Annotated in this window: 61 protein-coding genes and 1 pseudogene (2 of these 62 running past the window's edge); 22 read left to right on the top strand and 40 right to left on the bottom strand. The window is 60.4% G+C overall.

The window, feature by feature from the left end; genetic code table 11:
* Positions 1–1,143 carry the 3' portion of a cytosine deaminase gene (locus K7H22_RS16230; RefSeq protein ID WP_230801927.1) on the top strand. 123 nt of this gene lie to the left of the window's left edge, so 1,143 of the gene's 1,266 nt are visible here — the last part of the coding sequence; its start codon lies off the left edge, out of view; its stop codon occupies positions 1,141–1,143.
* A gap of 63 nt (positions 1,144–1,206) precedes the next feature.
* Here K7H22_RS16230 and K7H22_RS16225 read toward each other — a convergent pair whose 3' ends face one another.
* The 11 genes from K7H22_RS16225 to K7H22_RS16175 form a co-directional block, all read right to left on the bottom strand.
* A complete protein-coding gene (locus tag K7H22_RS16225; RefSeq protein WP_230801926.1) occupies positions 1,207–2,367 on the bottom strand; it encodes an ABC transporter substrate-binding protein in 1,161 nt (386 codons plus the stop codon).
* Between the two features lie 37 nt (positions 2,368–2,404).
* The gene (locus tag K7H22_RS16220; RefSeq protein ID WP_230801925.1) at positions 2,405–4,294 is read right to left on the bottom strand and encodes an AMP-dependent synthetase/ligase; all 1,890 of its coding nucleotides are present in this window, start codon (positions 4,292–4,294) and stop codon (positions 2,405–2,407) included.
* A 4-nt stretch (positions 4,295–4,298) separates the two neighbouring features.
* A complete protein-coding gene (locus K7H22_RS16215) occupies positions 4,299–5,072 on the bottom strand; it encodes an ABC transporter ATP-binding protein (protein ID WP_230801924.1) in 774 nt (257 codons plus the stop codon).
* Positions 5,069–5,857 (bottom strand): ABC transporter ATP-binding protein, encoded by a 789-nt coding sequence (locus tag K7H22_RS16210; RefSeq protein WP_230801923.1) that lies wholly within the window; start codon positions 5,855–5,857, stop codon positions 5,069–5,071. Before K7H22_RS16210 ends, K7H22_RS16215 begins: the two co-directional genes overlap by 4 nt.
* The gene (locus tag K7H22_RS16205) at positions 5,854–6,936 is read right to left on the bottom strand and encodes a branched-chain amino acid ABC transporter permease (protein WP_230801922.1); all 1,083 of its coding nucleotides are present in this window, start codon (positions 6,934–6,936) and stop codon (positions 5,854–5,856) included. The genes K7H22_RS16210 and K7H22_RS16205 overlap by 4 nt, the downstream gene beginning before the upstream one ends.
* Before the next feature lie 4 nt (positions 6,937–6,940).
* Positions 6,941–7,816 carry a branched-chain amino acid ABC transporter permease gene (locus tag K7H22_RS16200; RefSeq protein WP_230801921.1) on the bottom strand — a complete coding sequence of 292 codons (876 nt, stop codon included), beginning with the start codon at positions 7,814–7,816 and terminating at the stop codon, positions 6,941–6,943.
* Between the two features lie 335 nt (positions 7,817–8,151).
* Positions 8,152–8,952, bottom strand: coding sequence for a 2-oxo-hept-4-ene-1,7-dioate hydratase (gene hpaH / locus K7H22_RS16195; RefSeq protein WP_230801920.1), 801 nt, complete (start codon positions 8,950–8,952; stop codon positions 8,152–8,154).
* Complete coding sequence (locus K7H22_RS16190; RefSeq protein WP_230801919.1) at positions 8,949–9,806, bottom strand: fumarylacetoacetate hydrolase family protein; 858 nt, start codon at positions 9,804–9,806, stop codon at positions 8,949–8,951. The genes hpaH and K7H22_RS16190 overlap by 4 nt, the downstream gene beginning before the upstream one ends.
* Before the next feature lie 59 nt (positions 9,807–9,865).
* Positions 9,866–10,846, bottom strand: coding sequence for a 3,4-dihydroxyphenylacetate 2,3-dioxygenase (gene hpaD, locus K7H22_RS16185; RefSeq protein ID WP_230801918.1), 981 nt, complete (start codon positions 10,844–10,846; stop codon positions 9,866–9,868).
* A gap of 15 nt (positions 10,847–10,861) precedes the next feature.
* On the bottom strand, positions 10,862–12,382 hold the full coding sequence (gene hpaE / locus K7H22_RS16180) for a 5-carboxymethyl-2-hydroxymuconate semialdehyde dehydrogenase (protein WP_230801917.1): 1,521 nt from the start codon (positions 12,380–12,382) through the stop codon (positions 10,862–10,864).
* Entirely contained in the window at positions 12,382–12,795 is a 414-nt protein-coding gene (locus K7H22_RS16175; protein ID WP_230801916.1) for a 5-carboxymethyl-2-hydroxymuconate Delta-isomerase, read from the bottom strand. The genes hpaE and K7H22_RS16175 overlap by 1 nt, the downstream gene beginning before the upstream one ends.
* A gap of 98 nt (positions 12,796–12,893) precedes the next feature.
* On the opposite strand from K7H22_RS16175, the gene hpaR reads away from it, so the two are divergent.
* Complete coding sequence (hpaR, locus tag K7H22_RS16170; RefSeq protein ID WP_230801915.1) at positions 12,894–13,349, top strand: homoprotocatechuate degradation operon regulator HpaR; 456 nt, start codon at positions 12,894–12,896, stop codon at positions 13,347–13,349.
* A gap of 209 nt (positions 13,350–13,558) precedes the next feature.
* Here the strand turns inward: hpaR and K7H22_RS16165 are convergent.
* Positions 13,559–13,743: pseudogene (locus K7H22_RS16165) on the bottom strand (Tm-1-like ATP-binding domain-containing protein); the annotation flags it as partial.
* Between the two features lie 666 nt (positions 13,744–14,409).
* Here K7H22_RS16165 and K7H22_RS16160 point away from each other — a divergent pair.
* Positions 14,410–14,712 (top strand): hypothetical protein, encoded by a 303-nt coding sequence (locus tag K7H22_RS16160; protein ID WP_230801914.1) that lies wholly within the window; start codon positions 14,410–14,412, stop codon positions 14,710–14,712.
* A gap of 127 nt (positions 14,713–14,839) precedes the next feature.
* Entirely contained in the window at positions 14,840–15,421 is a 582-nt protein-coding gene (locus K7H22_RS16155; protein WP_269063160.1) for an aminotransferase class III-fold pyridoxal phosphate-dependent enzyme, read from the top strand.
* 30 nt (positions 15,422–15,451) lie between these two features.
* On the opposite strand, the gene K7H22_RS16150 is transcribed toward K7H22_RS16155, so the two are convergent.
* The 8 genes from K7H22_RS16150 to hmgA form a co-directional block, all read right to left on the bottom strand.
* Positions 15,452–16,225 (bottom strand): aldolase/citrate lyase family protein, encoded by a 774-nt coding sequence (locus tag K7H22_RS16150; protein WP_230801913.1) that lies wholly within the window; start codon positions 16,223–16,225, stop codon positions 15,452–15,454.
* Between the two features lie 3 nt (positions 16,226–16,228).
* On the bottom strand, positions 16,229–17,644 hold the full coding sequence (locus K7H22_RS16145; RefSeq protein WP_230801912.1) for a pyridoxal phosphate-dependent decarboxylase family protein: 1,416 nt from the start codon (positions 17,642–17,644) through the stop codon (positions 16,229–16,231).
* A 131-nt stretch (positions 17,645–17,775) separates the two neighbouring features.
* A complete protein-coding gene (locus K7H22_RS16140) occupies positions 17,776–17,979 on the bottom strand; it encodes a DUF2783 domain-containing protein (RefSeq protein WP_230801911.1) in 204 nt (67 codons plus the stop codon).
* Entirely contained in the window at positions 17,976–19,598 is a 1,623-nt protein-coding gene (locus K7H22_RS16135) for an FAD-dependent oxidoreductase (RefSeq protein ID WP_230801910.1), read from the bottom strand. The genes K7H22_RS16140 and K7H22_RS16135 overlap by 4 nt, the downstream gene beginning before the upstream one ends.
* Positions 19,595–19,795: a hypothetical protein gene (locus K7H22_RS16130; RefSeq protein WP_230801909.1), complete on the bottom strand. Its 201-nt coding sequence runs from the start codon at positions 19,793–19,795 to the stop codon at positions 19,595–19,597. Before K7H22_RS16130 ends, K7H22_RS16135 begins: the two co-directional genes overlap by 4 nt.
* A 19-nt stretch (positions 19,796–19,814) precedes the next feature.
* Positions 19,815–20,765, bottom strand: coding sequence for an MBL fold metallo-hydrolase (locus K7H22_RS16125; RefSeq protein ID WP_230801908.1), 951 nt, complete (start codon positions 20,763–20,765; stop codon positions 19,815–19,817).
* 83 nt (positions 20,766–20,848) lie between these two features.
* Entirely contained in the window at positions 20,849–22,105 is a 1,257-nt protein-coding gene (fahA, locus tag K7H22_RS16120) for a fumarylacetoacetase (RefSeq protein ID WP_230801907.1), read from the bottom strand.
* Between the two features lie 103 nt (positions 22,106–22,208).
* Positions 22,209–23,570: a homogentisate 1,2-dioxygenase gene (gene hmgA / locus K7H22_RS16115; RefSeq protein ID WP_230801906.1), complete on the bottom strand. Its 1,362-nt coding sequence runs from the start codon at positions 23,568–23,570 to the stop codon at positions 22,209–22,211.
* A 70-nt stretch (positions 23,571–23,640) separates the two neighbouring features.
* Here hmgA and K7H22_RS16110 point away from each other — a divergent pair, with 70 nt between their 5' ends.
* Positions 23,641–24,078, top strand: a complete 438-nt coding sequence (locus K7H22_RS16110) for a MarR family winged helix-turn-helix transcriptional regulator (protein WP_230801905.1) — start codon at positions 23,641–23,643, stop codon at positions 24,076–24,078.
* Positions 24,079–24,099: 21 nt separating this feature from the next.
* Here the strand turns inward: K7H22_RS16110 and K7H22_RS16105 are convergent, their stop codons facing one another.
* Entirely contained in the window at positions 24,100–24,909 is an 810-nt protein-coding gene (locus K7H22_RS16105) for a division plane positioning ATPase MipZ (protein WP_230801904.1), read from the bottom strand.
* 201 nt (positions 24,910–25,110) lie between these two features.
* On the opposite strand from K7H22_RS16105, the gene rfbC reads away from it, so the two are divergent.
* From rfbC to K7H22_RS16070, 7 genes are all read left to right on the top strand, one after another.
* Positions 25,111–25,677 carry a dTDP-4-dehydrorhamnose 3,5-epimerase gene (gene rfbC / locus K7H22_RS16100; protein ID WP_230801903.1) on the top strand — a complete coding sequence of 189 codons (567 nt, stop codon included), beginning with the start codon at positions 25,111–25,113 and terminating at the stop codon, positions 25,675–25,677.
* 3 nt (positions 25,678–25,680) lie between these two features.
* The gene (gene rfbB, locus K7H22_RS16095) at positions 25,681–26,730 is read left to right on the top strand and encodes a dTDP-glucose 4,6-dehydratase (protein ID WP_230801902.1); all 1,050 of its coding nucleotides are present in this window, start codon (positions 25,681–25,683) and stop codon (positions 26,728–26,730) included.
* On the top strand, positions 26,730–27,590 hold the full coding sequence (rfbD, locus tag K7H22_RS16090; protein WP_230801972.1) for a dTDP-4-dehydrorhamnose reductase: 861 nt from the start codon (positions 26,730–26,732) through the stop codon (positions 27,588–27,590). Before rfbB ends, rfbD begins: the two co-directional genes overlap by 1 nt.
* Position 27,591: 1 nt before the next feature.
* Complete coding sequence (gene rfbA / locus K7H22_RS16085) at positions 27,592–28,464, top strand: glucose-1-phosphate thymidylyltransferase RfbA (protein ID WP_230801901.1); 873 nt, start codon at positions 27,592–27,594, stop codon at positions 28,462–28,464.
* 162 nt (positions 28,465–28,626) lie between these two features.
* Positions 28,627–29,733 carry an NAD-dependent epimerase/dehydratase family protein gene (locus K7H22_RS16080; protein ID WP_230801900.1) on the top strand — a complete coding sequence of 369 codons (1,107 nt, stop codon included), beginning with the start codon at positions 28,627–28,629 and terminating at the stop codon, positions 29,731–29,733.
* A gap of 54 nt (positions 29,734–29,787) precedes the next feature.
* Positions 29,788–30,615, top strand: coding sequence for a sulfotransferase domain-containing protein (locus K7H22_RS16075; protein WP_230801899.1), 828 nt, complete (start codon positions 29,788–29,790; stop codon positions 30,613–30,615).
* Positions 30,615–32,489 carry a rhamnan synthesis F family protein gene (locus K7H22_RS16070; protein WP_230801898.1) on the top strand — a complete coding sequence of 625 codons (1,875 nt, stop codon included), beginning with the start codon at positions 30,615–30,617 and terminating at the stop codon, positions 32,487–32,489. Before K7H22_RS16075 ends, K7H22_RS16070 begins: the two co-directional genes overlap by 1 nt.
* A 75-nt stretch (positions 32,490–32,564) precedes the next feature.
* On the opposite strand, the gene rpmE is transcribed toward K7H22_RS16070, so the two are convergent.
* The 10 genes from rpmE to ffh all read right to left on the bottom strand — a co-directional run bounded on the left by rpmE (position 32,565) and on the right by ffh (position 38,945).
* Positions 32,565–32,786: a 50S ribosomal protein L31 gene (gene rpmE, locus K7H22_RS16065; RefSeq protein ID WP_230801897.1), complete on the bottom strand. Its 222-nt coding sequence runs from the start codon at positions 32,784–32,786 to the stop codon at positions 32,565–32,567.
* 11 nt (positions 32,787–32,797) lie between these two features.
* Positions 32,798–33,181: a 50S ribosomal protein L19 gene (rplS, locus tag K7H22_RS16060; RefSeq protein WP_230801896.1), complete on the bottom strand. Its 384-nt coding sequence runs from the start codon at positions 33,179–33,181 to the stop codon at positions 32,798–32,800.
* Positions 33,182–33,436: 255 nt separating this feature from the next.
* Positions 33,437–34,267: a tRNA (guanosine(37)-N1)-methyltransferase TrmD gene (gene trmD / locus K7H22_RS16055; RefSeq protein ID WP_230801895.1), complete on the bottom strand. Its 831-nt coding sequence runs from the start codon at positions 34,265–34,267 to the stop codon at positions 33,437–33,439.
* Between the two features lie 75 nt (positions 34,268–34,342).
* Positions 34,343–34,846 carry a ribosome maturation factor RimM gene (gene rimM, locus K7H22_RS16050; RefSeq protein ID WP_230801894.1) on the bottom strand — a complete coding sequence of 168 codons (504 nt, stop codon included), beginning with the start codon at positions 34,844–34,846 and terminating at the stop codon, positions 34,343–34,345.
* An 84-nt stretch (positions 34,847–34,930) separates the two neighbouring features.
* Entirely contained in the window at positions 34,931–35,560 is a 630-nt protein-coding gene (gene bluB, locus K7H22_RS16045; RefSeq protein WP_230801893.1) for a 5,6-dimethylbenzimidazole synthase, read from the bottom strand.
* 16 nt (positions 35,561–35,576) lie between these two features.
* Complete coding sequence (gene rpsP, locus K7H22_RS16040) at positions 35,577–35,990, bottom strand: 30S ribosomal protein S16 (protein WP_230801892.1); 414 nt, start codon at positions 35,988–35,990, stop codon at positions 35,577–35,579.
* A 57-nt stretch (positions 35,991–36,047) separates the two neighbouring features.
* Positions 36,048–36,347 (bottom strand): chorismate mutase, encoded by a 300-nt coding sequence (locus tag K7H22_RS16035; protein WP_230801891.1) that lies wholly within the window; start codon positions 36,345–36,347, stop codon positions 36,048–36,050.
* Positions 36,344–36,865, bottom strand: coding sequence for a GNAT family N-acetyltransferase (locus K7H22_RS16030; protein WP_230801890.1), 522 nt, complete (start codon positions 36,863–36,865; stop codon positions 36,344–36,346). Before K7H22_RS16030 ends, K7H22_RS16035 begins: the two co-directional genes overlap by 4 nt.
* Positions 36,862–37,437 (bottom strand): GNAT family N-acetyltransferase, encoded by a 576-nt coding sequence (locus K7H22_RS16025; RefSeq protein ID WP_230801889.1) that lies wholly within the window; start codon positions 37,435–37,437, stop codon positions 36,862–36,864. Before K7H22_RS16025 ends, K7H22_RS16030 begins: the two co-directional genes overlap by 4 nt.
* Entirely contained in the window at positions 37,437–38,945 is a 1,509-nt protein-coding gene (gene ffh / locus K7H22_RS16020; RefSeq protein WP_230801888.1) for a signal recognition particle protein, read from the bottom strand. Before ffh ends, K7H22_RS16025 begins: the two co-directional genes overlap by 1 nt.
* Before the next feature lie 328 nt (positions 38,946–39,273).
* Between ffh and K7H22_RS16015 the strand changes: the two genes are divergently transcribed.
* Positions 39,274–40,194 carry a LysR family transcriptional regulator gene (locus K7H22_RS16015; protein ID WP_230801971.1) on the top strand — a complete coding sequence of 307 codons (921 nt, stop codon included), beginning with the start codon at positions 39,274–39,276 and terminating at the stop codon, positions 40,192–40,194.
* The gene (locus K7H22_RS16010; protein WP_230801887.1) at positions 40,191–41,102 is read left to right on the top strand and encodes a DMT family transporter; all 912 of its coding nucleotides are present in this window, start codon (positions 40,191–40,193) and stop codon (positions 41,100–41,102) included. Before K7H22_RS16015 ends, K7H22_RS16010 begins: the two co-directional genes overlap by 4 nt.
* On the opposite strand, the gene K7H22_RS16005 is transcribed toward K7H22_RS16010, so the two are convergent.
* The gene (locus tag K7H22_RS16005) at positions 41,090–41,452 is read right to left on the bottom strand and encodes an ArsR/SmtB family transcription factor (RefSeq protein ID WP_230801886.1); all 363 of its coding nucleotides are present in this window, start codon (positions 41,450–41,452) and stop codon (positions 41,090–41,092) included. The genes K7H22_RS16010 and K7H22_RS16005 overlap by 13 nt on opposite strands.
* Before the next feature lie 230 nt (positions 41,453–41,682).
* On the opposite strand from K7H22_RS16005, the gene K7H22_RS16000 reads away from it, so the two are divergent.
* From K7H22_RS16000 to K7H22_RS15980, 5 genes are all read left to right on the top strand, one after another.
* Complete coding sequence (locus K7H22_RS16000; RefSeq protein ID WP_230801885.1) at positions 41,683–42,018, top strand: AtpZ/AtpI family protein; 336 nt, start codon at positions 41,683–41,685, stop codon at positions 42,016–42,018.
* 17 nt (positions 42,019–42,035) lie between these two features.
* Positions 42,036–42,788: a F0F1 ATP synthase subunit A gene (locus tag K7H22_RS15995; protein WP_230801884.1), complete on the top strand. Its 753-nt coding sequence runs from the start codon at positions 42,036–42,038 to the stop codon at positions 42,786–42,788.
* 43 nt (positions 42,789–42,831) lie between these two features.
* Positions 42,832–43,068: a F0F1 ATP synthase subunit C gene (locus K7H22_RS15990; protein WP_230801883.1), complete on the top strand. Its 237-nt coding sequence runs from the start codon at positions 42,832–42,834 to the stop codon at positions 43,066–43,068.
* An 83-nt stretch (positions 43,069–43,151) separates the two neighbouring features.
* Positions 43,152–43,673, top strand: a complete 522-nt coding sequence (locus K7H22_RS15985) for a F0F1 ATP synthase subunit B' (protein ID WP_230801882.1) — start codon at positions 43,152–43,154, stop codon at positions 43,671–43,673.
* A 5-nt stretch (positions 43,674–43,678) separates the two neighbouring features.
* Positions 43,679–44,242: a F0F1 ATP synthase subunit B gene (locus K7H22_RS15980; RefSeq protein ID WP_230801881.1), complete on the top strand. Its 564-nt coding sequence runs from the start codon at positions 43,679–43,681 to the stop codon at positions 44,240–44,242.
* A gap of 105 nt (positions 44,243–44,347) precedes the next feature.
* Here the strand turns inward: K7H22_RS15980 and K7H22_RS15975 are convergent, their stop codons facing one another.
* The 3 genes from K7H22_RS15975 to K7H22_RS15965 all read right to left on the bottom strand — a co-directional run bounded on the left by K7H22_RS15975 (position 44,348) and on the right by K7H22_RS15965 (position 46,286).
* Positions 44,348–45,115, bottom strand: coding sequence for a FadR/GntR family transcriptional regulator (locus K7H22_RS15975; RefSeq protein WP_230801880.1), 768 nt, complete (start codon positions 45,113–45,115; stop codon positions 44,348–44,350).
* 74 nt (positions 45,116–45,189) lie between these two features.
* A complete protein-coding gene (locus K7H22_RS15970) occupies positions 45,190–45,912 on the bottom strand; it encodes an LrgB family protein (protein WP_230801879.1) in 723 nt (240 codons plus the stop codon).
* Complete coding sequence (locus tag K7H22_RS15965; RefSeq protein ID WP_230801878.1) at positions 45,909–46,286, bottom strand: CidA/LrgA family protein; 378 nt, start codon at positions 46,284–46,286, stop codon at positions 45,909–45,911. Before K7H22_RS15965 ends, K7H22_RS15970 begins: the two co-directional genes overlap by 4 nt.
* A 228-nt stretch (positions 46,287–46,514) precedes the next feature.
* Between K7H22_RS15965 and K7H22_RS15960 the strand changes: the two genes are divergently transcribed.
* Positions 46,515–46,772, top strand: a complete 258-nt coding sequence (locus tag K7H22_RS15960; RefSeq protein ID WP_230801877.1) for a hypothetical protein — start codon at positions 46,515–46,517, stop codon at positions 46,770–46,772.
* A 2-nt stretch (positions 46,773–46,774) separates the two neighbouring features.
* Here K7H22_RS15960 and K7H22_RS15955 read toward each other — a convergent pair whose 3' ends face one another.
* Complete coding sequence (locus K7H22_RS15955) at positions 46,775–47,248, bottom strand: GNAT family N-acetyltransferase (protein WP_330165859.1); 474 nt, start codon at positions 47,246–47,248, stop codon at positions 46,775–46,777.
* Positions 47,241–47,702, bottom strand: coding sequence for a GNAT family N-acetyltransferase (locus tag K7H22_RS15950; RefSeq protein ID WP_230801876.1), 462 nt, complete (start codon positions 47,700–47,702; stop codon positions 47,241–47,243). Before K7H22_RS15950 ends, K7H22_RS15955 begins: the two co-directional genes overlap by 8 nt.
* A 218-nt stretch (positions 47,703–47,920) precedes the next feature.
* Here K7H22_RS15950 and smc point away from each other — a divergent pair, with 218 nt between their 5' ends.
* The gene (gene smc, locus K7H22_RS15945; protein ID WP_230801875.1) at positions 47,921–51,376 is read left to right on the top strand and encodes a chromosome segregation protein SMC; all 3,456 of its coding nucleotides are present in this window, start codon (positions 47,921–47,923) and stop codon (positions 51,374–51,376) included.
* A gap of 67 nt (positions 51,377–51,443) precedes the next feature.
* Here smc and K7H22_RS15940 read toward each other — a convergent pair whose 3' ends face one another.
* Genes K7H22_RS15940 through K7H22_RS15930 form a run of 3 tightly spaced genes read right to left on the bottom strand, consistent with a single transcriptional unit; the run spans position 51,444 to position 54,585 of the window.
* Positions 51,444–52,628 carry a lytic murein transglycosylase gene (locus tag K7H22_RS15940; protein ID WP_230801874.1) on the bottom strand — a complete coding sequence of 395 codons (1,185 nt, stop codon included), beginning with the start codon at positions 52,626–52,628 and terminating at the stop codon, positions 51,444–51,446.
* A 59-nt stretch (positions 52,629–52,687) separates the two neighbouring features.
* Complete coding sequence (cbiB, locus tag K7H22_RS15935; RefSeq protein WP_230801969.1) at positions 52,688–53,566, bottom strand: adenosylcobinamide-phosphate synthase CbiB; 879 nt, start codon at positions 53,564–53,566, stop codon at positions 52,688–52,690.
* 14 nt (positions 53,567–53,580) lie between these two features.
* Positions 53,581–54,585 (bottom strand): aminotransferase class I/II-fold pyridoxal phosphate-dependent enzyme, encoded by a 1,005-nt coding sequence (locus K7H22_RS15930; RefSeq protein WP_230801873.1) that lies wholly within the window; start codon positions 54,583–54,585, stop codon positions 53,581–53,583.
* A 200-nt stretch (positions 54,586–54,785) separates the two neighbouring features.
* Here K7H22_RS15930 and K7H22_RS15925 point away from each other — a divergent pair, with 200 nt between their 5' ends.
* Positions 54,786–54,952, top strand: the 5' portion of a protein-coding gene (locus K7H22_RS15925; protein WP_230801872.1) for a response regulator transcription factor. 196 nt of this gene lie beyond the right edge of the window; only the first 167 of its 363 coding nucleotides appear in the window; the start codon lies at positions 54,786–54,788; the stop codon falls past the right edge of the window.

Here is a 54,952-nt window from a genome sequence, read left to right as displayed (position 1 = left end):
ATCGTGGAGGGTCCGGGCGATGTGCGCGTGGATATGGGGTGTGCGATGGTCTTTCCCGGCTTCACTGACATGCACACCCATTTGGACAAGGGCCATATCTGGCCGCGCGCCGCTAATCCCGATGGTAGTTTCATGGGCGCGCTGACAACAGTCAGCGATGATCGCATGGCGAACTGGACTGCGCTGGATGTACGCCGCCGGATGGATTTCGCCCTGCGCTGCGCTTATGCCCATGGGACCACAGCGATCCGCACCCATCTGGACAGCATTGCACCCCAAGACAGCATAAGTTGGCCGATTTTCCGCGAGATGCGCGCGGAATGGGCTGGCCGTATCGCGCTGCAAGCCTCCTGTCTTGTGGGCGTGGACAAGGTCGATATGGCAGGCGATTTCCTGAAAACTGCCGATATTGTCGCGCAGGCCGGCGGTGTGCTGGGCATGGTTACCTATCCTGTGCCGGACATCCGCGCGCGTCTGCTGGCCTTTTTCCGCATTGCAATGGAGCGCGGGTTGGAGGTTGACTTCCATGCCGACGAAACCGGCGATCCTGATGCAGCCACCCTGCGGATGATCGCGGAAACAGTGATCGAGACCGGCTTTGACGCGCCTGTGACCGTCGGGCATTGCTGTTCGCTGGCGATGCAGGACAATGCCGACTGTGACCGAACGCTGGATCTGGTGGCGCAGGCGGGGCTTAACATTGTCTCGCTGCCGATGTGCAATCTGTATCTGCAAGCGCGCCAAGCAGGGCGCACCCCGCGCTGGCGCGGGTTGACCGTGGTGCACGAGATGAAGGCGCGCGGGATCAATGTCAGCTTCGCCTCGGACAATACCCGTGACCCGTTCTATGCATACGGCGATCTCGACATGCTGGAGGTAATGCGCGAGGCGACGCGGATCGGACATCTGGATCATTCCGATCCAGATTGGGTTCAGGCTTTTCTGGGCAATCCCGCGCGCGCCTGCGGCTTTGCTGCGCCGTCCTTGGCCCCCGGCGCTCCTGCCGATCTGGTGATCACACGTGCGCGCGACTGGTCCGAGCTTTTCTCGCGCCCGCAAGCAGACCGGATCGTTCTGCGCGGAGGGCGTCAGATTGACCGGACCCTGCCGGATTACGCCGAACTGGACGATCTGTTCGCATGAACCGGCCAGCTATGCAAAAGGGGCGCCGAAGCGCCCCTTTTTTGATCTCTTAAAGAAATCTGCTTACTCGCGGCCCACCAGTTTCCAGAAGCCGTTTTCTACCACAGAGATCGTGATGTCGTTGGCACCCTGATGGTTGTCAGGCGTGTACTTGATCTGGGTGTCCAGCAGGTCGCTGTAATAATCCATGCTTTCCATAGCCGCGAGGAAGCTTTCTCGCGTCAGATCGGGACCGGCAGCTTCCAGTGCCATCACCACGGTTTCAGCCGCGTTATAGCCCAGCATCGCAAAGCCGGTTGCAGGCTGACCGAAAGCCTCTTCATATTCCGCGATGAACGCGGCGGGGGCTTCATCCTCACGACGCGCCTGAAGATCGACCCAGCCAGCAGCGGCATAAAGTCCATCAGTCACGCCACCCGGTACTGCGGCTACGGCTTCAAGGAAGCCTGCAGAAGTTGCCAGAAACTTCACATCGGTCCAGCCAAGCTGCTTTGCGGTGCCCACGATGGTGATGCCCGCACGGACACCCAGCGCCATCGTCACAACCTCGCAGCCATCGGAGCGCAGTTTCTGCACGGCGCCGACGAAATCCTGCTCATCCGGCTTGTGCGTGGTTTCCGACACGAAAGTCATGCCCAAGCTTTCGGCCTCTTCCTTGGTCGCTTCAGAGATTTCCAGACCGAAATCGGTCGGCAGATACATGGTGCAAACCTTGGTCAGGCCATATTCATTGGCCAGATAGCGCATGCCAGCGACTGTCTGGTCATAGTAGCTGGAAAAGCCGGTGAACTTGTTTTCCACTGGTTCCTGCAGCATCTCGCGCGCGGCAGTCAGCGGGTTGATGTTGAAAACACCCTTGGGGTCCATCAACTGGAAGCCCGCAAGGTTGTGCGGTGTGCCGAGGCTCAGGATATTGGCGAATACCTGATCGCGGTTGATCAGCTTGTTATAGGCCTGTGTCGAGCGCGGCAGCTGGTACTGGTGATCCTCGACAACGAAACGGATCTGGCGGCCATGTACGCCGCCTGCCGCGTTCACCTCGTCGAACTTGAGGTTTGCACCGTTGATTGCAGGCACACCCACAGCGGCGAAAATTCCGGACAGATCGTTGACCGATCCGATTACAACTTCTGTATCGCTGACGCCCTGCGTCTGCGCGACAGCGGCTTGGGCCATTCCCAGTGCCACGGCACCGGCGAACAGCGATTTGATCACTTTACTCATGTTTGGTCTCCTCCCAGAAACACCCCGATATTGAGGCTTATTTATACATGTCGTCAATCAGCGCCTTGTGGCGTTTCTCGACAAAGCTGCGGCGCAGTTTCATCGTTGCCGTCAGCTCTTCGTCTTCCGCCGTCAGCAGAACGTCGATCAGGCGGAAATCCTTGATCTGTTCAACGCGGGCGAATTCCTTGTTGACCTGATCGACCTCGGCGCGGATCAGGTCTACCACCGGTTCCGCGCGGCAGAGCGAGGCGAAATCCGAGAACGGCACCTTGTTGTCCTGCGCGTATTTCTCGACGTTTTCCTGATCTATCATGATCAGGCAGGTCAGGAATTTGCGTTTGTCGCCGATCACCACGGCATCCGAGATATAGTGGCTGAATTTCAGCCGGCTTTCCAACTCGGCGGGGGTAATATTCTTTCCGCCCGCTGTGATGATGATGTCTTTCAGTCGGCCTGTGATCGTCAGGAATCCGTCCTTGTCGATGCTGCCGATATCGCCTGTCCGCAACCAGCCGTCATCTGTATAGGTCTCGGCGGTTTTCTCGTTATTGCGCCAGTAGCCCATGAAGTTGTTCAGGCCGTAGGTCTGGACCTCGCCATCCTCGGCGATCCGCAGCTTGACGCCGGGCACAGCGCGCCCGACCGAACCGGGGCGGTTCGCGTCTTCGGAATTGACTGTGGCCAGACCCGCGTTTTCGGTCATCCCGTAGCCTTCCAGCAGCGGCACACCGATGGCGCGGTACCAGTTGAGCAGGGCGGGGCTGATCGGGGCCGCGCCCGATGTTCCTTGCCGCAGGCGATCAAGTCCCAGCATCTGGCGCAGGTTGCGGAACACCAGCTTGTCAGCCAGCCAATAGCCCGCCTTGGTCATGACCGGCACTGGTTTGCCGGCCTGCATCAATTCGGCGCGTTTCATACCGACACCGAGCGAGGCGTTGAACGCAAGCTTGCCAAAGCCTGTGGCCTCCATCGACAGAACAGTCACGCGGGAATAGACCTTTTCCCAGACGCGCGGCACGGCGGTAAAGACATGCGGACTGACTTCACGCAGGTTGTCGAATACCGTTTCGGGGCTTTCCGCAAAGTTCACGGTCGAGCGGACCGCCAGCGGAAAATAGATCGAGCTGTCACGCTCCAGAATATGACATAGCGGCAGGAAACACAGCTGTTCAGCGCTATAATCCGTGGGCAGGGCGCGGATACCCCCTTCGACCGCTGCCATGATATTCTCGTGGCTCAGCATCGCACCCTTGGGTGCGCCGGTTGTACCCGATGTATAGATCAGAAGGGCGATATCACCTGCCTTTGTCTTCTCAATCTCGGCCTCGAACAGACTGGGATGCTCGGACAGATGTTGGCGACCCAACGCATAAAGTTGGGGCAGAAAGATATATCGGTCACCTTCCAGATCATGCAGGCCCTCATCCTCGAGGATGATCACCTTTTCCACGCGCGGCGCGCCGTCGGGGATTTCGAGAAACTTGTCAAGTTGCTCTTCGTTCTCGACGATCAGGAACTGCGTGTCGCTATCGGTCAGGATATACGCCAACTGGCTGGCACTGTCGGTGGTATAGACGCCAGAGGAAATACCGCCGACGCATTGGATACCCATATCGGCATAAAGCCATTCCTTGCGGTCTTCCGACAGGATCGACACGACACGGCCGCGTTCAAGGCCAAGCCGCAAGAGGCCCAACCCGATCAAGCGGGCATGATCCCAGTAGTCTTTCCAGCTATAGGCCTTCCAGATACCAAGATCCTTTTCGCGGTGCGCGGTCCTGCTGCCCTGAGTGGCGCATCTTGACTGGAACAGGGCGGGCAGGGTTGTGCAGCCGTCAATCGCCAGCGGGCGTTGTCCCGGTGTCGCATTCAGCGACACACCGTTCACCACTTCCTGCGGCAGGATGGGGTCGTGCTTTGTCATTGCCTTACCTCCATGTCTTCTTGCGCTTCCAGCGACGTTCGCCGCGTGCGCCCTCTGTGTCATGGCCCAGATAGAAGCTCTGGATATCCTCAGATGATGCCAGACGGTCGGCGGTGCCGGACATCACAATGCGCCCCAGCTCCATCACATAGCCATCATCGGCCAGTTCCAGCGCCACGGCAGCGTTCTGTTCGACCAGCATCATGGTCACACCTTCATCCTTGTTCAGCCGCTTGAGGATGGCAAAGATTTCCTGCGTCAGCAGCGGTGACAGGCCAAGGCTGGGTTCGTCGAGCAGCATGATCTCGGGTCGCAGCATCAACCCGCGCCCGATGGCGAGCATTTGTTGCTGGCCACCTGACAGGGTGCCGGCCTCCTGATAGCGGCGCTCTGCCAGAATGGGGAAGTAGTTGAACACCAGATCACGGTCGCGCGCGATCTCTGCGCGGTCGCTGCGTGTATAGGCCCCCAGCGCCAGATTTTCCTCGACCGTGAGCAGGGGAAATACCTCGCGTCCTTCGGGCACATGCACGATTCCCGCCTGCACCACACGGTGCGGCTCCCATCCCTGGATATCTTTGCCCTCGAAAAGGATCTTGCCCTTTTCAGGGTCCATGATACCCGAAATTGTCTTTAGCAGCGTTGTCTTGCCCGCGCCGTTGGCCCCCAGCACGGTGACCACGCGGCCCTTGCGCACTTCAAGGCTGACACCGCGAATCGCCATGATAGGGCCATAGAATGTTTCGAGGTTGCGGACCTCCAGAAGCACATCGCTCATGCGACTTTCCCCCCTTTACTGACCGCATTGGTACCCAGATAGGCCTCGATCACACTGGGATGCGATTGCACCTCGGCGGGTGTGCCTTCTGCCAGTTTCGCACCATCGGCCAAGGCAAGCACGCGGTCGCAAACCTTGCTGACCAGTCCCATGTCATGCTCGACCATGAGCACGGTGATTTTCATATGGCGACGGATATCGTCGATCCACCAGCGCATGTTCTGCGTTTCCTCGACCGACAGGCCAGATGCAGGCTCGTCCAGCAGCAAAAGCCGTGGCTTGCTGGCCAGGGCGCGGCCCAGTTCCACCACCTTGCGCACGCCATAAGGCAGGCCCGCAATACGGCTGTTGCGATAGGGTTGCAGATCCAGCAGGTCGATCACTTCTTCTACCGCATGGCGATGTGCGCGCTCTTCTGCGCGGACGGACGGCAAATGCAGCATTTGCGAAATCATATTGGTCTGGCGATGCCGGTGACGCCCGACCAGAAGATTCTGCAACACGGTCGCCTGATGGAACAGTTCGATATTCTGGAAGGTCCGCGCGATGCCCAGTTGCGGTACGTCATGCGGGGCCAGTTTCAGCACATCCTTCCCGTCAAAGGTGATCGACCCGCTTACCGGTGTGTAGAAGCGCGAAATCAGGTTGAACACAGTGGATTTGCCTGCACCGTTCGGCCCGACCAGAGCAAAAACCTGCCCTTCCTCAACCTTCATCGACAGGTTGTTGACCGCGGTAAGGCCACCGAATTTTAGCGTGACGCTGTCAATCTCCAGCAAACTCATCTCAACCGCTCCGTCTTCAGATAGCTTTTCTGCCGTTTGAACATGTCCTTGCGGGCAAAGGGAAACAACTCGAGGAAGGTGCGGATCTTGAGCCAGCGTCCGTATAGGCCCATCGGTTCAAACAGGATGAAAAGGATCAGGATAACGCCGAAAACACCCGATTCCAGCCCGGGGATCGCAACACCGCGTCCGAACAGATCTGTGGTCATCGACAACACCTGCGGCAGAAACGCAATCACCACAGCCCCCAGAAACGCACCGTGAATAAAGCCCAGACCGCCGACAACGATCATCATCAAAAGCTGGATCGACAGCAGGAAGTTGAAGGTCTCGTTATTGAACGCTCCCGCGAACAATCCCATCAGCGCGCCGCCCAATCCGGTGATGGCGCAGGAGATGCCAAAGGCAATGGTCTTGGTCTGCGCGACATTCACACCCATCGCCTGCGCCGAGATCTCGCTGTCGCGCACGGCGGCAAAGGCACGCCCCAAGGGCGCACGCAGCAAGTTGCGATAGAACAGCGTGACCATCAGGACCACGGCCAGTGTCAGGTAGTACCATTCGACCGGGTTATTCCAGCGGCTGATCTCATAGCCGAAAAGGTCGATCGGTGGGGACATCTTGCCGTTCACCCCGTCGGTCCATTCCTTGAGCAGCACGATGATATCGTCCGCCAGAATGGCCAGCGCCAGCGTCGCAATCGCAAGGTAAACACCGTGCAGTTTCAGCGCGGGAATGGCGATCAGCGCACCGACGATGCCGGTGATGACTCCTGCCAGCAGAAAGGCGGCCAGAAAGGGTACATTCGCTTCCATCATCAGCACACAGGAATAGCAGCCCAGCGCCATGAAAGCAGAATGGCCAAGGCTAACCTGTCCGGTTTGTCCGGTCAGCAGCATCAACCCCAGTCCGGCAGTGGCCCAGATCAGCACGTTCGTCGCCTCACCCAGAAAGAACGGATCAATCAGCAAGGGCAAGCAGAGCGCCAGCACCAGAAGGGCCGCATAAAGGCTGAAGTTCCACCAGTCGGGAAACATCCGGATGTCCTGATCGTAATCTGTCTTGAAATGGAATTTCATTGGTTCAGACCTTCTTCGCTCGGACCTGCGCGAACAGGCCGTGGGGGCGGAACAGCAGGACCGCGATCAGCAGCGCATAGGGGGCGATCTGGCTCCAGCCCGGCGGCAGGTAGCGCGCGGCGAAAGGCTCGATCACACCCACGATCAGACCACCCAGCAGCGCACCCGGCAAGCTGCCGAAACCGCCGATGACGGCAGCGGCAAAGGCCTTGATCCCGATAAACCCAGCGCTGGGGTCAAGCGCGCCCTTTGACGCGTAAAGGATTCCCGCAACAGCAGCTACGATGCCGGCCAGCGCCCAGACCATGCCTTGAATCCGTTTCACGGGAATACCCATGTAATAGGCGGCCATCTGGTTCTGGCTCGCGGCCTGCATCGCCAGACCCATCTTGGTGCGTTGGAAGAACTGCCACAACAGGATGGTCATGATGACGGTCACGATAATCACGGCCACATCGGCCAGACCCAGCACCAGATCACCGACACGTACGTCCCCCAAGGCGAGCGGAGAGCGCAGCGATTGAGGCTCGTGCCCCCAGATTTCACCAACGGCAAAGCGGATCACAAACCCCAGCGCGATTGTGACGATAATCACCGCGACCTGACTTTGGCCGAAGACCGCGCGCAACACGACCAGATCAAGCAGATAGCCCAGCACGCCCATGATCACGAAAACCAGCGGCAGCGCCAGCCAGAAGGGGATGCCCATATATTCGGGATTGACCAGCCCAAGGGTAACGAAAGCACCCAACATCATGAAATCGCCTTGGGCGAAATTCACAGCCTCTGTTGCCTTGTAGATCAGCACAAAGCCAAGTGCGATCAGGCCGTAGACACAGCCATTCGCAAGCCCGCTGATCAGAAGTTGCAAAACCTCCACGCGATCCTCCCTGTTTTGCGGCCTCCGCTTGGTGCGAAGTGCCCCGGCTTTTAGCCGTTTTTGTCCTTCCCGCGGCCGCCCTTCCTCCATACAGGACAGCGCAGGTTTCGGTAGTGCCGGACAAGTCACCCGAAGGTTGCAGGTCCAACACGCCACGAACAGGCCCTACCTCTCCATGTTTGAGTAAATCCGTCAACAGATTTGCCTCTGCCTGACGCAGCGGAATGTCCGTTTTCGGGATGAAATTCTGCAATGCGGATCAAGGCGGCTTTGAGCCGCCGCCTTGCGTTACGGTTGCGATGCTGAAAAAAAGGACCATCCGCGAAGGCGGGTTTTCAGGCGAAAGATACGGAAACCTTGCCGAAGGGGCCGAAATCAGCAGTGATATGGCTGCCTGAGGGACATTCTACAGGGCGGATGAAACTGCCCGACAGGATCACCTGACCAGCCTCGATCCGCTGATCGTAAAGCGCCATGCGCTGCGCCAGCCACACAACAGCCTCTACCGGATCATTCAGAACGCCTGCGCCCAGCCCAGTTTCCTCGACCTCGCCGTTGCAGGTCAGGATCGCACCGACCCAGCGCAGGTCGAACGCATCCAGGGCATGGCGCTGGTCGCCCGTCACGATGCCCGCATTCGCGGCATTGTCGGAAATCGTATCGACAATCCCGCGCGCTTTGCCGGTGGCCGGATCGACGCGCAGCACCCGCGTATCCAGAATTTCCAGCGCAGGAGTTACATAATCGGTCGCCGCAACCACATCGGCGCGAGTGACCGAGGCGCCAGCCAGAGGAGCCTTCATCACAAAGGCGATTTCGGCCTCGACCCGCGGCTGGATGAACCGGCCCGCGGGGACGGTCGCACCATTCGTGAAAAGCATGTCATCTGATAGAACGCCGCTATCGGGAATGTCGATCTTCAGCGCGGCCTGCATCGCCTTGGAGGTCAGGCCGATCTTCCAGCCGATTGCCTGCCGTCCCGCCGCCGCGCGCCGCGCGATCAGGGCTTTTTGCACCGCATAGGCATCGTCCATCGTCATGTCGGGATAGGCCAGTGACAGAAGTCCGGTCTGGCGGCCTGTTTCCTCGGCCTGAAACAGGGCCTCGGCGGCGGCGGTGATTTCTGCGGCTTTCAAGCTTCATCCTCCACGGTATTGCGCAATATGCCGATGCCCCCGGCCTCGACCTCGATCACATCACCCGGCACCAGATAGCGCGGCGGATCATAGCGCGCGCCTGCACCGGTGGGTGTGCCGGTCACGATGATGTCGCCCGCAACCAGTGTCGTAAATGTCGAGATATAGGCGATCTGCCGCGCCACCGGAAACAGCATCCGCCCCGTGCGGTCATCCTGCCGGACCTCGCCATTTACCCGCGTCTGCAAATGCACATCGGTGATCTGCGAATGGTCGGCAAGCGGCACGATCCACGGACCCATCGCACCGGAATGATCCCAGTTCTTGCCCTGTGTGACATTGAATTTGGCATGCCTGACCCAGTCGCGCAACGTGCCCTCATTGCACAGGGTCAGGGCCGCGATGTGGTCCAAAGCTGCGGCTTCCGCGATCCGCCGTCCGCCCTTGCCGATGATCACAGCGATCTCGCCTTCGTAGTCCAGTTGCGGTGTCTCCGGCGGGCGGATCAGCGCTTGTCCGTGTCCGGTGAAAGACCGCGCAAAGCGGATGAACAAGGACATGTGCGGCGGCGCGTCTTGCCCGTCATTGTATTCGGCGTTTCGGTCGGGGAAATTCACCCCGACGCAGATGATCTTTTCTGGTGCGGGGATCGGGATTTCCCACGCGTAACTGTCATCGGGATGGGTCATCGCGCGCCCCTTGGCCGCGGCTTCCAGTGCTGCCAGCCCATCTGCTGCGATCACTTCGCGCAAGCTGGACCATTGCGGAAAATCGCCTGACAGCGCCAGAAATCCACCCTCGACCACGGCGCCATAAAGCTGCTGCCCCTCGGCCTTCACTGTCGCAAACCGCACTGTCACATCCTCTGCCTCGTCTTGCCTTAAATATCCGGTAAATCCGCCTCGGCCATCGCTCAGGGCGCGATGATAGGCTGCGCTTTCAAAACAGAATCCACCAGTGCTGCACCTTCGAACAGGCTGCCTTCCTCGAACCAACTGCGCGGCGCGGGCGCCCCCCAGAGTGTCTGGCGCTGCGGATCGGTCAGGCTCCATTTGATAGGTTCCAGATCGGGATCGACAGTCTGGTAATCCGAGCAATAGATCTCGATCCGGTGTCCGTCAGGATCGCGGATATAGAGGAAGAAGGCGTTGGAAATCCCGTGCCGTCCTGGTCCGCGCTCGATATTTCCGACATAGCCGGTCGTTGCCATCAGATCCAGTAGGTCGATAATCGCCAAGGGGTTCGGCGCCCAGAACGCGGTGTGATGCAACCTTGGTCCGGTGCCGTTGGTGAATGCCACGTCATGCACCCCGCCCTTGCGATGCATCCATGCCGCCCAGAGTCTGCCGGTTTCGTCATCTTCAGTATATTCGGTCGTTCGGAAACCCAGTTCGGTGTAGAAGGCAACGCTGGCATCCACGTCGCTTGCGAACATGTTGAAATGGTCGATCCGCAGCGGTTTGACGCCCTTATAAAGCTTGTATTGCTGGTGAATCGGGGGCAGGCGGTCCATTTGGACGTAGAATTCCAGCGGCACGCCGAAAGGATCGCAGGTGCGCAGGGTGCGGCCCATGAAGGACCGCTCGACCCATGACACCGGCAGACCCTTGGCCCGAAAGAACGCCTCGGCCCGTTCCAGATCGGGTTCGTCGTAAAGCTTGAAACCCAGCACCCGCGCGCAGGCCGTGTCTGATTTGCGCAGGACGATACAGTGATGCCCGCGTTCCTCCATCGCGCGCAGATAGATGCCGTCGGCGTCCTCATGGGTGACCTGCAGGCCCAGCGTGTCGACATAGAAGGCGCGGGATGTCGCCAGATCTGTCACGGCATATTCGACATGGCTCAGGCGGACGATGTTGAACGGCGGGTAAAGCACAGGGGCGGGAACGGGCATGTCGATACCTCCTTTTCAGGCGCCAAGCCGAGGGACGGGATGCTGACCAAGGGCCAGACCGATATGTTTCTGCTCCATGTAGAAATCGAAGGACCAGTCGCCGCCATCGCGGCCGATCCCGCTGGCCTTGACCCCGCCGAATGGTGTCGGCAGGTGGCGCACATTTTCCGAGTTGACCCAGATCATCCCCGCCTCAAGCGCGTGGGTTACGCGCAAGGCGCGGGTCATGTCATTGGTCCAGACATAGGCGGTCAGCCCGTAGGCGACACCATTGGCAATCTCAAGCGCCTGTTCTTCGGTGTCGAAGGAGATCGCGGTCAGAACAGGTCCAAAGATTTCCTCTTGCGCGATCCGCATATCGGCACGTGCATCGGTAAAGAGGGTCGGGCGCACGTAGTGGCCGGCCTGGTCCAGCGTGCTGCCGCCTGCGGCAATTGTTGCCCCTTCGCTGCGGGCAATGTCGAAATAGCTGCATACCTTGTTGAAATGCACCTTGTGGATCAATGGTCCCACCTCGGTTGCAGGGTCCAAAGGATGGCCCACGCGGATATTGTTGACCCGTGCCACAAGTTTGGCGGTGAAATCAGCGGCAATCGAGGATTGCACCAAAAGCCGCGAGGATGATGTGCAACGCTCGCCGTTCAGCGAGTAAATCATAAAGATCGCGGCATCCAGCGCGCGGTCCAGATCGGCATCGTCGAACACGATCACGGGATTCTTGCCGCCAAGTTCGAAATGCACCCGCTTGAGCGTATCCGCCCCCTGTTTCATGATCATCGAACCGGTCTTGCTTTCGCCGACAAAGGCTATCGCCTTGATGTCGGGATGCTCGGTCAGGGCACGTCCTGCCTCCTCGCCCAAGCCGTTGACAAGGTTCCAGACGCCAGCGGGCAAACCCGCCTCCTCAGCGATTTCCATCAGGATGCGGGCGGTGACAGGGCTGAACTCGGCCGGTTTGTGCACGACCGTGCAGCCAGCGGCCAACGCAGGCGCGATCTTCCACGTGGAAAGCATGAAGGGCGTGTTCCACGGCGTGATCACCCCAACAGGGCCAATCGGAACACGTGTTGTAATATTCATCAGCGTAGACGAGGGCAGGTGCTGCCCGTCGCGCGCGGATGTGGCTTTGTCCGCAAAGAAGCGGAAGTTTTCCGCCCCACGCAGCGCGGCTTTGGACATGAACCGCAGTGCTTGGCCGGTGTCCCAGCACTCGGCCAGTGCGATTTCTTCGGACCGTGCCACGATGCCATCCGCGATTCGATGCAGGATGTTCTTGCGCGCCGCGGCTTCCATGTCCCGCCACGCGGGAAAGGCGGTTTTGGCCGCACGGGCGGCGGCGTCGATATCGACCGCCGTGCCGCGCGCCACCGGACAGATCAGGCTTTCATCGACGGGCGAGTGATTGTCGAATGTGCGCCCATCCGAGGCAGGACAGTCCCGCCCGCCGATCCGGTGCATCACGCCTGTGACGGCAATCCGTTCCAGAACAGGCTTGAGTTTGGCGAGATTGGTCGTAAGGGCGATGGTGTCGGACATCAGGTCAGCCTTTTTGTATTTTGGGGGTCGGTTTTGCCCAGATGGTCGCGGATCGAGCCGGACTTGGGCGACAGGACAGGGTCGATATCACGCATCTCGAGCGACAGGGCGAGCGAACGGCGGGCCAACACGGGTGCGACAAACGCCTCGGCCGCAGCAAAAATATGAGCTGTGGCGCGTTCGCGCGTCGGCAGGTCACGCCCGCCGCGCAGCCTGACCGAAATGTCGATATAGCCGTGATCGGGGTTGCCATCGGCGATGCTGGTGTGGCTGGCAGCAAAGGCCCTGACCCGCACGCCAGCTACGGGAAACGCGCCGGTCTCAATCGCCGCACGGCGTAGCCTATCGCAGAGTAGCGGAATATCTATCTCGGCCTCGAGATTGGACGAATAGTCGATACTGATATGCGGCATGACCCCTCCCAAGGCATTTAATTAACAAGTTAAATATAATACATCCTGCGTCAAGCCCTCTTATTGCCTGCGATACAAAATACAGGCAGATAGGACGCATGGATATCTCGCGCGACATTGCACCCGAAACGAACAGGTCTCTTCCCATCGCGCTGTTGCGCGCGCGAGAGAAGGTCATGGGCCCGATCCGTGCCATGCTGGCAGATGTCGGTGTGACCGAACAGCAATGGCGCGTTCTGCGGGTGCTTGCGGAACGTGGCACGCTTGACCCGACCGAGATCGCAGACCGCTCTTGCCTGCTTATGCCCAGTCTGACGCGGATCTTGCAGACCTTGCAGGCCAAGGGTCTGATCAGCCGCGAAAGTCACCCGACCGACCGGCGGCGCCAGCTTGTGTCGATTTCTGACGCGGGGCGGCAATTGATCGCCGACAACCTGAAAGAAAGCCAGCGCCTGAACGCATGGTTGCGCGAGAGATTCGGCGAGGACAAACTGAATGCCCTACTGGACCTGTTGAACGAGTTGGACGCGTTGGAGCGTGATCCAAAGACCTGACAGCCGCTGTGCTTTCCTTGGCCCTCAAACAGATCGGGCCTGTCCCGCAAGGATATTTGAAGCAGGAAGACGCTGTGCTCGGGTCTTGATGATCCCGCGCGTGTCCCTGTCGTGAATAATCTCCAGACCTTTTTCAGTAAAATCGGCTTCGTTGATGTGACAGACCGGCGTGTGGATTGCCGTTTTTTCGGGCAACGCCTTTTCCATCGCGCCAACACCGCCGCCCCTTGCGCCATGATCTGCATCGCCACATTCTCGTCGCCGCTGTCGATGGCGTGATGGATCGTGCTGCCACCAGCCTCGGCTACCTGATGTGTCGACATGCTGGTGGGCGTTTGGGATCACCCAGAACCGCGACATCCACGGCCATGACACCACCGCCCTGCGCGCGGAGGCGCGCGGCCATCGGGAAGACACAGATACACACAACCGCCAGGTATCTTGAGGTTCGCCATCCCCAGGCACAACAGAACCGGCGCGACAGCAAAACCCAGCACGATCCAGATCGTTTGCGGCCTGCGATAACCCAGCCGCCAGACCATCGCAGGCACAAGGATCATCTTGGCAGGCAAATATCCGATACGGGGAACCGCAAACACATAGACCATAAACCTAAAGGGTATATTCTAATGGCCGCAACCATACCCGCGCCTCGGCACGGTCTTGCGTGTAATCCATGAACGGTGCAACGCGTGACCAAGACGCAATCCGCGCAGTTGCAATAGGCCGAACAGGACTATGCCTGCTTCGGCAGGCCCCGGCCAGAAACCCGGTCGCGCAACCAGCTTGGAGCGCTGCACCTACACGGTCTGCTAGCCCAGATTTGTCAGGACGACGATGCCGAAAGCCGTAAAACCAAACCCAAAAAGGAACTGGCCTCGCCTTGGCGTCTTGCCGTTCGGAAGGGGGGCATCAGGCCTCACATGGCCTTCGGGGGCGGGAAGAACGGATCACGGGGCAGGATATGATGGGCAGGTGGATAATCCACCCGCGCCTATTTCTCGTTCCGGCAGCGTAGAAATGTCGTCATAAGGCCCATTCGCATGTCCATTCCCGCGCCATGCCGTTGTTCGACGCACATTCCTGCGTGATTGGCACGATGGCCGTCGCAGCACCCGTGGCGCGTATGGCGCCGGCGTTGCAGGCCTTGTTGCGGTCGGCACTGCGTGTGAAAGCGTTGCGCCCGACACGCGTGAAGGGATGTTTTCCCCTACGGGATTGCGGATGGCGACGAGGCGGTAGAACAAACCCGACAGATCGTGCCCTCATTCTGGACTTTGGCGGCGTGATTTTGGGTATGCTGTTCGAAACCCATGACCTGACGGAGGTGGCATTGGGTCTGCTGCACGGCCGTTTGACATGACGTGGACCTTTTGATCCAGTAGTAACCCTTTTGACAAAATATGCAGGCCGACTACATCAGCGAGCGCAATTACTGGCGGCATCGCACCGCCGGGGTTGCATGACTGCCGGGTCGTCACTGGTCCGACATGGCTGATTTCGTGCGCGCGGCCTGCGAGACCGATCCGGATGTGGCGATCCGCCCCGAATTCCGCGATTGCATCGCCGTGGCTCAGGCGGCGGGGATCCGTCTGGCGATCCCGTTGAACGATCTGGATCTCGTCTACGGGGCGAATGTTCGCACCAAACTACCGATCCTGTCGCAATTGGAGGGGAATGTGGAGGCCACCTATTCCGGCCATCCGGTCGGAGCCGCTGCCGCCCTTGCCTGTCTGGCGGAAGCCGAGCGTTTGCGCGTGCATGACAACGCAGCCGCCCGTGGCGCGGAACTTTTTGCAGGATTGCATGCGCGTCAGCGCAAGCATGAGGTTATCGGTGATATTCGCTGCGGACATGGTCTGACGTGTGCGCTGGAACTGGTCAGTGTCCGCGCAAAAAAGACGCCGATCGACAAGAAGTCGATCGGTGAGGTGCAAGAAGTTGCCTATGGTGCCGATGCGATGGTGCGCGTGTCAGGGCCGAACATCTTCATGTCGGCCCCGCTTGTTCTGACCTCCGCCAATATGCAGGTGATCCTGTCTGCATTGGATGAAGGGATTGCGGTGTTGTAAACGCGGATCAGGATTGATGTGCTGCGCGCATCAACTCTGTTTCCAGCGCGAGGCCAGATCGCGCGCGGCGCGCGCGAGCAAAACAACGTCGATTCCAACGGCCAGAAATTGCGCGCCCCAGTTTCGGTAATCCGATGCCGTGTCGTGATCCAGCGCCAATATCCCCGCTGCCTTGTCGGATGCTTGGATCCTTCCCAGCGCATCCTTGATCGCCATGCGCACATCCTTTTGGGTGCTGTCACCAAGATGGCCCATATCGGCTGCCAGATCGGACGGGCCGATGAAGACACCATCCACACCCTCGACCGCCAGAATAGCGTCAAGTGCGTCCATACCCTTCATGGTTTCCACCTGCACCAGCAGGCACATCTGGTCATTGGCCGTGCGGATATAGTCAGGGATCGCGGCAAAGCGCGAGGCCCGCGCCAGCGCCGCGCCCGAACCACGGATGCCTTCCGGCGGATAGCGCATCGCCCGCACCAGATCGCGGGCCTGATCCGCGCTTTCCACCATCGGGATCAGCAGAGTCTGCGCACCGATATCGAGCGCTTGTTTGATCAACCACGCCTCGCCCATCGGCAGGCGTACAACCGGATGGCTGTGCTCCTTGCCCTCCAGCACTTGCAACTGCACCATGATGGAGCGGATATCGTTGGGCGCATGCTCGCCGTCGATGACCAGCCAGTCAAAGCCAGCGGTCGCCAGGACCTCGGTCGGGTAGGTGTCGGCAAAGCCTGCCCAGCAGCCATATTGCATCTGCCCCGCGGCAAGGGCCTGTTTGAAGCGGTTCTCGGGTGCGGGCATGGTCTATCCTTTTGCGAGGGCTGCGGCGGTTTCGGTGATGACATCATAGGCCGTATCGACATCCGCCTTTATTGCATCGAATTGTCCGGCCTGAAAGCGGATCACGTAATCACCTGCCACCCGTGTCTGGGTCAGGTAGATCCGCCCGTCATCATTGATCGCGTTGAGCAGCGCCTGCGTTAACGCCTCGGCATCGTCACCATCGGGTGCATAGCGGAAAGTAAAGAGCGACAGGACAGGTTCTGTCACGATCTGGAACCCAGACGTGGCGCGCAACCTTTCCGCCAGATCGTGGCTCCACGCTACATGGTTGCGGATCATTGCCCGCAATCCCTCAAGTCCGTAGGCACGGATCAGGAACCACAGCTTGAGCGCTCGAAACCGCCGCCCCAGCGGGACCGACCATTCGGAATAATTGATGATCCCGTCCGCGCCGTGAGTCTTGAGGTATTCCGGCTGGATCGCCAGCGTCCGCGTCAGGTCCGCAGGCGAGCGTATGAAATGCGCTGACAGATCGAACTGCGTGCCCAGCCATTTATGCGGGTTGAACACGACCGAATCCGCCATCTCCACGCCTTGCCACAAATCGCGGAATTCTGGGCAGATCATCGCCGCCCCCGCCCATGCCGCATCGACATGGCTGTATAGGCCATGCGCCTGCGCCACGCGGCATACGCCCGCGATATCGTCACACGCGCCGGTGCCCGTGCCGCCCGTGCAGGCGATCACGCCCGCAGGCAGATAACCCGCCGCCTTGTCGGCGACAATCGCGGCCTCCAGTGCCGCGACATCCATGCCGCGCAGCGGGCCTTGGGTAGGAATGCGGACTAGGTTGGTCTGCCCGATACCCGCGATCCAGATGGCCCGGTCAACCGACGAATGCACTTCGGCTGAACAATAGATGCGCAACGGTGTCTGACCTGCGAGGCCGTTGGCATTGCCATCCCATTCCAGCGCGCGTTCGCGCATCACCAGCACGGCAGCCAGTGTGGCTGAACTGGCGCTGTCCTGAATGACACCGGCGAACCCGTCCGGCAGACCGATGGACTGGCGCAGCCAATCCATCATCCGCGTCTCCATCTCGGTCGCGGCGGGCGAGGTCTGCCACAGCATGCATTGCGGTGCCATCACCGTCACAAGATGATCTGCCAACACCGCAGCAGGCGAGGCATTCGAGGGGAAATACGCAAAGAAACGCGGGTGCTGCCAATGGGTGATCCCTGGCATCACGATGGATTCGAAATCCGCAATGATATCGTCCATCGATTGCGCTGCTTCCGGCGGATGTGCAGGCAGGGCGGCCAGAACGTCACCTGGACGGGTTTGCGCCCGCACTGATCTGTCACGCAGACCTGCATGATAGCGTCCGGCCCAGTCGGCGGCCCAACGGCCCCATTTTGGAAACTCGTCCCACCGCATCACGTCCCCCTCCGTCTAGTTAACATGATAAATATATTCCAGAGCGGCATCTGGCAATGAAAATCCTCCGCGTTGCACATGTTGGCAAGCGGGGGATTTCGAGCATTTATGGCACCATGAAATAGGTCGGCTTAGCCTTTTTCCGGCGATTTCGCGGCTTGCAAGGCCTGCGCCAGCACATCGTGTTGTCCGATATGGTTCATCAGGATCAGGATCAACCGCGCATTTAGCGCGTCGCTTGCGTCTTTGGTCAGCCCCTCATGGGTTGCCAGCAGACCGGCGTAAATGTCGTCGGGACGGTCCATGTTCGGCGTCAGGATCAGATCGGCGGTCATGCTTGAATATCCTGTCCTGTGGCGCACCGGATGGCGGCACGAATGGCGGTGTCGTCGTAAGCACGGAAACGCGCGGCAACATGCTGATCGGGGCGGATCAGGTAGACGGCGGCGGGCGCATCCCCCAGATAGCGCGCGGTCAGCGCGCCGGTGACATCGTCCTGATCGCTCAAGGCAAGCCGTGTCACGGTGATGCCGCTTTCGGTCAGGCTGTCGGGCGCGTCGGTGTTGATCGTGAGCAGTGTGAACCTGTCTCCCAGACCGTCCAGCAGAAACCTGTTGCCCAGCGCCGCGTCAGGGCAGGGCGAACCGGGCCGCGTGCGGGCGGGTCCCAGGGGCAGCGCATCGGGCGTGTTCAGTGGTGATCCGTCATAGGTGCAGGGCATGGAAAGCCGCCCCGAATTGACCAAAGGCCGCGCAAAGGCGTGATGCTCGGACAGGTCCAGCACCGCATCGCGGAAGACGCGGCTGATCTCGGACTTGGGCGTGATGAAATCGGTCGAGCGGGACGAGTTCAGGATGTTCTCGTCTGCGCCAAAAACGCGTTCAGCGTCATAGCTGTCCAGCAGGGCGTCCGGGGCAAGCCCGTCCAGCACCAGTTTCAGCTTCCACGCCAGATTGTCAGTATCCTGCAGGCCGGAATTGGCACCGCGTGCTCCGAAAGGGCTGACCTGATGCGCGCTGTCGCCAGCAAAGATCACCCGGTTATGGCGGAACTTTTCCATCCGGCGGCACTGGAAGGTATAGATCGAGACCCATTCCAGGCTGAACTCCACGTCATCCCCCAGCATTGCCTTTAGGCGGGGGGTCACGTTCTCGGGCTTTTTCTCCTGCTCCTTGTCGATATCCCAGCCCAATTGCAGATCGATGCGCCAAACCCCATCAGGCTGCTTGTGCAAAAGCGCGGATTGCCCCTTGTTGAAGGGGGGATCGAACCAGAACCAGCGTTCGGTCGGGAAATCCGCCTCCATGATCACATCGGCGATCAGGAAATTGTCCTCGAACACGCGGCCTACGAAATCCAGTCCCAACATCGAGCGGACCGGACTGGCCGCACCATCACAGGCTATGACGTAATCGGCGGTGATCTCATACTGGCCTTCGGGGGTGTCGATGGACAGCGCCACGTGGTCGCCGTGATCGGTGATGCCCGCCACCTTGTTGCCGCCACGAAGTGCGATCTGCGCGCCTCCCGCTTCGATTTCACGGGCGCGTTTGACCAGATATTCTTCGATGTAATACTGTTGCAAGTTGATGAAGGCGGGCCGCTTGTGGCCTTCTTCGGGCAGCAGGTTGAAGTCATAGACCTTGCGCTCGTCGAAGAACACCTTGCCAATGCTCCACCGGACGCCCTTGTCCACCAAGGGCGCGCCCAGCCCCAGACGGTCCGCGATCTCCAGCGTGCGCTTGGCAAAGCAGATGGCGCGACTGCCGAAGCTGACCTTGTCATTCTCGTCCAGCACCACCACCTCGACGCCCTGCTGCGCCAGATCAACGGCGGCGGCCAGACCGACCGGACCCGCGCCGATGACCGCGACCTTGTGATGGGCAGGCGATAGCGCATCCTGATCCGCGTGGCGGCGATAGGGATAAAGAGGCACCTCGAAAATCTTGTTCATCCGTTGTCCTTTCGCAAAAGCGCCCAAGCGGACCATACCGCAGTGCCCCCGAAAAACGCGCCTGCGATCAGCACCACCTCAAGCGCGGCGATGCCGCCAAAGCCGCGTGTGACAAGGGCAAAAGCCATCATCCCCAGCCCGAAAACCGAGATCGCAAGCCGCAACTTCAACTCGCCCCGTGTTGGTCCGTATTTCATGTCTGCCGCCCTCGACTGATCAGCTTTGCAAAGCTTCCCACATCTCGATATCGCGCTGGGCGGTCCAGATGCGGGGGGTGTCGATGCCGCGCGCCTCGTCATAGGCGCGGGCGACGTTGAAGGGCAGGCAATGCTCGTAAATGGCGTAATCCTTGAACTTGGGGTCGCAAGCCGCACGCACGGCGTCCCACACCTCTTTGAGACTGCCACCGCGGGCGGCCACACGGGCGGCGGCGTTATAGGTGCTGTCGACGAAATCGCGCGTATTCTCGATCGCTGCCGTGACCATATCCTGCCCCATCAGCGCATCACCGCGACCCGGTGCAATGGCGTCCACCTGGAACGAGGCGATGGCATCCAGCGTATCGCCCCAGTCGCTGAAATGCCCGTCACCGCAGTAGCAGGCCGAGTGGTATTCCACGATATCGCCGGTGAACATCACGTTCTGGTCGGGCACGTGGATCACGATATCGCCAGCTGTATGGGCGCGGCCTAGATGCATCAGGTCAATCCGGCGGTTGCCCAGATAGACGGTCATGTCATCACTGAAAGTCGTGGTGGGCCATGTCAGGCCGGGGATGCTTTCATGCCCCTCGAAAAGACGCGGGAAACGCTGGAACTCGCTGTCCCAGTCTTCCTGACCGCGTTCGACCACCATGGCGCGGGCCTTGTCGCCCATGATGATCTGGTTGGCACCAAAGGCGGATGCGCCCAGCACGCGCACTGCGTGATAATGCGTCAGCACCACATGGCTGATCGGCTTGTCTGTAACAGAGCGGACGCAGTCGATCACTTTATTGGCCAGACGCGGGGTCGCCTGCGCCTCGACGATCATTACGGAGTCGTCGCCAATGATGACACCCGAGTTGGGATCGCCTTCGGCGGTAAAGGCGTATACACCTTCACCCACTTCGGTGAAGGTGATCTTTTTCTCGGTCATGTCGCCTTGCGATGCAAAAGCCTTGGCCATGGTGTCTTCCTTTCAGGGGCGGTGCCGGGGCTGGGGAGGGACACCTCCGGCGGGAATATTTCGGGCAAGATGAAACGGCAGGCCTATCTTGCGTAAGGGTCTTTCAGCGCCGGCAGGATGGTGCCGGTGCAGGGGCCAAATCCGATAATGTAGCCATCTCCCTGCGCTTTGCCTTCCAGTGTGAGGGTGTCGCCGTCCTCGAGAAAGCTGCGGATCTCGCCGCTGTCCAGTGTCAGGGGTTCCTTGCCGCCCCAACTGAGTTCCAGCAGACTGCCGCGCTGGTGCTTTTCCGCGCCCGAGATGGTGCCGGACCCCAAAAGGTCACCGGGTGTCATCGGGCAACCCGCGCTGCTGTGATGTGCGAGTTGTTGCGCTGCGGAATAGTACAATTCACGTGCATTGGTCCGTGCAATTTCCGTGGCGGCCTTTCCTTCGGGTGCCAGTGTGACGCTCAGGTCGATGTTGTACAGCATCGGGTCAGTATCCTTGAGGTGATCCAGCAGCGGCACCTCGCGGGCAGGCGTGTCAACGCGAAACGGCTCCAACGCCGCTGTCGTCACGATCCACGGGCTGATACTGGTCGCGGTCGCCTTGGCCTGAAACGGCCCAAGCGGCTGGTATTCCCACGCCTGAATATCGCGCGCGGACCAGTCGTTCAGCAGCACATAGCCGAAAATCATCGCATCGGCTTCATCCACGGTCACAGGGCCTTCGCTGGGCATGCCCACAACCGCCCCCATTTCCAGTTCCAGATCGAAACGGGCCGAGGGCGCAAACCGAGGCGCGGCATCGTCAGGGGCTTTCAACTGCCCCCACGGGCGGCGCACCGGCGTGCCGGAAACAACAACCGACGAGGCCCGGCCGTTATAGCCGATGGGCATGTGCAACCAATTGGGCGGCAAGGCATTCTCGGCGCCGCGGAACATCGTGCCGACATTGGTGGCGTGATGACGGCCTGCGTAAAAGTCGGTATATTCGGCAATAAGGAAGGGCAGATACATCTCTGCATCGGCCATCGGCACCAGATGAGCCTCGACCGCCGCACGATCCGGCGATCCCTCGGCCAGAAGCTGGATCAGCCGCGCGCGCAGCGCGGTCCACGCCTCGGGGCCCAATTCCATCACCTCGTTCCAGAAGGGCACGTCAAAGACGGGCGCATCATCAAGGTTCAGCAGCCCCTCATCCTCGGCGGCGCGGCAGTCAAGGATCATGTCGCCAATCGCGACACCGCAACGCGGATCGTCCTCGCCGGTCGAGAAAACGCCGCAAGGCAGGTTGTTGAGTGGAAACGGGTGACCGGGCGTGTTGGCCGAAGCCACCCAGCTTGTCATCAGGGGCATGTCTTTGTCCTTCCGGGGGGGCAGCCCCGTTGCCGGTGCGGGGCCGGAATGTCAGAGGCGGGCAAGAGAGCAAACCCCTGCCCAGCGGCGCTAAGTGTTCTGCCTATTTCTTGCCGGGCGTGCCGTCGAACTTCTTCTCGAGGCTGTCCCAGCAGTCGATATAGTCGTCCTGCAAGGGTGCCTCCTCGGCTGCGAAGCGCGTCAGATGCTGCGGGAAACGGGTTTCGAACATGAAGGACATGGTGTTGTCCAGCTTTTCCGCTTTGAGATCGGCATTCGCCGCGCCTTCAAAGGCGTTCTTGTCCGGGCCATGCGGCAGCATCATATTATGCAGGCTCAACCCGCCCGGCACGAAGCCTTTGGGCTTGGCGTCATACTGGCCGTAGATATTACCCATCATCTCGGACATGATGTTCTTGTGATACCACGGCGGACGGAATGTATCCTCGGCCACCATCCAGCGTTCGCGGAATAGCACAAAGTCGATATTGGCGGTCCCCTCGACCCCCGAAGGCGCTGTCAGCACGGTAAAGATCGACGGATCGGGATGATCGAACAGGATCGCACCGACCGGGCAATAGGTCCGCAGGTCGTATTTGACGGGTGCGTAATTGCCGTGCCATGCCACCACATCCAAGGGGGAATGGCCGATCTCGGTCCGGTGGAACTGGCCGCACCATTTGATCACGACGGATGATGGCACCTCGCGATCCTCGAAAGCCGCGACAGGCGTTTTGAAATCGCGCCGGTTCGCCATGCAGTTGGCACCAATCGGGCCGCGACCGGGCAAATCGAATTTTTGACCGTAGTTTTCGCAGACAAATCCGCGGGCGGGGCCTTCGATCACCTCTACCCTATAGAGCAACCCGCGCGGGATGATCGCGATCTCCTTGGGTTCCAGATCAATGATCCCCAACTCGGTGCAAAAGCGCAGGCGGCCTTCTTGCGGAACAATCAGCACTTCACTGTCAGCCGAGAAAAAGTATTCATCCTGCATGGATGCTGTCACCAGATAGACATGGCTTGCCATGCCGACCTGCGTGTTCACATCCCCCGCTGTGGTCATCGTGCGCATGCCGGTGATCCATGTCAGCGGGGTATCGGTATGCGGCACGGGATCCCAGCGATACTGGCCCAAGCTGATCACATCGGGGTCGATATGCGGGGCTGATTTCCAGTAGGGCACGTCCATTTTCACATAGCGCTTGGAATGCTTGACCGAAGGCCGGATGCGGTAGCACCACGTGCGCTCGTTTTGATGGCTGGGCGCGGTAAAGGCCGTGCCGGATAGTTGCTCACCATAAAGACCATAATTGCACTTTTGCGGGCTGTTCATGCCTTGCGGCAGCGCGCCGGGCAAAGCCTCGGTCTCGAAGTCATTGCCGAAGCCGGGCATATAGCCTGGTGTCGTGCCTTGGGGCGTGGCAGCCTGCACGAAGGAATGCGGAAGCGTTGGGCGATTCATGATGCGTCCTCCTTTATGGTTGCGCTGTTAACGGTTGATTTTGTAACTAACAACAGAGGGAGTCCGCATCATGCCACAAAAAGATGATTTCGATTTGCAGAATTTTCTGCCCTATCTGCTGAATCAGGCGGCCGAGGAAAGCAGTTTGGCCTTCCAGCAGGTTTACAAGGATCGCTACGGGATGCTGCGCACCGAATGGCGGGTGCTGTTCCATCTGGGGCTCTATGGGCGCCTGACCGCAAAAGACATTGGTGCAAGATCCAAAATGCACAAGACCAAGATCAGCCGCGCCGTACAGCGGTTGGAAGAGCGACGGTTCCTGACGCGTGCACCGGATGATGCCGACCGGCGGCAGGAACATCTGGAACTGACAGGACAAGGGCGCGCCGCCTATCGCGACCTGCACGGAGTGGCCGAAAGCTATGATCAAACCTTGTCAGTCAAACTCAGCGCCGAAGAGGAACGCGTCTTGCGGGGCGCTTTACGCAAACTGGCGCGCATGGGCTGAATCACCTTTCCCAAGGTGTCTTCAGAACTTTGCCTCGACCCCCGGCAGGTTCAGCGCCTTGACCAGATCGCGCAATTCCTGACGCGCGGCCACGTTCGAGATATTCAACTGTTTGACCCCGATATCCTTGAGGTCCAGCAAGGTCAGCCCGCGCGGGAACAACTCGCGGAAAATCACCCGCTCGTTGAAGCCGGGGGCCACGCGGAACCCGATCCGCTTGGCCAGATTGTCCAGCGCGCGGCCCATCTTTTCTTTGTTCACCATCTGCTGCGCGCCCAGACGGTTCCTGACAACAATCCAGTCGATCGGTTTCAAACCGGCCTGCGCGCGCAACTGTCGCGCACTCCAGACCATTTCGGAATAGACCGAGGGACCGAGGATTTTCTTGCCGTCGCCATCCACATGGGCCAGCAGGTCGAAATCAATGAAGCTGTCGTTGAGCGGTGTAATCAGCGTATCGGCAAGGCTATGCGCGACCTGGCTTAACCGTGTGTGCGAGCCCGGACAGTCGATCACGATGAAGTCGCTGACCGGATCAAGCAGGGCAATTGCGGCGGACAGGCGTTGATCATAAGGGTTCTCACCCTCTTTCAGGGTCGCAGGATCGGGTTCGGGCAGATCAATATATGCGGCACTTGGCAGGGCTAGTGCCGATTTAGCCAGAAATGTTGCCCGATTCTCGGCATAGCGGCCAAAGGTCTTCTGGCGCAGATCAAGGTCCAGTGCGCCGACGCGATGTCCAAGCCGTGCCAGCGCGGTCGCAACATGCATCGACACGGTGGATTTGCCCGCGCCGCCTTTTTCATTTCCGACAACGATAATATGCGCCAAACCGTATCCCCAAATTTCCCGCGAAAAACGCCACCTTCCCCAGTCGCGTCCACCATATGTTGCACGCCCTCATATGGGAAGCGTGCGGGAGGTCAAGAGGTCAGCAAGGCGCGTCCGGTGTGATCCCTGCAACAGAGGCGCGTGACAAGCGTCGCCAGGCTTGCTACGCAACGAGGGGTATATTTCGTAAAGGAATTGTGTGTGAAGATTGAACCAACCGCTCTGCCGGGTCTTCTTGTCCTGACACCTGCCCGTTTTGGTGATGCGCGCGGATTTTTCTCTGAAAGTTACAATCGTTCCACGCTGGCCGGTCATGGAATCACGCTGGAATTCGTGCAGGACAATCATTCCTTGTCTGCACGTTCGGGCACTGTCCGGGGGCTGCATGTCCAGTCGCCGCCGCATGCACAGGCCAAACTGGTCCGTTGTGGCAAAGGCCGCCTATTCGACGTCGCTGTCGATATCCGGCGTGGATCACCGACCTACGGGCAATGGTTCGGAGTCGAGTTGTCTTTCGAGAACGGACGGCAATTGCTGGTGCCGGAGGGTTTTCTGCACGGCTTTGTAACGCGTGAACCGGATACCGAGATCATCTATAAATGTACGGATTATTATGCGCCGGAATGTGACGGCGCGATCCGCTTCGACGATCCGTCAATCGGGATCGACTGGGGGCTGCCTGCGGGGGTTGACGTGCTTTTATCCGACAAGGACGCCAAGGCGCCACTGCTGCGGGACTTTGACTCGCCCTTTGTGTTCGAGGTTTGAGATATGAAACTTCTGATTACCGGCGGTGCCGGATTTATCGGCTCGGCTGTTGTGCGGCTTGCAGTGTCGCGCGGGCATCAGGTCGTGAACCTTGATGCGCTGACCTATGCGGCCTGCCTCGATAACGTGGCATCGGTGGCGGACGATCCGCGCTACGCCTTTGAACATGCCGATATCCGTGACCGCGCGACCCTTGACCGTATTTTTGCCGTGCATCAGCCCGATGCCGTGATGCACCTTGCCGCCGAAAGTCACGTGGACCGCTCGATCGACGGACCTGAAGACTTTATCGAGACGAATATCACTGGCACCTACAACATGCTGGAGGCCGCGCGCAGCTTCTGGATCGCACAGGGCAAGCCCGCCCATTTCCGCTTCCACCATATTTCCACGGATGAGGTATTCGGCTCTCTGCCGGCCGATCCTGCGGTCAAATTCACCGAAGACACGCCCTATGATCCGCGCTCGCCCTATTCGGCGTCGAAAGCCGCGAGTGACCATCTGGTGCGTGCCTGGCACGAAACCTATGGCCTGCCGGTTGTCCTGACCAACTGCTCCAACAATTACGGCCCCTATCATTTCCCCGAAAAACTGGTGCCGGTGATCATCCTGAACGCTTTGGCAGGCAAGCCGCTACCGATCTACGGCGACGGGTCGAACATCCGTGACTGGCTTTATGTCGAGGATCACGCCGATGCCCTCCTGCTGGTTCTGGAGAAAGGCGCGCTGGGTCGCAGCTACAATATCGGCGGCGAGAACGAGCGCACGAACCTTGAACTGGTCCGGACACTCTGTGAGATCCTCGACGTTCTGCGCCCCAAGCCGGAAGGCGCGTATAGCGACCAGATCACCTTCGTCACCGACCGCCCCGGCCATGACGCGCGCTATGCCATTGATCCTTCGCGCATCTGTGCCGAACTGGGCTGGCGTCCTTCCGTCACGGTCGAAGAGGGTCTGCGCCGCACCGTGCGATGGTATCTCGAGAACGAGGCATGGTGGCGCCCCCTGCAAGAGCGCGCAGGCGTCGGCCAGCGTCTGGGGACCAAGGCATGATGCGGGTTCTGGTTTTCGGGCAGACCGGACAGGTTGCCACCGAACTGGCGCGGCGGGCTGGCGATGATGTCGTGATGACCTGTCTGGGGCGCAACCGCGCGGACCTGTCGGACCCCGCGGCCTGCGCCGCCGCGATTGCCGCCTCGGACGCTGATGTGGTGATCAATGCCGCCGCCTATACCGCCGTGGACCGTGCCGAAACCGAGGAAGACCTCGCCACGACCATCAACGGCTCCGCTCCCGGCGCGATGGCGCAGGCCTGTGCCGCGCGGGGCATCCCCTTCCTGCATATCTCGACCGATTACGTCTTTGACGGAAGCGGCACGCAGCCATGGCAGCCCGATGATGTGACCGGGCCTCTGGGTGGCTATGGCCGCTCGAAACTGGCAGGCGAGGTTGCTGTGCGCGCCGCAGGTGGCCCCCACGCGATCTTGCGGACATCTTGGGTTGTCTCGGCCCATGGTGCGAATTTCGTCAAAACGATGCTGCGGCTGGGAGCAGAGCGTGATACGCTCACCATCGTCGCCGATCAGATCGGCGGCCCTACCGCCGCTGCCGATATCGCGGCGGCCCTTCTGACCATGACGCGCGCCTTCCACGCAGGCCAGGGCACCACCGGCACTTATCATTTCAGCGGCGCCCCCGATGTCAGTTGGGCTGATTTCGCGCGCGCGATTTTCGCCGGGTCCGGCCTGACCTGCATGGTCGAGGATATTCCTACCTCGGCCTATCCCACCCCCGCCCGTCGCCCCGCGAACTCCCGCATGGACTGCACGGCCCTGACCCGCGATTACGGGATTGAACGGCCTGATTGGCGCGAAAGCCTGCGCGATATTCTGGCCGATCTGAAGGAGAATTGAGATGACACAGCGCAAAGGCATCATTTTGGCCGGTGGCTCGGGCACGCGGCTTTATCCCATCACCATGGGCCTGTCGAAGCAACTGCTGCCGATCTACGACAAACCCATGATCTACTACCCGCTCAGCGTGCTTATGCTGTCTGGTATCCGCGAGATCGCGCTGATCACCACGCCCGAGGATCAGGATCAGTTCAAGCGTCTTTTGGGGGATGGCAGCCAATGGGGGCTGTCCTTCACCTTCATCCACCAACCTTCGCCGGACGGTCTGGCGCAGGCCTATATCCTTGCCGAAGAGTTTCTGGACGGTTCGCCCTCGGCCATGGTGCTGGGGGACAATATCTTTTTCGGGCATGGCCTGCCTGAACTTCTCAGCGGCGCCGACGGGCAGACAACGGGAGGCACGGTTTTCGGCTATCAGGTCAGCGATCCCGAACGCTACGGTGTTGTCAGCTTCGACGCAGACGGGCAGGTACAGTCGATCATCGAAAAGCCGGAAAAGCCGGCGTCGAATTATGCAGTTACAGGGCTTTATTTTCTGGATGGCAATGCGCCTGAAAAGGCCCGCAAGGTGACCCCTTCGGCGCGCGGAGAGCTTGAAATCACGAGCCTTCTGGAAATGTATCTGGCCGACGGCAACCTGACGGTGCAACGCATGGGGCGCGGCTATGCCTGGCTGGATACGGGCACTCATGCCAGCCTGCTGGATGCGGGCAACTTTGTGCGGACCCTGGAACAACGTCAGGGCATGCAAACAGGCTGCCCCGAAGAAATCGCCTACAACAACGGCTGGATCGATCACGCAGCCCTCAAAGCGATGGCCGACCGCTACGCCAAAAACGAATACGGAAAATATCTGAAAAAGTTGCTCGGATAACCCGATTTTAAGGTCAGTGGGTCAGGATGCAGGTGAGAGCTTGTGTTCTGTTGTGTCAGCGCCAAGGGACGTGCCGCATTGCCGATCACGGCAGTGCCGAACGCTCTGGCATTTGACAAAAGACCGGTTGCAAGCTGTGAAATCTTGCGGGGCGCAACAAATATGTCAGCAACCAAAACTATCCTGATCACGGGCGGTGCCGGCTTCATCGGTGCGCGACTGGCCGCTGAATTGTCGCGTCACCACCGCGTGATTGTCTATGACAGCTTCCATCCCCAAGCCCATCAAGACCCGATGGCAACGCGCCTGCACATGGCGCAGCAAGGGATCAATGTGCGTGTCGGCGATCTGCGCGATCTTGCAGCGTTGCAGGCGGTCTTTGCGCAGGCAAAGCCGGATCTAGTCTATCACCTTGCCGCCGAAACGGGAACAGGACAGTCATTTGATCACCCGTTACGCTATTGCGATGTCAATGTGATGGGGACTGCCAATCTGGTGCTAGCGATGCGGCAGTCAGGGGTCAGACCTGCGCGAATTGTGCTGGCGGGTTCGCGCGCTGTTTATGGCGAAGGTGCCTATATCGACGCAGGCGGCCGGCCCGCCGCCCCGTTGCAACGATCGCCCGATGATCTGGCGGTTGGCTGCTTTCTGCCGCGCGGCGCGAATGGTCTGCCACTGGTCCCTGTCCCCACGCAGGCCGGCAGCCCGGTTGCGCCATCCTCGGTCTATGCTGCGACCAAGCTGATGCAGGAACACCTTTTGCGCCACGCGTTCTGGGGCACCGATACCAGCGTCGGGATACTCCGCTTGCAAAACATCTATGGTCCGGGCCAGTCGCTGCATAATCCATATACCGGCGTGTTGTCGATCTTCTGCCAGCAACTGTGTAGCGGGCGCATGCTGAATATCTATGAGGACGGGCAGATTACGCGTGACTTCCTTTTTGTCGACGACGCAGTGCGCGCCTTTGTCCGTATCGGTCTGATCGCTGGTCTGCCCGATGAAGCAATTGATATCGGGTCCGGTCAGGGCACTACGATCTATGACGTGGCGCGCAAACTCGCCGCGTTGATTGGCCGGTCCGATGACGCGCTGCAGATCACCGGCGCCTACCGTCCCGGCGATATTCGCCACTCTGTCGCCGATATCAGGCGCGCTGCCGGCCTTCTGGGGTGGATTCCAGAGATATCCTTGGACACAGGTTTGCGCGCGCTTGTGCATTGGTCTGGTGCGCATGAACGCCGGGTCGCTGTGCATGCCGCGGAATGAAACGCCGTCGCACCGCCCGCGACCCGAAATATACCAGTGATGGGAGATCGACAGTTGCAAACGGCTTTGGAAAACCTGCAAGAGGCAGCACCCGCCATCTCAGGCCACCCAGCCTGTGATCAACTCGTCGGGCTTTATTCCTTCCCGAAAAGCGGCAATACGTGGCTACGGGCCATCATCATCGGCATTCTTGAGATTCCGCAACGTCGCGCTGTGCTTGCCAGCTACGTGCCTGACACCCATCTGGGCCAACCAATCGGGGAAATGCCCTGGCAGCACGCTGGCCAGACATGGTGTTGCTACAAGTCACACAACAAGACGCCCCTTGTCCAAGAAGGTGCGCGTAGTTTCCGGCCCGATAAGATCATCTATATTTATCGCCACCCGCTGGATGTTTTTCTGTCCTATCTGAATTACCTGTCGGGCAACGTGACGGGCCTGTCCGAAAAGGTTTGCGGCTTTGCCTTTGAACGGGTCGACGACATGACCCCGCAACAGATGGATCATCTTTTTCAACGGTTCACCCGCCACGCGACCTTTGACCCGCGCCCTGCAAATCCCTTTGGCAGTCTCTTCGAAAGTATAGACAATTTCAGGCATCTGCAGCAGGCGGGAAATGCTGTGCACATCCTGCGCTATGAAGATCTGATCGCGGATTTCGAAAGCTCGATAAGCAGTATTTACGAATTTCTGAATCTGCCGCAAAGAGCCGAGGATCCCGCGCGGGTGCAGCGATTGTCCGACGATTTGACGCGATGTGATGGAAAGTTCTTCTGGAAGCGAAAAACCGGTACGCATCGAGACTATCTTGATGCCGCGCAGATTGACGTCTTCTGTCAGACACATGCCAAGCATATGACTATGCTGGGTTATTCACGCTGATGGCGGTCAGTGCAGCCATCTATGTGATCCAGCACCGGACCGAAGGGGCTGCGCATGTCCGCCTTGCCCTAAATGAATTATTGACCATCGCGGACAGGGTCGTGATCGTGGCCCCCTCACAAGACAGGGCGTGTGTGGCGAAAGCTCTGGTCGATCTGTCAGCGCAACATCCGCTGGAGATCGTCACCTCAGACAGGGACGGATCGGTCCTGTCGGCCTATCGCGCTGGTCTGGCGGCGCTCACGGCGCAGGGTCCGGTCACCGGTCATGTGATCCTGACAGGCTATCATGCCTTTGGTCCGGTCTATCCCGATGGCTGGCGAAATCTGCCTGACGACGCCGATCTGTTCGCGGCCTATTGGCACCGCACGACGATGGACAGACGCCTGCAAGGGCGCGCAGGTCTGCCGGACAGGTTGCCCTATCTGGATTTTGCGGTCCTGTCGCCAGCGCTGGTCAATGATACGGAATCTAAAGTCTTTTGGGTCAACTTACCCGCTTTCCGTGACCATTGGGCAGAGGTCGAGCATGGATTGCTGCCGCTGGCCCGTTTCCTGCGACATGGCGGCTGGCGCACGGACTATGCCGTACCGGATGCCGCCCTAGGGACCGAAGACCCCCGTCATTTCGAGGTGGACAAGCTGGTGCATTTGCGCGCGCCCTGCCTGCCGGTGTCGGTCCTGACGCTGGACCCTCTGGTCCACGACCTGAACGCGATCAACCTGCGCGCCGCCCTGGATGGTTTGCGCCAGATCCATCCGGCACTGTATCGCGGGGTGATCGCGCTTGCGACAGCGCGCCTGCCGCTACGGTCATTCACGACCATTGCGGATCAATACGAGATACTGAACCCGCATTACCCTTCACGCAGAAAGACGTGGCGCTTTGGCCCTGTGGCTGTGTTCATTCACGCCTTCTACGCGCGGATGATGCCGGAGTTCTGGACGCAGATCCAAAAGCTGCCTCTTCCGGCCAAGCTGTTTGTGTCAACGGCAACCATCGCGGACAAAGCCGCCGTCGAGGAATTTCTGGACAGGAAGGGCTGGCCCCCAGCAGACCGGACCGTGCGCGTGGTGGAACAGAATCGCGGGCGTGACATGTCGGCATTGTTCATCACCTTCCGCGACATTGCTCTGTCGGACGAATTTGAAATCGGGTTGCGATTACACTCAAAACGCACGCCGCAACTCTCGCCACAGGTGGCGGACGGGTTCCGCAGCCATCTTTTCGACAATCTGCTTCCCTCCAGAAAGGCGGTTCGCCAGCTTCTGGACCGGTTGGAAGCAGAGCCTGATATCGGCCTGATCATCCCGCCGGTGATCCATGTCGGGTTGGGCACATTGGGCCATGCGTGGTTTTCGAACCGGGCAACTGTCCAGCAATTGTGTCATCGCATGGGGTTTGGCGTCCCGCTTGATGCCGATACGCCAGTGGCACCTTATGGCACGATGTTCTGGTTCAGAATGGCGGCGCTACGTCCGATGTTTGAATGGCCTTGGGATTGGAGCGACTACAACGCGGAGCCGCATCATGTCGATGGTGGGCTTGCCCATGTGCAGGAGCGAATGATCGGCTATGCCGTGCAGGCACGGGGGTTTCGCGTGCTGTCGGTCATGTCGCCGGAACTGGCCGCGCGCAATTATGCGCGGCTGGAATACAAGATGCAGCTTTTCGCAGGGCGACTAGCCTCGCATCATGTGCTGGACCAGATGGCTGAACTGGGCCGCCGCGCGGATAGCGCGAACGGGCGACTTGATCGCGGGCTGCGCGTCATCTACGGGCGGATCATAGGGCGGTTTCCGGCGATGCGGACTGTTCTGAAACCCATGGCCTTGCGTGTATCGGTTCTGTTGAACCCGCAATACCGGCGGTGAACCTGCAACGGGATGCGGGAATAAAAAATGCCGCCCCGAAGGACGGCATTTCCCGAATGAAAACGTGTATCAGCTTTAGAAGCCGAGACCTGCGTATTTGTTCTTGAACTTCGATACGCGCCCGCCTGCATCCAGCAGACGCGACGAGCCGCCGGTCCATGCAGGGTGGACGGTGGGGTCGATATCCAGCGACAGCGTGTCGCCTTCCTTGCCCCATGTCGAATTCATCTGGAAGATCGTGCCGTCGGTCATTTTGACGTTGATCAGGTGATAATCGGGGTGGATGTCTTTTTTCATCGTGCCGATCCTTATGCTTCTGCGCCAGCGGCGGGCTTGTAGTTGGCAACCTCTGCGATACGTGCCGATTTACCGCGACGGGCGCGCAGGTAATACAGTTTCGCGCGACGCACACGGCCACGACGGACCACGGTAATGCTGTCGATATTGGTCGAATAGAGCGGGAACACACGTTCCACGCCTTCGCCAAAGGAAATCTTGCGGACCGTGAAAGACCCGGCAATACCTTTGCCGTTCTTGCGGCTGATGCAGACGCCTTCGTAGTTCTGAACGCGGCTACGGGTGCCTTCGGTCACTTTGTAACCGACGCGAATGGTATCGCCGGCCTTGAAATCGGGAATGGACTTCCCGAGAGAGGCGATCTGTTCCGCCTCGATCTGTGCGATCAGGTTCATCGCTTTGCTCCTATCTGCTTGCGGTTTGTTCCGCAAAGTTTGCCACAACCCAAGAGCTCTCGGTCTTCAACCGGGTCCGCATATGCGCCCGCCAGAGTTCAGGTCGTCGTTCCTTGGTTCTGCGTCAAACCCCGTGATGGTGCCGAAGAAGGCAACCGGAATAACAGACGGCAGGTCCGATAGACTCAATCAAGTCCCAGACCCGCCGCTCTTACCCGCCGCCATACTGCTTTGCAAGAACCGAATAGGCAGCAGTCAGGCGGGTTTTTCGCCTTTTTTTGCGCTATGCGCCTGCCAAAGGTCAGCGCGCCGCGTTTGCGTGATCGCCTCGGATTGCTGACGCCGCCATTGCGCGATTTTCGCGTGATTGCCGGACAGCAGAATCTCGGGGATTACGCGCCCGCGCCATTCGGCGGGCCGCGTATATTGCGGATGCTCCAGCAACCCGTCTGAAAAACTTTCTTCCTCGGTCGAGGCGGCGTTTCCAAGCACACCGGGCAACAGGCGCACTGTGGCATCAATCAGGGCCATCGCCGCGATTTCGCCGCCTGTCATGACAAAATCGCCAAGGCTGACTTCTTGGATCGCATATTCCTCAAGCACGCGCTCGTCCACGCCCTCGAACCGGCCGCAAAGCAGGGTCATCCCATCCGAAGCTGCCAACCGCTGCATCATCGCCTGATCCATCGGTGTGCCGCGCGGGCTGAGATAGATGACCGGCCAGCGTCCTCGCGCGCCCTGTGCGGCCGCATCCAGCGCATGGCCCAGAACATCGGGGCGCATCACCATGCCGGCACCGCCGCCTGCAGGCGTATCATCGACATTGCGATGCTTGCCCTCGCCAAAGGTCCGAAGATCGATGGCTTCAAGCGACCAGCGCCCCTCGGACAGGGCTTTGCCGGTCAGGCTTTCACCCAGAACGCCGGGAAAGGCTTGCGGCAGCAAGGTGATCACCTGCACCCGCCATGCCCCCGCCAGTTGCGGGTTCTCGGTCATCAACTCGCGCGGACGCAGCGTCGGGCTGATCGACTTGCGCCCATAGGATTTTTGCGGGACGGGGCCCTCTGGATCAGATGTCTGGGTCATGGGCTGGCTCTTAGCTGCTTTTTGAACCCTGCAAAAGATGCCAGATGCGGAAGGCTGGCCGTGACACCCCCCTGTCTAGAAAAGACCCAGAGGCGGGTCGGCAATCACGCGGCCCTGATCCAGATCGATCGTCGGCACCGCATCCAGCGTGAAGGGCAACAAAACGGTATCGGAGGCGCCCGGTACCTGCACTTCAAGAATGTCACCTGCACCGTGATTCAGAACCGCCTTGATCCGGCCAAGAACATTGCCACCTGTGTCCAGCACTTCAAGGCCGATCAGGTCTGCATGGTAATATTCGTCATCCGGCAAACCGGGCAAACGGTCGCGCGGGACGTAGAGTTTGACGCCCTTCAGCGCGTCGGCCTCTTCCTTGGTGGTGACTCCCGACAGCCGGACAAGAAGTCCGTTGGAAAGCTGGCTGGCCAGCGCCAGATCGAAACTGCGGCTTCCATCCTCGGTCACCAAGGGGGCATATTCGCCGATCGCCACAGGATCAGCGGTAAAGCTTTTCAAGCGCACTTCGCCGCGGACGCCGAAAGCCCCCGCAATGACCGCAACGCAGATCAGATCGCTCATCTTGTTTCTCGTCCTTGCTGGTCTGTAAAGACCCTGAGGGTGACCGTTTCGGGTCTATCACATAGCGCCGGATGGTCGAGCCTATCAACGGGTTTCAATGATCAATTCGCTGCGGCGGGTCTCCCAGCCCTTTGTTTCCAGTTCCGGCTCCAGACTATCCTGTTCCGGCCAGCCCACGCACAGATAGGCCACCAGACGCCAATCCTCCGGCACGGCCAGATCGCGCGACAGTTGCGCCGGATCAAGGATCGACACCCAGCCCACGCCCAAACCCTGCGCCCTTGCCATCAGCCAGAACTGCATGACCGATGCGACCACGGAATACCGCCGCATTTCAGGCATGGTGCCTGCGCCCAGCTTGTGACCGGTCTGGGTCGCCTCGTCGCAATATACCGCCAGTTGCACAGGGGCCTCGCGCATGCCGGACAGCTTCAACCCCGCATAGAGTGCTGCGCGGTCGCCCTGATATCTGCCCAGTGCCTGTGCGTTGCTGGCCTCGAAATTCGCGAGTGTCGCCGCGCGGGCCTGTGCGCTTTGCACCTGGATCAAGCGCCACGGTTGCGACAGGCCGACAGAAGGGGCCAGCAGAAATGCGTCGAGGCAATGCCGCAGCATTGCCTCGTCCACAGGATCGGTGCGAAAGCGCCGTACATCACGACGCCACCGCATCAGATCGGTCAATTGGTTCTGGAATGCCTTGTCGAACGTGTGCATCCCGTCCCCCCTTGGCTTACTCTTCGGCCGCAGTCTCTTCGACGGCGTCTTCCGCAGGTGCTTCGGCAGGTGCGGCAGCGGCTTCGGCAGCAGCAGCGGCTTTGGCGGTTTTTTCGTCAGCGCGTGCCTTGGCTTTCTTGCCTGGCTCGCCCTTCTTGGGGTTGTTACGCTCGGTCTTTGCGACAACGCCAGCGGCTTCCAGCATACGCGCCACACGGTCGGTGGTCTGTGCGCCTTCACCCAGCCAGTACTGAACGCGCTCGACATTCATTTTGACGCGCTCTTCGCTGTCTTTGGGCAGCAGCGGGTTGTAAGTGCCCAGTTTCTCGATGAAGCGGCCATCGCGGGGCATACGGCTGTCGGCAGCCACAATGCGATAGAAGGGGCGTTTTTTGCTGCCGCCACGGGCCAGACGGATTTTCATTGCCATGTCAGTATTCTCCTTTGGATGACTTGGTGTGACGGGCAGGCCCGCCAGATGGGTTTGTTATTGTTGCTGTTTCTTGTGGTGTTGGATGACTTCCTGAATGATGAACTGCAGGAAAGCCTTTGCGAATTCCGGATCAAGATCGGCGTCCCTTGCCAGCTCTTCCAGCCGCGCAATCTGGCGCGCCTCGCGATCAGGGTCGGAAGGGGGCAAGTCGTGCTGCGCCTTCAAACGCCCCACGGTCTGCGTGTGCTTGAACCGCTCGCCCAGAGTATAGACAAGGATCGCATCCAGCCGGTCGATGCTGGCACGATGCTCGCGCAGGATCTCTGCGGCGCGTTCTGCGGCAGTCTGAGTCATGCACACTCCTCTTGCTGGGGGTGACGATAGACATGGCAGGGTTTGCCCATGAACACGGTCTCGCGCTCGAACAAGGCGCCAAGACGTTCGGCAAGCTTGATCGAGCGGGAATTGCGCGGGTCGATATAGGAAATGACGCCATTCAGCCCGTAAGCGCGCACGCCCTGATCACGGGCTGCGCTGGCCGACTGAAAGGCAATCCCGCGCGCTTCAAAACCGTTCCAGACCTGCCAGCCCAGTTCCGGCTCGTCCCAGCCTTCCCGAAAGATGAACCCGCACATGCCCACGGGCTGCCGGTCCATATCGATGACCCACATGCCATAACCGCGCAGCGCCCAATGGCCGATATTGCCGGAAATCATCCGCCACGCGTCCACGCGCGGCAGCGGCCCGCCGACAAACATGCTGCGCTCGGTCGCGTAAAAGGCGGCCAGCGGTTCAAGATCGTTTTCCTGAATGGCGCGGAGCGACACATCGCCGGCCTTGATCGTCGGTATTTCGAAGGCAAACTGCGTCATGCGTATGCCTCCACCGATCCGTCGCCATCGTTGACCAGCGACGCGGGGCCGGGATGCCGGTATAGGATCTCTGCGCCCATATAGACATTCTGATAGGTCCGTTCAGCCCAAGCGCCCAGCCGTTCGGCCAGCGCGATCGAGCGGTCATTGCCCGGCACGATATTCGAGGTCAGCGTCATGAAACCAAGTTCGCTATAGGCCCAGTCCCGCGCGCGCTCTGCCGCTTCATAGGCGATCCCGCGTCCTTCGAAACCGTCGAACAGGGCCCAGCCAAGTTCAGGCTCGGGCCAACCGTCGGGGTTCCAGATGCCTGTGATCCCGGCCACTTCGCCGGTGTCGCGATCCTCTATCGTGAAATAGCCATAGCCGTGGATATGCCAGTGACCCACGTTCAGCCCGAACCAACGCCATGCGTCATGCCGGTTGTCATAAGCCCCGAATCCCGCCGCCCGCTCGCGATCTGTCAGAAACCCGATTAGCGGTTCGGCATCGCCATGCTCCGGCCCGCGCAGGATCAGGTTGCGCGACTCGAGCCTTGGGGCCTGTGTCAGGGAAGGGCGGGGGGCTTGCATCACTTCTTCTTTCCGAAGCCGCTTAACCCGCCGGGCAGCTTCATGCCGCCCATGCCACCCAGACTTGCCGGCAGCTTACCGCCCGTCATTGCCTTGGCCGCAGCCTCAAGAGCCTTGGGGTCCATCTGCGAGGGGTCCATGCCTTCCGGCGCGCCGCCTTTGCCCATCATGCCTTTCATGGCCTGCTTGAGCATGCCGCCTTTACCCATCTTGCCCATCTTTTTCATCATGTCCGCCATCTGGCGGTGCATCTTTAGCAATTTGTTCAGATCCGACACATCCAGGCCGGCACCGCCCGCAATCCGCTTCTTACGGCTGGCTTGCAGCAAGGCCGGATTGGCGCGTTCCTTTTTCGTCATCGACTGGATCAGCGCGATCTGCTGTTTGAGGATACGGTCATCGAAGCCGGATTCCTTCACTTGAGCGGCCATTTTGCCCATGCCGGGCATCATGCCCATGATGGATTCCATGCCACCCATCTTCATCATCTGTTCAAGCTGCATCCGCAGGTCGTTCATATTGAACTGACCCTTCTGGAAGCGCTTCATCATCCGCTCGGCCTGTTCGGCCTCGATGGTTTCCTGCGCCTTCTCGACCAGCGCGACGATGTCGCCCATGCCAAGGATACGGCCCGCGATCCGCTGCGGCTCGAAGGTCTCAAGCGCGTCCATCTTTTCGCCCAGACCGACGAAGCGGATGGGTTTGCCGGTGACGGCCCGCATCGACAGCGCCGCGCCGCCGCGCCCGTCGCCGTCCATCCGCGTGAGGATCACGCCGGAAATTCCGACCTTGGCGTCAAATTCCTCGGCCACTTCGACAGCGACCTGACCTGTCAGACCGTCAACGACAAGCAGAGTTTCGCGCGGCTTGACCGCGTCGCGCACATCCTCGACTTCCTGCATCAGGGTCTGGTCGATCTGCAACCGGCCAGCGGTATCCAGCAGATAGACGTCATACCCGCCAAGGCTGGCTTGCGTCTTGGCGCGCTTGGCGATCTGCACGGCGGTTTCGCCCGCGACGATGGGCAGGGTATCGACACCGATCTGCTGACCCAGGATTTGCAACTGCTGCATCGCGGCGGGGCGGTAGATATCAAGCGAGGCCATCAGCACCCGTTTGCCCTCGCGGTCCTTCAACCGTTTGGCCAGCTTGCCTGTGGTCGTTGTCTTGCCCGAGCCTTGCAGACCGACCATCAGGATCGGGGCAGGCGGGTTGTCAATCTTGAGCGCACCGGGATCTTCCGAACCGGTCAGAACATCCACCAGCGCATCATGCACGATCTTGACGACCTGCTGGCCCGGCGTAACCGATTTGGTCACCGCCTGTCCGGTCGCCTTGGTCTGGACCGCAGCCACGAAATCGCGCGCCACGGGTAGCGACACGTCAGCCTCAAGCAGGGCGACGCGCACCTCGCGCAGGGCAGTCTTGACGTCTTCGTCGGATAGCGCACCCTGACGGGTCAGCCGATCAAAGACACCTGAGAGGCGTTCGGACAGATTTTCAAACATCTAAACGGCTCCTTCGCCCGTTGCATTTGACACCTCAAATAAGAAGTGCCGCTCGTGTTGCCAATGTTCCCGCGAAGTTGACGTATAAAACCGGAACAGCCCCCGTGGGCGCAACGCGCTGACGGGGGGCGATCCCGGGCCAAGCCCTAGGGACCGGAAGTTCAACAGACCTCCGGAATTGCGCTGGCTTTAGGCCGCCTGTCGCAGCGAGTCAAGCCGTCCGCGCCATATCCGGCGGCTTTGGGCCTTGTCATTGATGGAAAACCCGCGTTTCTATCAGGTTGTGTTCGTGGATGCACAGAATGCGCCGCCCGGGGAGAACCGCCAGATGGATAATTGGGACGAGATCAGAACTGCCTATCACGTCGCCAGACTGGGGACTGTCAGCGGTGCGGCCGAAGTTCTGGGTGTCCACCATGCCACGGTTATCCGGCATATCGACGCTCTGGAGCAGCGGTTGGGCGTCAAACTGTTCCAGCGCCATCCGCGCGGCTATACCCCGACCGAAGCGGGAGAGGATCTGTTGCGGGTCGCGGCCACAACCGATGACCAGTTTGCGCAACTGGCTGGCCGCATCAAAGGGCGCGGTCAGGATGTGTCAGGCGAGTTGGTGATCACCTCGCTTGCAGGGCTGGAAGGGCTGATCCTGCCTGTACTGGCCGCGTTTCGGGCTGCCCATCCCGGCATTGTGCTGCGCTATCTGACAGGCGAACGTCTGTTCCGGCTGGAATACGGCGAGGCCCATGTGGCGATCCGCGCGGGTGCTGTCCCCGACCAGCCCGATAATGTGGTGCAGGCATTTACCAGCATGGCGCCTGCGCTTTACGCGGCGCCATCCTATGCAGACAGATACGGCATTCCCGACGGCCCCGAGGACTTTCCGCGACATTTCTTTGTCTCTAATGACGACAAGTCGAACCGTGCCCCGTTCAATCAATGGCTCTGGTCGAATATCCCGCAAGAGAATGTCATCTTCCGCAGCACGGATATGAGCGCATTGGAAATGGCCGTGCAGCGCGGAATGGGCATTGGCTTTCTCAGCCAATGGGAGGCTGACGCTCATCCCGAGTTGCTGGAGATCGCCCCCCCACGCAAGGAGTGGGAGGCCTCGCTCTGGCTGGTCACCCATGTCGATTTGCACCGCACCACCAAGGTGCAAACCTTCCTGTCCTTTCTGAAAGCACATGCCAAAGAGCAGGGCTGCGAGCGGGAAAATGAATCCCCACTCAAGGGTAGCGACAAGAAATGAGCGGGCAGGCGCGTGGTCACATTGCCATGCTTCTGTTCTCGGCTTTGGTCGCGGGGTCGTTTTCACTGGGCGTCATGGCGGCCAACTATATCGCGCCAGCCGCTCTGACAGCGCTACGCTTCTGGCTGGCGGCGGGCATAGTCGGTTCGGCCGCGCTGCTGACAACAGGCTTTCCCCGCCATGCGTTGCAGGCACCTTGGCGTTATCTGGTGCTGGGTGGCATGTTCGGGGTCTACTTTGTCCTGATGTTCGAGGGGCTGAAAACCGCGCAGGCGGTGTCGGCCTCGGCTGTGTTCACGCTGACGCCGGTGATTGCCGGTCTGGCAGGATGGGTGCTGCTGCGTCAGGTGACAACGCCGCGCATGGTGCTGGCTTTGACAATCGGTGCCGCAGGGGCTGTCTGGGTGATCTTTCGGGCTGACCTTGCTGCATTGGCAAGGTTCCAGATCGGGCGGGGCGAGGCGATTTTCTTTTTCGGGTGTATCGCGCATGCCGTCTATACTCCGATGGTCCGCAAGCTCAACAGGGGCGAACCTGCAGTGGTGTTCACTTTCGGCATGCTGATCGGAGGCGGCCTGCTGGTCACGCTCTGGGGGTGGCAGGACTTGCGCGCCACCGATTGGGCGAACTTGCCGCCGATTGTCTGGATTACCTTGGCCTATGTGTCTGTCTTCGCCAGTGCAGCGACATTCGTGCTGTTGCAATATGCCACCATGCACCTGCCCTCGGCCAAGGTGATGGCTTACACCTATCTGACGCCCAGTTGGGTGATCGCGCTGGAATTTGCCCTTGGTAACGGGCTGCCCACGCCTTGGGTGCTTGGCGGGGTGGCATTGACGGTCGTTGCCCTGCTTCTGTTGCTGCGTGACGATGATGCAAGGACCGCTGTCGTCCCTCAGTCGCCCTGACGGGCGGTTTCGGATGGCGCGGTGGGCGCACCCCGCAATTCCGCTTCCAGAAAGCGCTCGAACGCGTCCAGATTGACCGGTTCGAACTGGCCGAAGCCTTGCATCCAGATACTGGCCGCGCGCATGGCGTCCGGTTCCAGCTTGCACCATTTCACGCGGCCCCGTTTCTCCTGCGTGATCAACCCAGCACCGGCCAGAATGGCTAGATGCTTGGATATCCCGGCAAGGCTCATCTCGAAGGGCTCGGCCACATCTGTCACGGCCATATCATCCTCCAGCAGCATCGACAGGATCGTGCGACGGGTCGGATCGGCTAAAGCGGCAAAGACAGTATCAAGCTGATCGGTCATACCGCCATTAAGCCTGCGTCCCGTCAATCGTCAACCGGATGGTTGAATATACTCTCACGCCCCTCTGCCTGCCAACTGGCGCTCAAGCAGAACCGACCTTCCGTTTCAGCGAGTCAAAAAAACACAATATAACAGAAGGTTAAGCCTATTGCGGCGCTGCGGCATGCGAGCTTGACTCACAGCGTCGCTGCGCTTAGCAATGCGCCAACCATCCGAGGGGGTATTCCGGCGTGACGGGTCCTGACCAGCAACGGCAACTGGCCGAGCTTGAGGCAAGGATTGCGGCGGCGAAAGCGGCTCAAGCGCCGAAGCCCCGTGTGGATGAGCACTATTCCCAAGCCAATCTGGCATGGCGCATGGTGATCGAACTCGTGGCCGGTCTGGGGATCGGTTTCGGCATCGGATACGGGCTGGACAGCCTATTCGGGACGATCCCGATATTTCTGGTGCTCTTTACATTGCTGGGCCTTGCGGCGGGGATCAAGACGATGCTCCGCTCTGCACAAGAGGCGCAGAAGAAACAGCAGGCCGATGAGGCCGATAAGACAGGCGCCCCCCGGGGCTGACGGCAAGAGGGCAAGTCATGGCGACGGATGCAAGCACAGGAACCGGTCTCGTTTTCGATCCGATGGCCCAGTTCATGGTCAAACCGCTCTTCGGCGGCGATGTTGTCAACTGGTACACGCCCACAAACGTCACGCTCTGGATGGTCATTGCCGTCCTCGGGATCAGCGCCATGCTGGTGATGGGGACATCCCGTCGCGCGGTTATCCCGACGCGTAGCCAGTCGATAGGCGAGCTTGCCTACGGCTTTGTCTACAAGATGGTCGAGGATGTGACCGGCAAGGACGGTCTGAAATATTTCCCCTACATTATGACGCTGTTTATGTTCGTGCTTTTCTCGAACTTCCTTGGTCTGCTGCCGATGGCCTTCACCACGACAAGCCATATTGCCGTAACCGGCGTTCTGGCGATGGCGGTGTTTCTGGCAGTCACGATCCTTGGTTTTGTCAAGAACGGCCCTGCTTTTCTGGGCATGTTCTGGGTCACAAGCGCGCCGCTGGCGCTGCGCCCGATCCTCGCTCTGATCGAAGTGATCAGCTACTTCGTGCGCCCCGTCAGCCACTCTATCCGTCTTGCAGGCAACATGACCGCCGGCCACGCGGTGGTAAAGGTTTTCGCAGCCTTTGCCGGTCTGGTCGCTCTGTCGCCGCTGGCCATTCTGGGCGTTGTCGCCATGTACGGCCTCGAAATTTTGGTCTGCTTTATTCAGGCCTACGTGTTCACCATCCTGACCTGCGTCTATCTCAAGGACGCGCTTCATCCCCACCACTAAGGTCCGGATCAATCCAGCCATTCCAACCAAGGAGAGACTTCAAATGGAAGGCGATATCGCAGAAATGGGCAAGTTCATCGGCGCCGGCATCTCGGCTCTGGGCATGGGCCTTGCCGCCCTCGGTGTGGGCAACGTTGCCGGCAACTTCCTCGCGGGCGCATTGCGCAACCCGTCGGCAGCCGCCGGTCAGACTGCCACGCTGTTCATCGGCATCGCATTCGCAGAAGCATTGGGGATTTTCTCGTTCCTCGTCGCTCTGCTGCTGATGTTCGCTGTCTAAGCCTTTCGGAACGTAGACACGCGTGCGGATGGGCCTGACGGGTCCATCCGCTCTACCACCTCCGTTTCCCGAGGGAGCACGACATGGCAACCGCAACGCAAGGCGCAGCATCTGCCCCCGGCATGCCGCAGCTGGACTTTTCGACTTTCGGCAACCAGATTTTCTGGCTGCTGGTCACGTTGGTCGTGATCTATATGATCCTGTCCCGTGTCGCCCTGCCGCGCATTGGCGCTGTTCTGGCGGAACGTCAGGGCACAATTACGAATGACATTGCCGCCGCCGAAAACCTCAGGGCCAAGGCTGTTGAGGCTGAAGCGGCCTATAACAAGGCGCTGGCCGATGCCCGCGTCGAGGCGAACCGTATCATCGCTGAAACCAAAGCCGAAATTCAGGCCGATCTGGACAAGGCAATCGCCAAGGCGGATGCCCAGATCGCGGCCAAGACAGCCGAAGGCGAGAAAGCGATCGCAGAGATCCGCGAATCCGCGCTTGAAAACGTCACGGCCGTGGCCAAGGATACTGCGAAAGAGATCGTTATCGCCATGGGTGGCAATGCGGATGCACGCAGCGTCAATGCCGCTGTGACAGCACGGATGAAAGGATAACACGGATGCGTAAACTTATCCTTTTCCCCGCGGTTCTGGCGCTGACCTCCGGTCCTGCGCTGGCGGCCGAAGGGCCGTTCTTCTCGCTGGGTAACACCGATTTCGTTGTGCTCGTGTCCTTTATCGTCTTCATCGGCATCCTGTTCTATTTCAAGGTGCCGACGCTGATCGGTGGTCTGCTCGACAAGCGCGCAATCGCGATCCGCAGTGAACTCGACGAGGCGCGCGCGTTGCGTGAAGAAGCGCAGTCGCTGCTGGCCTCTTATGAGCGCAAGCAGAAAGAGGTTCAGGAGCAGGCGGACCGCATCGTGGCGCAAGCACGCGACGAGGCTGCTGCCGTTGCAACGCAGGCCAAAGCCGATCTGGAGAAATCTATCGGTCGCAGAATTGCAGCTGCTGAAGACCAGATTGCATCGGCCGAGGCTGCTGCAATCAAGGAAGTCCGCGACCGTGCGGTTGTCATCGCGATCGGTGCTGCACGCGATGTGATCGCCAAGCAGATGACTGCTGCTGACGGCAACAAACTGATCGACGACGGCATCGACGTCGTAGACGCCAAGCTGCATTGATCAGAAGAAAATCGATGTAGAAAAACCCCGCATCCTGCGATGCGGGGTTTTCCATATCCAGTGGGCGTTTTTCTGGCGTTTCCGTGAAAACCGATACCTACCTACCTACCTGCGCTGCTCATGCTCATAGCGCTGGCGCGCGATCGCCTCGTGACGCTCGGCTTTCTTCTGCTCTGTCAGGGCTTGTTCGACAAAGTTCAGATGATCCTCGACGGCGCCCCGTGCAGCCTTGGGATCACGCGCCTGTATTGCTTCGTTGATGGCGCGGTGTTGCTCAAGCAGCGTATCGCGCGTGCTGCGCTGGCGGAACATGATCTGCCGGTTATAGAACACGCCTTCCCGCAGCAGATCATACATTGACCGCATCATGTGCAGCATGATCACGTTATGGCTGGCTTCGATAATCGACAGATGGAAATCCGCATCCAGAAGCGCCTCGTCCGCAGGGTCACGTTTGGCATGGGCCGCGATCATCTTGTCCAGAATAGTCTGGATCACGCGCAAATCGGTATCCGAGGCGAGCCGCGCGGCGCGTTCTGCGGCCAGCCCCTCCATATCGCGGCGAAAAGCGATGTAGTCGAAGACAGCTTCGTCATGCGCCGAGAATAGCCGGATCAGCGCAGGGGAAAAGGCACCGCCCAACACATCTGCAACGTATATGCCGGCACCTGCCTTGCTGGTCAGCAATCCTTTGCTTTGCAACTCGGCCACAGCTTCACGCAGCGAGGGACGGGAAATTCCCAGTCGCTCAGAAAGTTCCCGCTCGGACGGCAAACGCTCTCCCGGACGAAGGATGCCCCGCAGGATCAGTAATTCGATCTGATGGGTCACGGTGGTCGAGATCTTCTCGGGCTGGACCGACTGGAACGGCATGGAACCTCCATTCAATTGGTAAAATCATATGACCAGACAGCGGGGTCGACAACAGCTATTCAGCGTTGCGGGTTTCAGAGCATCAACGACACAAGATAGGGTGCGAGGATGGCTGTCAGCATCGCGTTAAGACCCATGCCGATCCCTGCAAAAGCCCCTGCCGTGTCATTTACCTGAAAAGCGCGTGCTGTGCCGATCCCGTGGGCCGCAACCCCAACGGCAAAGCCGCGCGCCCGCCAGTCCTTGATCCGCATCAGCCGCATCAGCGGCGTGACAATAACAGCACCGATGATGCCGGTCAGGATCACGAGTGCCGCCGTCAGTGTCGGCAAGCCACCGATCTGTTCGGCAATACCGATCGCCACAGGGGCGGTGGTGGATTTCGGGGCCAGCGACAGCCACACCGGACCGTCAATCCCCAAGACGGTGGCAATGCCAAGCGCGGATATGATGGCGGTGACCGAGCCTGCCATCAAGGCCGCCAGCATTGGCAGCAGGACGCGGCGTATTTGCGCGCGATTGGCATAAAGCGGCAGCGCAAGCGCGACGGTGGCCGGGCCAAGCATGAAATGCACAAACTGCGCGCCCTCGAAATAGGTGCTGTAGGGTGTCCGCGTCATCCAGAGCAAGGTGCCCAGCAGAAACATTGCCACCAGAACCGGATTGACCAGCGGGTTGCGGCCTGCGCGCCGCGACAGACCATCCCCGATCAGATAGGCGAAAAGTGTCGCCGTAAGCCACAATAGCGGCTCGCGGCTGAGGTAGGACCAGATCTCGGGAAAGGGAAGGGGCGTCATGACGAAGGCTCTTCCGGTGCGGGCGTGACGGTGTCGCCGCATAACTCGGCGATCACGACAAAGGTCAGCACGCTGGCGATCAGGGCCAGTGCGGTGCTGGTGACAAGCACCAGTAAAAGCGCGGGCCCCGCGCCGCCCAGAACATCCAGATGACTGATCACCCCGACACCGGCAGGCACGAACAGCAGCGAAAGATGTGCCAGAATACCCTGTGCCGTGGGCATGACCCTTGCAGCAAGCCGTGGGGCGACAAGGCAGGCAGCCAGCAGCAACGCCATCCCCAACACAGGACCCGGAACCGGCAGCCCCAGGCCGCGCGTCAGGCTTTCTCCGATCAACTGGCACACAAGCAAGATTGCAATGGGCAAGATCATCGCGGCGCTCCCCGGTTCAAATGGCGGATGCGGGCATATGTGCACAAGGCGGGCGGGCTTGCAAAAGGAAAGCAGGTTGCAAAGGCACCGTCGCGACGTAAGCCAGATCAGCGGAGCGACAGGTAGCCCACCTTTACCCGAAAATTAACCTTCTTCTGGCCAGATCGCCGAATGATGAGATTCTTTTTTCACCAAAGTAAACTGAACTTCAGTTTTTGGCTTGCAGCGATGGCTCTGTCAGCCTGCGATGGTCCAAGTCCGCATTTCATGGGGGTCGACCCTGTCAGGGTCGAGGTTGATGGCAGCGTGTTTGCCGTGCGCGTGAAAGGCAAGCTGGCCGAGGCTGTGCGAACCAATGTGCAATATGCACCCCGTATGGGGCCAATCGGCCCGCGGGCCGCTGAGGCGATGCGACAGGCCAGCGGTTGCGAGGTGCGCGAGATTCGCGGCGATCAGGCGTTGATACTGGGTATTCTCGAGTGCTGAAATCAAACCTGCATCTGGAAACTCAGCGATGTGGGCCGGTTAAATCCCGGATGGGCGGTTGTCCCCGTCATCTCGAATCCGAGCGCGGTAAAGGTTGCGTGGTTCTCGACCAGTTCCATGCGCGTCTGCAAACTGACCGAGGGCAAACCCAGCACCCGCGCCCTTGCGATCGCCAACTCGACCATCTTCCGCGCCAGCCCCTGCCCGCGCGCGGTCTGCGTCACCGCGAGCTTTCCAAGATAAAGCGTATCTGGGAGTGGCGTCAGAATCATGCAGGCCAATGGTCCTTCTGCCCCGTCGATCACCCACAATTCCGCGCGCGCTGCCGCGATCGCAAGATCTTCCGGTCCCATCCGGGTCAAGGACGAAGGCGGATTTATCCGTCCTTCCATGCTGGCGAAGGCAACGGTCAGCAGCGCGTGGAGCGGCCCCATATCCTCGGTCGGAGCCATGCGGCGGGGCATGCTGTCAGACAAGAGGTTTCTCCATGAAAACGCTGGTGTCGTTGGACCTGTAATCACCGAATGGCCCGCATAAAACAAAGCCGTGCGCGGTATAAAGTGCGATAGCGGCATCAAGTTTGTTGCCTGTCTCCAGCCGTAGCAAGGGCAGGCCGATATCGCGGGCCTCGTGCTCCAGCGCGTTCAACAGCAGTCGCGCTACACCCTGACCGCGTACCTCCGGTGCCACGAACATTGATTTCACCTCGCCATAGCCGGTTTTGCACGCCAGCGCGATGGTGCCGCAAATATTCAGATCCGCTTGGGCCACCAGAAACAGGACGTCCGGCACGCACAACTCCTCAATCGAGAGGTAGTGATTTTCCTCGGCGGGAAACAGGCTTTGCATCAAGGCGTGGCTGGCATCCAGCAATGCCATGGCCTCCGGCTCTTGCGGATTACCATGCCGCACGTTGATGGGCGTTTTCATGGGCATGCCTTAAGCATTTGTCAGTTGCATAGGCTGCGCCCTCTTGATGGAGGTGTCAACGCTGTGTTGATGCCTGTCGAGCGGCTTCTTGGTCGCAAGAATCGTCAATATATTGGGGATAACTCGGCGGTTTTCTCCATATCAGGTGTAAACGCGTTGACTCAGGGGCCTCAAGCAATCCAGATTCGTACAACTGCATGGAATCGGAAAGGGAACGGGTGCGTTTCTCCAAGCTCAGACTGACCGGATTCAAAAGCTTTGTCGATCCGACCGATCTTCTGATCAGGGACGGGCTGACAGGCGTGGTCGGTCCGAACGGCTGCGGCAAGTCCAACCTGCTTGAGGCGCTGCGCTGGGTCATGGGCGAAAACCGCGCCTCGGCGATGCGCGGCGGCGGGATGGAGGATGTGATCTTTGCCGGAGCATCCACGCGCCCGGCCCGCAATTTTGCCGAAGTGACGCTGGTTCTCGACAATGCCGAACGTCTTGCCCCTGCCGGTTTCAACGACAATGACGCGCTCGAGATCACGCGCCGCATTACACGTGATGCAGGAAGCGCCTATAAGGTCAACGCTAAGGATGTGCGCGCCCGCGATGTCCAGATGCTGTTTGCCGATGCCTCGACAGGCGCGCATTCGCCCGCCCTTGTCCGGCAGGGCCAGATCAGTGAACTGATCAACGCCAAACCCAAGAACCGCCGCCGTATCCTTGAGGAAGCAGCAGGTATCTCGGGTCTCTATCAGCGCCGCCATGAGGCCGAGTTGAAGCTGAACGCCGCAGAAGTGAACCTTGCACGGGTCGATGATGTGCTGGAGCAGCTTGCCAGCCAGTTGGCCCAGCTTGAAAGGCAGGCGCGGCAAGCGGCGCGCTATCGCGCCATCGGCGAGGAGTTGCGCCGGTCCGAGGGGCTTTTGCTCTATCGTCGCTGGAAAGAGGCCGACAGCGCCCGCGCTGCGGCGGACGATGATCTGCGCGCCCGCACGACTGCTGCGGGACAGGCGGAAGCCACGGCTCGGGCTGCCGGAAAGCAGCGCATTGCGCGCGACGATGCCCTGCCGCCCCTGCGCGAGGAAGAGGCGATTGCAAGCGCTGTGCTGCAACGGTTGCAAGTCCAACGCGACACCCTGACCGATCAGGAAACGCGCGCGCGCCAGACAATCGACACGCTGAAAAGCCGGATCGAGCAATTGACCCGCGATATCGAGCGCGAGTCCGGATTGAACCGCGATGCGGGCGAGACCATTGCGCGGCTGGAATGGGAAGCCCGCGAACTGGGCAAGGCTGGCGAAGGGCATGCAGAAAAGCTGGAGGCCGCCGCCGCCGCCGCGCGCGAAGCCGCCGAGGTGCTGCAACAGCGCGAGGCGGATTTGTCGCAACTGACCGAGGATGTGGCCCGCCTTGCTGCGCGCCACCAGTCGGCGCATCGTTTGCTTGAGGACAGCCTCAAGACGCGCGCGCGCTGCGAGGCCGAGGTTGTCCGCGCCCGCGAGGCTGTCGAGACATCAAAAGGCGCGCTCGAAAAGGCATCGCTTGCCTTCGAGGACGCGCGCGTGCAGGAAGCCGCCGCCGTCGATCTGGCCGCACGCGCGGATGAGACCCTGCTCGCCGCTGAGGCTGCCCGCGCCGAGACACAGGAACGCGAGGCCGATGTGCGCGCGGAACGCTCTGCCGCCGAGGGCGAGTTGAACGCCCTGCGCGCCGAGGTGACGGCGCTGGCCCGTCTGGTGCAGCGCGACACCGCCGAAGGTGGACAGATCATGGACCGCCTTCAGGTCGAACAAGGGTTCGAGAAGGCTTTGGGGGCGGCGCTGGCCGATGATTTGCGCGCGCCCGAAGTCGAAGCCGATGGCCCGACGGGCTGGACGCCTCTGCCCGCCTATGCCGATCCGCAGCCCCTGCCCAAAGGGGTCACGGCCCTGACCAATCATGTCTCGGTGCCCGATGTGCTGGCGCGGCGCATGGGGCAGATCGGCCTGATTGATCCCGATGACGGCCCGCGTTTCCAGTCTTTGCTGGAACCCGGTCAGCGCCTTGTCAGTCTTGAGGGCGATTTGTGGCGCTGGGACGGGTATCGCGCATGGGCCGAGGACGCACCCTCTGCTGCGGCCTTGCGCCTGCAACAGCTCAACCGGCTGGAAGAACTGAAACAGCAGATGGAGCGTGCGACGTCGCGCGCCGATGCGGCCCGCGCCGCGCATGAAAGTCTTGCCGCGCGTCTGGCGGCCCTGACCGAAGCCGATCAGGCCGCGCGCGGTGCCCGTCGTGCCGCCGATGCAAGGGTCAATGACGCGAACCGCGCGCTGAGCCGTGCCGAGGCTGATCGGAACCTTGCGGAATCGAAGCTGGAATCGCTTGGACTTGCCGTCAGCCGCCACGAGGAAGAGGCGATGTCGGCCCGCGCACAACTGCTGGAGGCCGAGCGCGCCGTGGCCGGTCTGGAGGATCTGGACAGCGCCCGCGCAGATATGGAAGGCCTGCGCGTGACGGTCGAGGCGGCGCGCATCACCATGATGACGCGCCGTTCGTCTCATGACGAGATCCGCCGCGAAGGCGAGGCGCGCACGCGCCGCTCTCAGGAAGTCACCAAGGAAGTCTCGGGCTGGCGGCACCGCCTGCAAACCGCCGAGACCCGCAGCACCGAACTGGTCGAGCGCAAGCAGACATCCGAGGCCGAGTTGAAAGAGGCGAGCGCCGCGCCCGAGGAAATCGCGGCCAAGCGGGCGGAGCTGTCCGATGCGATCAACACTGCCGAGGCGCGCCGCGCCCGCGCTGCCGATGTGCTGGCCGAGGGCGAAACAGCCCTGCGCGCATCGGAACAGGCCGAACGCGATGCCGAACGCGCGGCATCGGAAGCACGCGAGGCGCGTGCCCGCGCCGAGGCCCGCGCCGATGCTGCGCGTGAGACCGTGGCCTACGCCGCCGAACGGATCGCCGAGGATCAGGAAACAACGCCCGCGCAATTGCTGGAAACCCTTGGCGCCGACCCTGACGCGATGCCTGCCTCGGACGCGATCGAGGCGGATGTGAACCGCCTTAAACGTCAGCGCGATGCTTTGGGGGCAGTCAACCTGCGCGCCGAGGAAGACGCGGCAGAGGTGCAGACCGAGCATGACACGCTGGCGCGTGAGAAATCCGATCTGGAAGAGGCGATCAAGGCCCTGCGCTTGGGTATCGCCAGCCTGAACCGTGAGGGCCGCGAGCGTCTGTTGACCGCTTTCGAGCAGGTGAACAGCAATTTCGCGCTTCTTTTCAAGCATCTTTTCGGTGGTGGCGAGGCCGATCTGGTGCTGGTTGAATCCGATGACCCGCTTGAAGCAGGGCTGGAGATCATGTGCCAGCCGCCGGGCAAGAAACTTTCGACCCTCAGCCTGCTGTCAGGGGGCGAACAGACCCTGACGGCACTGGCCCTGATATTTGCGGTTTTTCTTGCCAACCCCGCGCCGATCTGCGTGCTCGACGAGGTGGACGCGCCGCTGGATGATGCCAACGTCACCCGCTTCTGCGATCTTCTGGACGAGATGTGCCGCCGCACCGATACACGCTTCCTGATCATCACCCACCATGCGGTCACAATGGCGCGGATGGACCGTCTTTTTGGTGTCACGATGCAGGAACAGGGGGTCAGCCAGCTTGTCTCGGTTGATCTGAAAAAAGCCGAAGCGATGGTGGCCTGACCGGCCACCCACTTCTTCTTGCCTTAAATATCCAAGACTGCGCGCGCCACCCTGTCTGCGGCCTGCGTTACATCCGTGACAGAAGCGTCGCAGTCGGCCACGCATCCGCAGGCAGGCCAAGCCGGACCTGTTCCGCCTGCACCGCAGCCCGGGTTCCGGCACCAAGGATGCCATCCACTGCTCCCACGTCGTAGCCGCGTGCCAAAAGCCTTTCCTGCAATTGCCGCATCTGGACCTGATCCAGCCCTGTGTCCGGATTGCGCGGATCAAAAACAGGTTCACCCGACAGCCGTGTTGCGAAATAGGCTGCGGTGAGAACATAGGTAAAGCTCTGGTTCCATTCAAAAAATACGTTGAAATTCGGATAAGCCACGAAGGCCGGTCCCTTGTGCCCCTGCGGCAGGATCAGGCTTGCAGGCAATCCTGCAGCCATCCATCTGCCTGATCGCGGGGCAACACCCATCGCCGCCCAATCGGTTAGGGAACTTGCCTTGCCAACCCCACTCTGGGACCAGTCCATATCGGCGGGCAAAGTGACCTCTTGCAACCACGGCTCGTCCGCGCGCCAACCGAAATGTTGCAGCATCTTGGCCCCTGACAGCAGCGCGTCGGGCGCAGAGGACTTCAGCCTGACATGCCCGTCGCCATCCCCGTCCACGCCGTTCTCGAGGATATCGCCCGGCAGCATCTGCACCATTCCGATCTCGCCCGCCCATGCACCTGTCGTGGTGGCGGGGTCCAGATCGTTGTTCTGGAACAGGGTCAGCGCGTGGAAGACTTGCGGGCGGAAGAGGTCCGGTCTGCGGCAGTCATGCGCCAGTGTGACCAACGCATTGACGGTGTTGAAATCCCCCTGAAACGCGCCGTAATCCGTCTCGAAGGCCCAAAAAGCCAAGAGCACGCCACGCGGTACGCCATATTCTGCAGCAGCGCGATCAAAGACACTGTTCCATTCTCGCGACTTGGCCAGCCCCGTATCAAGCCGCGACTGGCTGATCAGACGACGCGCGAATGTGGTGAAATCCAGTGTGAAGACACCTTGCCGCCGGTCGGCCTCGATCACCTTGGGGTCTTGCCGAACGGGCGCAAAGAACTGCGCGACGCTGCTGGCGGCATGGCCGCGCGAGGTGGCCTCGGCTTTTAACCCGTCGACGAAGGCGCTGAAGCCGCCGCCGCATTGGGCCAGAACCGGCGTGCCGGAAAGGGCGAGGACCATCGCAGTTGTGGTCAGGGAAAACGGAAATGACGGCATCTGGCACCTTGATGTGATTGGTTTTCCGGCACCCTAGCAGGGGCTTTAGCAGGATACGATCACAACAGGGCGAGGATGACGCCAAGGCAAAGAACTGCCGCCCACACTGCCCAGAGAACCCGCAAGGCGGCGTCGATATCCTGCGCCAGCAGGGGCTTGCGCGCTGACGGGTTGACGAAGGGAAAATCTTGCATCCGCCCGTCATAGGCACGCGGACCGGATAGCGCAATGCCCAAGGCGCGCGCCATCGCGGCTTCGGGCCAGCCTGCATTGGGCGAGCGGTGCAGCCCCGCATCAGCGACGATGCCGCGCCAGTCGCGCAGACCGCCATGGGTCAGGGCCATCAGAAAGGCGGTGCCACGTGCGGGGATCAGGTTCAAAAAATCGTCGAACCGCGCGGCTGCCCAGCCGAAAGCCTCGTGTCGCGGGGTCCGGTAGCCGATCATGCTGTCGGCGGTATTGGTGATCTTGTAAAGCAGAAGCCCCGGCAGGCCCGCAATCGCGTACCAGAACAGGGGGGCGACAACGCCGTCAGACATGTTCTCGGCCGCTGACTCGATTGCCGCGCGGGCGACGGCGCTTTCGTCCATCGTGCCTGTGTCACGGCTGACGATCATCGCGACAGCGGCGCGCCCCTTGGCCAGATCGCCGCGCAGTCCTTGGGCCACGGCCTGCACATGCTCCACAAGGCTGCGCTGTGCGATCAGGATCGCTACGACGATCACCTCGACCACCGGCCCAAGCGCCTGTAACGCTCCACCCAGAAGAAGTGCTGCACAGCCCAGCACCAGCATCACGCCGATACCCTTGATCCGGCGCATGCCCCCTTGGTTGAATCGCGCATCGGCCCAACCGATCACCCGTCCCATCAGGACAGCCGGATGCGGCAGCCGTGACCACACCCAGTGGGGCTCTCCCAGTGCTGCATCTAGAAGCATCGCAAGGATCAGGGTCACACAGCCGCCTCGATCCGGTCCCACAGCGCAGGCGCAGGCATGCCCAGCCTGATCAATCTGTCCGACCATGGAAAAATCCGTGTCCAGATGCGGGCCGCTGCCAGACGCGCCTGCCATGCGGCTGCATCGTTCACTGTGTAAAGGCGGAACAGGTCGGTTCCTCCTGTAACCTTGGCGCCTGCTTTCTGCATCAACCCGTCCAGACGCAGCGAATCCGCGGCAAGTCTTCTACGTGTCTGATCAGCCCATTCCCGATCCGCCAGCGCCGCAGCACCGATCGCCAGTGCAGGCCCGGACACCGGCCATGGCCCCATCGCTTCCGCCAGACGCGCCAGCAACACCGGATCGCCGATAGCAAAGCCCAAGCGCAGCCCTGCCAAGCCCCAGAACTTGCCGAAACTCTTGAGGATGATCCCGCCCTCATGCGGCAGATGCGGCAGCAGCGACTGCTCTGGGGCGATGTCGCAAAAGCTTTCATCGACGATGACGAGGGGCAGGTTTTCCAGCGCTGACGGCAGGCTCCATGCGCCTGTCGGGTTGTTCGGATGCACGATCACCCGCGCATCCAGCGCGCCGTCGTCCAGCGGCGTGACTTTCCAGCCATGTGCCGTGAAGGCTGCGGCATGTTCGTTATAGGTTGGTTGCGCGATATGCACCCGTCCGGCCCGCATCAACGCCGGTATCCGCGCGATCAGGGCCGAGGCGCCGGGGGCGGGCAAGACATCCATCCCGTCCGGCACCTGCCATAAGGTGCGCGCCGCATCGTTCAGGGCCTGTGCTGCTGCACGGTCAGGTAGTGCGGTCCACGCGTCGGCAGACCAGACCGAAGCTGCTACAGGCCAAGGGCAGGGGTTGATGCCTGTGGAAAGGTCGATCCAGTCGCACCGCGTGCCGCCAAAGCACGCCATGGCCCCGTCCAGACCGCCACCGTGATCGCGTGGCGCAACTCGCTGCGGCGATACGCTGCCAGACAGAACAGAACTGTTATCGTTTTGCGTCATCTGCCTTGCTCCTGCTTGGGCTCCATCAAGCGGATTCTTGCCAAAAGTGCAAGCTGACCAAGGGTCAGTTAACAGAACCTTCGCACTTATTAACGCTTTGTTAGCGTTTGAGCGTCATGACGGGGGCAGGTGCTGGAACACAATAAGACGCCCCATCCAACGGGATGCAAGCCGCATCCTGCGGACCATAAGAGGACATTATGATCGTTTTGATTGTTGAGCCGGAACCTGATTTGGGGAGGCTCTGGAAACGGCATTTGGAACGTCAAGGCGCGCAGGTGCATCTTGTCCAGGGACAGGAAGGTGCCTTTGATCTGCTACGCGCCCATGCCGTCGACATGATCGTTCTGGATCTGGTCCTGAAAGA

This window comes from Seohaeicola saemankumensis, from assembly GCF_021021435.1.
Lineage (GTDB): Bacteria > Pseudomonadota > Alphaproteobacteria > Rhodobacterales > Rhodobacteraceae > Seohaeicola.
This window is presented reverse-complemented; position numbering and strand designations above follow the sequence as displayed.

What these genes read in the sequence shown, in the direction of transcription:
- K7H22_RS16225 (WP_230801926.1), bottom strand. Translation starts at nt 2,367, where the DNA reads ATGAGTAAAGTGATCAAATCGCTGTTCGCCGGTGCCGTGGCACTGGGA.
- K7H22_RS16220 (WP_230801925.1), bottom strand. Translation starts at nt 4,294, where the DNA reads ATGACAAAGCACGACCCCATCCTGCCGCAGGAAGTGGTGAACGGTGTG.
- K7H22_RS16215 (WP_230801924.1), bottom strand. Translation starts at nt 5,072, where the DNA reads ATGAGCGATGTGCTTCTGGAGGTCCGCAACCTCGAAACATTCTATGGC.
- K7H22_RS16210 (WP_230801923.1), bottom strand. Translation starts at nt 5,857, where the DNA reads ATGAGTTTGCTGGAGATTGACAGCGTCACGCTAAAATTCGGTGGCCTT.
- K7H22_RS16205 (WP_230801922.1), bottom strand. Translation starts at nt 6,936, where the DNA reads ATGAAATTCCATTTCAAGACAGATTACGATCAGGACATCCGGATGTTT.
- hpaD (WP_230801918.1), bottom strand. Translation starts at nt 10,846, where the DNA reads ATGCCCGTTCCCGCCCCTGTGCTTTACCCGCCGTTCAACATCGTCCGC.
- hpaE (WP_230801917.1), bottom strand. Translation starts at nt 12,382, where the DNA reads ATGTCCGACACCATCGCCCTTACGACCAATCTCGCCAAACTCAAGCCT.
- K7H22_RS16175 (WP_230801916.1), bottom strand. Translation starts at nt 12,795, where the DNA reads ATGCCGCATATCAGTATCGACTATTCGTCCAATCTCGAGGCCGAGATA.
- hpaR (WP_230801915.1), top strand. Translation starts at nt 12,894, where the DNA reads ATGGATATCTCGCGCGACATTGCACCCGAAACGAACAGGTCTCTTCCC.
- K7H22_RS16160 (WP_230801914.1), top strand. Translation starts at nt 14,410, where the DNA reads ATGCCGTTGTTCGACGCACATTCCTGCGTGATTGGCACGATGGCCGTC.
- K7H22_RS16155 (WP_269063160.1), top strand. Translation starts at nt 14,840, where the DNA reads ATGGCTGATTTCGTGCGCGCGGCCTGCGAGACCGATCCGGATGTGGCG.
- K7H22_RS16150 (WP_230801913.1), bottom strand. Translation starts at nt 16,225, where the DNA reads ATGCCCGCACCCGAGAACCGCTTCAAACAGGCCCTTGCCGCGGGGCAG.
- K7H22_RS16145 (WP_230801912.1), bottom strand. Translation starts at nt 17,644, where the DNA reads ATGCGGTGGGACGAGTTTCCAAAATGGGGCCGTTGGGCCGCCGACTGG.
- K7H22_RS16140 (WP_230801911.1), bottom strand. Translation starts at nt 17,979, where the DNA reads ATGACCGCCGATCTGATCCTGACGCCGAACATGGACCGTCCCGACGAC.
- K7H22_RS16135 (WP_230801910.1), bottom strand. Translation starts at nt 19,598, where the DNA reads ATGAACAAGATTTTCGAGGTGCCTCTTTATCCCTATCGCCGCCACGCG.
- K7H22_RS16130 (WP_230801909.1), bottom strand. Translation starts at nt 19,795, where the DNA reads ATGAAATACGGACCAACACGGGGCGAGTTGAAGTTGCGGCTTGCGATC.
- K7H22_RS16125 (WP_230801908.1), bottom strand. Translation starts at nt 20,765, where the DNA reads ATGGCCAAGGCTTTTGCATCGCAAGGCGACATGACCGAGAAAAAGATC.
- fahA (WP_230801907.1), bottom strand. Translation starts at nt 22,105, where the DNA reads ATGCCCCTGATGACAAGCTGGGTGGCTTCGGCCAACACGCCCGGTCAC.
- hmgA (WP_230801906.1), bottom strand. Translation starts at nt 23,570, where the DNA reads ATGAATCGCCCAACGCTTCCGCATTCCTTCGTGCAGGCTGCCACGCCC.
- K7H22_RS16110 (WP_230801905.1), top strand. Translation starts at nt 23,641, where the DNA reads ATGCCACAAAAAGATGATTTCGATTTGCAGAATTTTCTGCCCTATCTG.
- rfbB (WP_230801902.1), top strand. Translation starts at nt 25,681, where the DNA reads ATGAAACTTCTGATTACCGGCGGTGCCGGATTTATCGGCTCGGCTGTT.
- rfbD (WP_230801972.1), top strand. Translation starts at nt 26,730, where the DNA reads ATGCGGGTTCTGGTTTTCGGGCAGACCGGACAGGTTGCCACCGAACTG.
- rfbA (WP_230801901.1), top strand. Translation starts at nt 27,592, where the DNA reads ATGACACAGCGCAAAGGCATCATTTTGGCCGGTGGCTCGGGCACGCGG.
- K7H22_RS16080 (WP_230801900.1), top strand. Translation starts at nt 28,627, where the DNA reads ATGTCAGCAACCAAAACTATCCTGATCACGGGCGGTGCCGGCTTCATC.
- K7H22_RS16070 (WP_230801898.1), top strand. Translation starts at nt 30,615, where the DNA reads ATGGCGGTCAGTGCAGCCATCTATGTGATCCAGCACCGGACCGAAGGG.
- rpmE (WP_230801897.1), bottom strand. Translation starts at nt 32,786, where the DNA reads ATGAAAAAAGACATCCACCCCGATTATCACCTGATCAACGTCAAAATG.
- rplS (WP_230801896.1), bottom strand. Translation starts at nt 33,181, where the DNA reads ATGAACCTGATCGCACAGATCGAGGCGGAACAGATCGCCTCTCTCGGG.
- trmD (WP_230801895.1), bottom strand. Translation starts at nt 34,267, where the DNA reads ATGACCCAGACATCTGATCCAGAGGGCCCCGTCCCGCAAAAATCCTAT.
- rimM (WP_230801894.1), bottom strand. Translation starts at nt 34,846, where the DNA reads ATGAGCGATCTGATCTGCGTTGCGGTCATTGCGGGGGCTTTCGGCGTC.
- bluB (WP_230801893.1), bottom strand. Translation starts at nt 35,560, where the DNA reads ATGCACACGTTCGACAAGGCATTCCAGAACCAATTGACCGATCTGATG.
- rpsP (WP_230801892.1), bottom strand. Translation starts at nt 35,990, where the DNA reads ATGGCAATGAAAATCCGTCTGGCCCGTGGCGGCAGCAAAAAACGCCCC.
- K7H22_RS16035 (WP_230801891.1), bottom strand. Translation starts at nt 36,347, where the DNA reads ATGACTCAGACTGCCGCAGAACGCGCCGCAGAGATCCTGCGCGAGCAT.
- K7H22_RS16030 (WP_230801890.1), bottom strand. Translation starts at nt 36,865, where the DNA reads ATGACGCAGTTTGCCTTCGAAATACCGACGATCAAGGCCGGCGATGTG.
- K7H22_RS16025 (WP_230801889.1), bottom strand. Translation starts at nt 37,437, where the DNA reads ATGCAAGCCCCCCGCCCTTCCCTGACACAGGCCCCAAGGCTCGAGTCG.
- ffh (WP_230801888.1), bottom strand. Translation starts at nt 38,945, where the DNA reads ATGTTTGAAAATCTGTCCGAACGCCTCTCAGGTGTCTTTGATCGGCTG.
- K7H22_RS16015 (WP_230801971.1), top strand. Translation starts at nt 39,274, where the DNA reads ATGGATAATTGGGACGAGATCAGAACTGCCTATCACGTCGCCAGACTG.
- K7H22_RS16010 (WP_230801887.1), top strand. Translation starts at nt 40,191, where the DNA reads ATGAGCGGGCAGGCGCGTGGTCACATTGCCATGCTTCTGTTCTCGGCT.
- K7H22_RS16005 (WP_230801886.1), bottom strand. Translation starts at nt 41,452, where the DNA reads ATGACCGATCAGCTTGATACTGTCTTTGCCGCTTTAGCCGATCCGACC.
- K7H22_RS15995 (WP_230801884.1), top strand. Translation starts at nt 42,036, where the DNA reads ATGGCGACGGATGCAAGCACAGGAACCGGTCTCGTTTTCGATCCGATG.
- K7H22_RS15990 (WP_230801883.1), top strand. Translation starts at nt 42,832, where the DNA reads ATGGAAGGCGATATCGCAGAAATGGGCAAGTTCATCGGCGCCGGCATC.
- K7H22_RS15985 (WP_230801882.1), top strand. Translation starts at nt 43,152, where the DNA reads ATGGCAACCGCAACGCAAGGCGCAGCATCTGCCCCCGGCATGCCGCAG.
- K7H22_RS15980 (WP_230801881.1), top strand. Translation starts at nt 43,679, where the DNA reads ATGCGTAAACTTATCCTTTTCCCCGCGGTTCTGGCGCTGACCTCCGGT.
- K7H22_RS15975 (WP_230801880.1), bottom strand. Translation starts at nt 45,115, where the DNA reads ATGCCGTTCCAGTCGGTCCAGCCCGAGAAGATCTCGACCACCGTGACC.
- K7H22_RS15970 (WP_230801879.1), bottom strand. Translation starts at nt 45,912, where the DNA reads ATGACGCCCCTTCCCTTTCCCGAGATCTGGTCCTACCTCAGCCGCGAG.
- K7H22_RS15965 (WP_230801878.1), bottom strand. Translation starts at nt 46,286, where the DNA reads ATGATCTTGCCCATTGCAATCTTGCTTGTGTGCCAGTTGATCGGAGAA.
- K7H22_RS15960 (WP_230801877.1), top strand. Translation starts at nt 46,515, where the DNA reads ATGGCTCTGTCAGCCTGCGATGGTCCAAGTCCGCATTTCATGGGGGTC.
- K7H22_RS15950 (WP_230801876.1), bottom strand. Translation starts at nt 47,702, where the DNA reads ATGAAAACGCCCATCAACGTGCGGCATGGTAATCCGCAAGAGCCGGAG.
- K7H22_RS15940 (WP_230801874.1), bottom strand. Translation starts at nt 52,628, where the DNA reads ATGCCGTCATTTCCGTTTTCCCTGACCACAACTGCGATGGTCCTCGCC.
- cbiB (WP_230801969.1), bottom strand. Translation starts at nt 53,566, where the DNA reads ATGCTTCTAGATGCAGCACTGGGAGAGCCCCACTGGGTGTGGTCACGG.
- K7H22_RS15930 (WP_230801873.1), bottom strand. Translation starts at nt 54,585, where the DNA reads ATGACGCAAAACGATAACAGTTCTGTTCTGTCTGGCAGCGTATCGCCG.